This is a genomic window from Streptomyces daliensis, assembly GCF_054782395.1.
The window spans coordinates 1-56,408 of the sequence record NZ_BAAGSO010000122.1 but is presented as its reverse complement, the minus strand read 5'-3'; the positions used below and the strand labels follow the sequence as shown (position 1 = coordinate 56,408).

The 56,408-nt window shown below is 71.3% G+C and carries 51 protein-coding genes, 1 other RNA gene and 1 pseudogene (1 of these 53 running past the window's edge); 33 read left to right on the top strand and 20 right to left on the bottom strand.

What is annotated here, in order from left to right; all coding sequences use genetic code 11:
* From ACYVOO_RS35360 to ACYVOO_RS35335, 6 genes are all read right to left on the bottom strand, one after another.
* Window positions 1-8: the start of an ABC transporter permease gene (locus ACYVOO_RS35360; RefSeq protein WP_461019828.1), read on the bottom strand. 748 nt of this gene lie to the left of the window's left edge; the window shows 8 of its 756 coding nt (coding positions 1-8); it begins with the start codon at window positions 6-8; its stop codon lies beyond the left edge, outside the window.
* A gap of 104 nt (window positions 9-112) precedes the next feature.
* The gene (locus tag ACYVOO_RS35355; protein WP_461019820.1) at window positions 113-1,132 is read right to left on the bottom strand and encodes an ABC transporter substrate-binding protein; all 1,020 of its coding nucleotides are present in this window, start codon (window positions 1,130-1,132) and stop codon (window positions 113-115) included.
* Window positions 1,133-1,242: 110 nt separating this feature from the next.
* Window positions 1,243-2,271, bottom strand: a complete 1,029-nt coding sequence (locus tag ACYVOO_RS35350; RefSeq protein WP_461019819.1) for an LLM class F420-dependent oxidoreductase — start codon at window positions 2,269-2,271, stop codon at window positions 1,243-1,245.
* A 563-nt stretch (window positions 2,272-2,834) separates the two neighbouring features.
* The gene (locus ACYVOO_RS35345) at window positions 2,835-3,689 is read right to left on the bottom strand and encodes a helix-turn-helix domain-containing protein (protein ID WP_461019818.1); all 855 of its coding nucleotides are present in this window, start codon (window positions 3,687-3,689) and stop codon (window positions 2,835-2,837) included.
* A gap of 4 nt (window positions 3,690-3,693) precedes the next feature.
* Window positions 3,694-4,209: a DUF6879 family protein gene (locus ACYVOO_RS35340; protein ID WP_461019817.1), complete on the bottom strand. Its 516-nt coding sequence runs from the start codon at window positions 4,207-4,209 to the stop codon at window positions 3,694-3,696.
* Window positions 4,184-4,441, bottom strand: a complete 258-nt coding sequence (locus ACYVOO_RS35335) for a hypothetical protein (protein ID WP_461019816.1) — start codon at window positions 4,439-4,441, stop codon at window positions 4,184-4,186. The genes ACYVOO_RS35340 and ACYVOO_RS35335 overlap by 26 nt, the downstream gene beginning before the upstream one ends.
* A gap of 286 nt (window positions 4,442-4,727) precedes the next feature.
* Between ACYVOO_RS35335 and ACYVOO_RS35330 the strand changes: the two genes are divergently transcribed.
* From ACYVOO_RS35330 to ACYVOO_RS35315, 4 genes are all read left to right on the top strand, one after another.
* Window positions 4,728-5,150, top strand: coding sequence for a hypothetical protein (locus ACYVOO_RS35330; protein ID WP_461019815.1), 423 nt, complete (start codon window positions 4,728-4,730; stop codon window positions 5,148-5,150).
* A gap of 38 nt (window positions 5,151-5,188) precedes the next feature.
* Window positions 5,189-5,341: a hypothetical protein gene (locus ACYVOO_RS35325; protein WP_461019814.1), complete on the top strand. Its 153-nt coding sequence runs from the start codon at window positions 5,189-5,191 to the stop codon at window positions 5,339-5,341.
* Window positions 5,338-5,658, top strand: a complete 321-nt coding sequence (locus tag ACYVOO_RS35320; RefSeq protein ID WP_461019813.1) for a hypothetical protein — start codon at window positions 5,338-5,340, stop codon at window positions 5,656-5,658. The genes ACYVOO_RS35325 and ACYVOO_RS35320 overlap by 4 nt, the downstream gene beginning before the upstream one ends.
* 100 nt (window positions 5,659-5,758) lie before the next feature.
* On the top strand, window positions 5,759-5,896 hold the full coding sequence (locus ACYVOO_RS35315) for a hypothetical protein (RefSeq protein WP_461019812.1): 138 nt from the start codon (window positions 5,759-5,761) through the stop codon (window positions 5,894-5,896).
* 934 nt (window positions 5,897-6,830) lie between these two features.
* On the opposite strand, the gene ACYVOO_RS35310 is transcribed toward ACYVOO_RS35315, so the two are convergent.
* The 5 genes from ACYVOO_RS35310 to ACYVOO_RS35290 form a co-directional block, all read right to left on the bottom strand.
* A complete protein-coding gene (locus ACYVOO_RS35310) occupies window positions 6,831-7,754 on the bottom strand; it encodes a DUF5336 domain-containing protein (RefSeq protein WP_461019811.1) in 924 nt (307 codons plus the stop codon).
* Between the two features lie 162 nt (window positions 7,755-7,916).
* Window positions 7,917-8,837 carry an N-acetylmuramoyl-L-alanine amidase gene (locus tag ACYVOO_RS35305; RefSeq protein WP_461019810.1) on the bottom strand — a complete coding sequence of 307 codons (921 nt, stop codon included), beginning with the start codon at window positions 8,835-8,837 and terminating at the stop codon, window positions 7,917-7,919.
* Window positions 8,838-8,991: 154 nt separating this feature from the next.
* Entirely contained in the window at window positions 8,992-9,360 is a 369-nt protein-coding gene (locus tag ACYVOO_RS35300; RefSeq protein ID WP_461019809.1) for a YciI family protein, read from the bottom strand.
* A 161-nt stretch (window positions 9,361-9,521) separates the two neighbouring features.
* Complete coding sequence (locus tag ACYVOO_RS35295) at window positions 9,522-12,272, bottom strand: ATP-binding protein (protein WP_461019808.1); 2,751 nt, start codon at window positions 12,270-12,272, stop codon at window positions 9,522-9,524.
* 127 nt (window positions 12,273-12,399) lie between these two features.
* Entirely contained in the window at window positions 12,400-13,071 is a 672-nt protein-coding gene (locus ACYVOO_RS35290) for a class I SAM-dependent methyltransferase (protein ID WP_461019807.1), read from the bottom strand.
* Between the two features lie 218 nt (window positions 13,072-13,289).
* Between ACYVOO_RS35290 and ACYVOO_RS35285 the strand changes: the two genes are divergently transcribed.
* From ACYVOO_RS35285 to ACYVOO_RS35245, 9 genes are all read left to right on the top strand, one after another.
* Window positions 13,290-15,632, top strand: coding sequence for an acyl-CoA dehydrogenase (locus ACYVOO_RS35285; RefSeq protein WP_461019806.1), 2,343 nt, complete (start codon window positions 13,290-13,292; stop codon window positions 15,630-15,632).
* 25 nt (window positions 15,633-15,657) lie between these two features.
* Window positions 15,658-16,881, top strand: coding sequence for a lipid-transfer protein (locus ACYVOO_RS35280; RefSeq protein ID WP_461019805.1), 1,224 nt, complete (start codon window positions 15,658-15,660; stop codon window positions 16,879-16,881).
* Between the two features lie 229 nt (window positions 16,882-17,110).
* Window positions 17,111-17,779, top strand: a complete 669-nt coding sequence (locus ACYVOO_RS35275; RefSeq protein WP_461019827.1) for a molybdopterin-dependent oxidoreductase — start codon at window positions 17,111-17,113, stop codon at window positions 17,777-17,779.
* Window positions 17,718-18,464: a cytochrome b/b6 domain-containing protein gene (locus ACYVOO_RS35270; protein ID WP_461019804.1), complete on the top strand. Its 747-nt coding sequence runs from the start codon at window positions 17,718-17,720 to the stop codon at window positions 18,462-18,464. The genes ACYVOO_RS35275 and ACYVOO_RS35270 overlap by 62 nt, the downstream gene beginning before the upstream one ends.
* An 83-nt stretch (window positions 18,465-18,547) precedes the next feature.
* Entirely contained in the window at window positions 18,548-20,149 is a 1,602-nt protein-coding gene (locus ACYVOO_RS35265; protein WP_461019803.1) for an MFS transporter, read from the top strand.
* Window positions 20,133-20,981 carry an SDR family NAD(P)-dependent oxidoreductase gene (locus ACYVOO_RS35260; protein WP_461019802.1) on the top strand — a complete coding sequence of 283 codons (849 nt, stop codon included), beginning with the start codon at window positions 20,133-20,135 and terminating at the stop codon, window positions 20,979-20,981. Before ACYVOO_RS35265 ends, ACYVOO_RS35260 begins: the two co-directional genes overlap by 17 nt.
* A gap of 282 nt (window positions 20,982-21,263) precedes the next feature.
* Window positions 21,264-22,133 (top strand): MaoC/PaaZ C-terminal domain-containing protein, encoded by an 870-nt coding sequence (locus ACYVOO_RS35255; RefSeq protein WP_461019801.1) that lies wholly within the window; start codon window positions 21,264-21,266, stop codon window positions 22,131-22,133.
* Window positions 22,134-22,258: 125 nt separating this feature from the next.
* Window positions 22,259-23,335, top strand: coding sequence for an alcohol dehydrogenase catalytic domain-containing protein (locus tag ACYVOO_RS35250; RefSeq protein WP_461019800.1), 1,077 nt, complete (start codon window positions 22,259-22,261; stop codon window positions 23,333-23,335).
* An 80-nt stretch (window positions 23,336-23,415) separates the two neighbouring features.
* Entirely contained in the window at window positions 23,416-24,348 is a 933-nt protein-coding gene (locus ACYVOO_RS35245; RefSeq protein ID WP_461019799.1) for a 3-oxoacyl-ACP reductase, read from the top strand.
* A gap of 70 nt (window positions 24,349-24,418) precedes the next feature.
* Here ACYVOO_RS35245 and ACYVOO_RS35240 read toward each other — a convergent pair whose 3' ends face one another.
* Both ACYVOO_RS35240 and ACYVOO_RS35235 read right to left on the bottom strand, forming a co-directional pair.
* Window positions 24,419-24,628 (bottom strand): hypothetical protein, encoded by a 210-nt coding sequence (locus ACYVOO_RS35240; RefSeq protein ID WP_461019798.1) that lies wholly within the window; start codon window positions 24,626-24,628, stop codon window positions 24,419-24,421.
* Between the two features lie 73 nt (window positions 24,629-24,701).
* Window positions 24,702-25,985 (bottom strand): hypothetical protein, encoded by a 1,284-nt coding sequence (locus ACYVOO_RS35235; protein WP_461019797.1) that lies wholly within the window; start codon window positions 25,983-25,985, stop codon window positions 24,702-24,704.
* Between the two features lie 979 nt (window positions 25,986-26,964).
* Here ACYVOO_RS35235 and ACYVOO_RS35230 point away from each other — a divergent pair.
* The 4 genes from ACYVOO_RS35230 (at window position 26,965) to ACYVOO_RS35215 (ending at window position 31,495) form a co-directional block, all read left to right on the top strand.
* Complete coding sequence (locus ACYVOO_RS35230) at window positions 26,965-27,849, top strand: Nif3-like dinuclear metal center hexameric protein (protein ID WP_461019796.1); 885 nt, start codon at window positions 26,965-26,967, stop codon at window positions 27,847-27,849.
* Window positions 27,846-28,589, top strand: coding sequence for a zinc ribbon domain-containing protein (locus ACYVOO_RS35225; protein ID WP_453348793.1), 744 nt, complete (start codon window positions 27,846-27,848; stop codon window positions 28,587-28,589). Before ACYVOO_RS35230 ends, ACYVOO_RS35225 begins: the two co-directional genes overlap by 4 nt.
* A complete protein-coding gene (locus ACYVOO_RS35220) occupies window positions 28,589-29,782 on the top strand; it encodes a bifunctional RNase H/acid phosphatase (RefSeq protein WP_461019795.1) in 1,194 nt (397 codons plus the stop codon). The genes ACYVOO_RS35225 and ACYVOO_RS35220 overlap by 1 nt, the downstream gene beginning before the upstream one ends.
* Window positions 29,783-30,049: 267 nt before the next feature.
* Window positions 30,050-31,495, top strand: a complete 1,446-nt coding sequence (locus ACYVOO_RS35215) for an MFS transporter (RefSeq protein ID WP_461019794.1) — start codon at window positions 30,050-30,052, stop codon at window positions 31,493-31,495.
* 31 nt (window positions 31,496-31,526) lie between these two features.
* Here ACYVOO_RS35215 and eda read toward each other — a convergent pair whose 3' ends face one another.
* The 3 genes from eda to ACYVOO_RS35200 form a co-directional block, all read right to left on the bottom strand.
* Window positions 31,527-32,150, bottom strand: coding sequence for a bifunctional 4-hydroxy-2-oxoglutarate aldolase/2-dehydro-3-deoxy-phosphogluconate aldolase (gene eda / locus ACYVOO_RS35210; RefSeq protein WP_461019793.1), 624 nt, complete (start codon window positions 32,148-32,150; stop codon window positions 31,527-31,529).
* A gap of 95 nt (window positions 32,151-32,245) precedes the next feature.
* On the bottom strand, window positions 32,246-33,043 hold the full coding sequence (gene yaaA / locus ACYVOO_RS35205; protein ID WP_461019792.1) for a peroxide stress protein YaaA: 798 nt from the start codon (window positions 33,041-33,043) through the stop codon (window positions 32,246-32,248).
* A gap of 68 nt (window positions 33,044-33,111) precedes the next feature.
* Entirely contained in the window at window positions 33,112-34,680 is a 1,569-nt protein-coding gene (locus ACYVOO_RS35200; protein WP_461019791.1) for an FAD-binding oxidoreductase, read from the bottom strand.
* A 250-nt stretch (window positions 34,681-34,930) separates the two neighbouring features.
* Here ACYVOO_RS35200 and ACYVOO_RS35195 point away from each other — a divergent pair, with 250 nt between their 5' ends.
* The 11 genes and pseudogenes from ACYVOO_RS35195 (at window position 34,931) to ACYVOO_RS35145 (ending at window position 45,911) form a co-directional block, all read left to right on the top strand.
* On the top strand, window positions 34,931-35,809 hold the full coding sequence (locus ACYVOO_RS35195) for a D-alanyl-D-alanine carboxypeptidase family protein (RefSeq protein WP_461019826.1): 879 nt from the start codon (window positions 34,931-34,933) through the stop codon (window positions 35,807-35,809).
* A 226-nt stretch (window positions 35,810-36,035) separates the two neighbouring features.
* Window positions 36,036-37,022, top strand: a complete 987-nt coding sequence (locus ACYVOO_RS35190; protein ID WP_461019790.1) for an acyl-CoA desaturase — start codon at window positions 36,036-36,038, stop codon at window positions 37,020-37,022.
* Window positions 37,023-37,359: 337 nt separating this feature from the next.
* Complete coding sequence (locus tag ACYVOO_RS35185) at window positions 37,360-37,584, top strand: hypothetical protein (protein ID WP_461019789.1); 225 nt, start codon at window positions 37,360-37,362, stop codon at window positions 37,582-37,584.
* A gap of 253 nt (window positions 37,585-37,837) precedes the next feature.
* Complete coding sequence (locus ACYVOO_RS35180) at window positions 37,838-38,041, top strand: hypothetical protein (protein WP_461019788.1); 204 nt, start codon at window positions 37,838-37,840, stop codon at window positions 38,039-38,041.
* Window positions 38,042-38,046: 5 nt separating this feature from the next.
* The gene (locus ACYVOO_RS35175) at window positions 38,047-38,583 is read left to right on the top strand and encodes a DUF6879 family protein (protein ID WP_461019787.1); all 537 of its coding nucleotides are present in this window, start codon (window positions 38,047-38,049) and stop codon (window positions 38,581-38,583) included.
* Window positions 38,580-39,422, top strand: a complete 843-nt coding sequence (locus tag ACYVOO_RS35170; RefSeq protein ID WP_461019786.1) for a helix-turn-helix domain-containing protein — start codon at window positions 38,580-38,582, stop codon at window positions 39,420-39,422. Before ACYVOO_RS35175 ends, ACYVOO_RS35170 begins: the two co-directional genes overlap by 4 nt.
* Before the next feature lie 86 nt (window positions 39,423-39,508).
* Window positions 39,509-39,943, top strand: coding sequence for a hypothetical protein (locus ACYVOO_RS35165; RefSeq protein ID WP_461019785.1), 435 nt, complete (start codon window positions 39,509-39,511; stop codon window positions 39,941-39,943).
* Window positions 39,940-40,443 carry a hypothetical protein gene (locus ACYVOO_RS35160; protein ID WP_461019784.1) on the top strand — a complete coding sequence of 168 codons (504 nt, stop codon included), beginning with the start codon at window positions 39,940-39,942 and terminating at the stop codon, window positions 40,441-40,443. Before ACYVOO_RS35165 ends, ACYVOO_RS35160 begins: the two co-directional genes overlap by 4 nt.
* A gap of 679 nt (window positions 40,444-41,122) precedes the next feature.
* Window positions 41,123-42,910 (top strand): annotated as a pseudogene (locus ACYVOO_RS35155) (reverse transcriptase/maturase family protein).
* Window positions 42,911-43,453: 543 nt separating this feature from the next.
* Window positions 43,454-45,193 (top strand): group II intron reverse transcriptase/maturase, encoded by a 1,740-nt coding sequence (gene ltrA, locus ACYVOO_RS35150; protein ID WP_461019783.1) that lies wholly within the window; start codon window positions 43,454-43,456, stop codon window positions 45,191-45,193.
* Window positions 45,194-45,503: 310 nt separating this feature from the next.
* Complete coding sequence (locus tag ACYVOO_RS35145) at window positions 45,504-45,911, top strand: hypothetical protein (protein ID WP_461019782.1); 408 nt, start codon at window positions 45,504-45,506, stop codon at window positions 45,909-45,911.
* 242 nt (window positions 45,912-46,153) lie between these two features.
* On the opposite strand, the gene rnpB is transcribed toward ACYVOO_RS35145, so the two are convergent.
* An RNA gene (gene rnpB, locus ACYVOO_RS35140) (RNase P RNA component class A) lies at window positions 46,154-46,557 on the bottom strand.
* Window positions 46,558-46,816: 259 nt separating this feature from the next.
* Here rnpB and ACYVOO_RS35135 point away from each other — a divergent pair.
* Window positions 46,817-47,779, top strand: coding sequence for a bile acid:sodium symporter family protein (locus tag ACYVOO_RS35135; RefSeq protein ID WP_461019781.1), 963 nt, complete (start codon window positions 46,817-46,819; stop codon window positions 47,777-47,779).
* On the opposite strand, the gene ACYVOO_RS35130 is transcribed toward ACYVOO_RS35135, so the two are convergent.
* Together ACYVOO_RS35130 and ACYVOO_RS35125 are read right to left on the bottom strand one after the other, a co-directional pair.
* Window positions 47,706-48,890 (bottom strand): lactate 2-monooxygenase, encoded by a 1,185-nt coding sequence (locus tag ACYVOO_RS35130; RefSeq protein WP_461019780.1) that lies wholly within the window; start codon window positions 48,888-48,890, stop codon window positions 47,706-47,708. The genes ACYVOO_RS35135 and ACYVOO_RS35130 overlap by 74 nt on opposite strands.
* A gap of 66 nt (window positions 48,891-48,956) precedes the next feature.
* Window positions 48,957-49,346: a MerR family transcriptional regulator gene (locus tag ACYVOO_RS35125; protein ID WP_461019779.1), complete on the bottom strand. Its 390-nt coding sequence runs from the start codon at window positions 49,344-49,346 to the stop codon at window positions 48,957-48,959.
* Between the two features lie 63 nt (window positions 49,347-49,409).
* On the opposite strand from ACYVOO_RS35125, the gene ACYVOO_RS35120 reads away from it, so the two are divergent.
* Complete coding sequence (locus tag ACYVOO_RS35120) at window positions 49,410-50,135, top strand: SDR family oxidoreductase (protein WP_461019778.1); 726 nt, start codon at window positions 49,410-49,412, stop codon at window positions 50,133-50,135.
* A 158-nt stretch (window positions 50,136-50,293) separates the two neighbouring features.
* On the opposite strand, the gene ACYVOO_RS35115 is transcribed toward ACYVOO_RS35120, so the two are convergent.
* Complete coding sequence (locus tag ACYVOO_RS35115; protein ID WP_461019777.1) at window positions 50,294-51,100, bottom strand: SDR family oxidoreductase; 807 nt, start codon at window positions 51,098-51,100, stop codon at window positions 50,294-50,296.
* 109 nt (window positions 51,101-51,209) lie between these two features.
* Between ACYVOO_RS35115 and ACYVOO_RS35110 the strand changes: the two genes are divergently transcribed.
* The 3 genes from ACYVOO_RS35110 (at window position 51,210) to ACYVOO_RS35100 (ending at window position 55,455) form a co-directional block, all read left to right on the top strand.
* Window positions 51,210-52,841, top strand: a complete 1,632-nt coding sequence (locus ACYVOO_RS35110; RefSeq protein WP_461019776.1) for an alkaline phosphatase D family protein — start codon at window positions 51,210-51,212, stop codon at window positions 52,839-52,841.
* A gap of 140 nt (window positions 52,842-52,981) precedes the next feature.
* Window positions 52,982-54,298 carry a multidrug effflux MFS transporter gene (locus tag ACYVOO_RS35105; protein WP_461019775.1) on the top strand — a complete coding sequence of 439 codons (1,317 nt, stop codon included), beginning with the start codon at window positions 52,982-52,984 and terminating at the stop codon, window positions 54,296-54,298.
* Window positions 54,271-55,455 carry a serine hydrolase domain-containing protein gene (locus tag ACYVOO_RS35100; protein ID WP_461019774.1) on the top strand — a complete coding sequence of 395 codons (1,185 nt, stop codon included), beginning with the start codon at window positions 54,271-54,273 and terminating at the stop codon, window positions 55,453-55,455. Before ACYVOO_RS35105 ends, ACYVOO_RS35100 begins: the two co-directional genes overlap by 28 nt.
* Window positions 55,456-56,408: the final 953 nt, after the last annotated feature.

The window sequence follows — 56,408 nt, the reverse complement described above, 5'->3', positions numbered from 1 at the left end:
CCCAGCAGGGCGGTCCGGGCGCGGGCCCTCGCCCGGGTACGGGTACGCGCACGCGCACGCGTGGGGGCACGGGGACGGGGACGAGGGCGGCCCGCGACGGGGCTGTCCCCGTTCACGGCAGCAGCGCGTCCACGTCGGCTTCCTTCTTCAGCACGCCGTCCTCGCGGGCCAGCTCGCCGATCTCGCGCACGGAGCCGGTGTTGATGTCGGCCGGCCACTTGGGCAGCACCATCTTCTCGGCGACCGGCGCCGGGATCTCCGCGTAGCCGCGCAGCACCTCGCGCACCGCGTCCGGGTGCTCGGCGGCGTAGGCGTTGGCCTCCTCGATGGCGGCGGTGAAGCGTTCGGCGAGGTCGGGCTTTTCCTTGAGCAGCTTCTCCGTCGTGAAGTACATGGCCACGGTGAGGTCGTCGTCCGTGGCCTCGGCGAAGTTCCAGGCGACGGGCTTCGCGCCCTGGTCCCTGGCCTGGGTGACGAAGGGTTCGACGACCCAGATCGCGTCCACGCGGCCCTTGTCGAGCGCTGCGGGCATGTCGGGGAACGGCATCTCGGTGAACTCGATGCCCGAGGGGTCGCCGCCGTGCTCGCGCACGGTCTCCTTGACGGTGGTGTCGCCGATGTTCTTGAGCTGGTTGACGGCGATGGTCTTGCCCGCCAGATCCTCGGCCGACGAGATGCCGCTGTCCTCGCCGACCAGCACGGCGCTGTAGTCATTGCCCGGTTCGCCCGTCGACGCGACGCCGCTGGCCACCGCCTTGAGGGGAAGGCCCTGGTCGCGCCCGGTGAGCAGGGAGGTCGTGTTGCCGAACGCGAAGTCGAACTGCCCGCCCATCACACCGGAGACGCTTGCGGCGCCGCCCTGGACGGGGGTGATCTCCGCCTTGATGCCGTGCTTGCCGAAGAACCCCCGCTTCTCCGCGAGGTACGCGGGGGCCGTGTCCACGATGGGGATGGCGCCGACGTTCACGGTGTCCTTGCCCCCGGACTTCCCGTCCCCCGAGCCCGAGCCCGAGCCGCCGCCGCACGCGGCGGCGGTGAGGGCGACGAGGAGGGCGCCCGCGACAGCGGCCGTCCGGGGGAGCGCGCGGACGCGTGGAGCTGTGGGGCGGCGCGGGGCGCGGGAACGGTACACGGGCACTCCTCTTCTCGGGAGGAACCGGGCGAGCACGTTAGAGCGGGCCCGTACAAGCGTCAACGGTCCCCGTCAGCCGGACCCGAGCCCGTACCGGTGCGGCACACGCCTCAACGGGCGGCGGGAACCTGCTCGTTCAGCTCGGCCAGCGTGCGCAAGGTGGCCGGGTCCGGGGCCGTGACCAGCAGATCCGTGACGGGTCCCGCGCGCCACAGCTCCAGCCGCTCCGCGATGCGCCCGCGCGGGCCGACGAGGGAGATCTCGTCGGCGAACGCGTCCGGAACCGCGCGTACGGCCTCCTCGCGCCGCCCTTCGAGGAAGAGCTTCTTCACGCGCTCGGCCTCCTCGGCGAAGCCCATCCGGGCCATCAGATCGGCGTGGAAGTTGCGCTTCGCGTGGCCCATGCCGCCGATGTAGAAGCCCAGCATGGCCTTGACGGGCAACAGCCCCTCCGCGACGTCGTCGCACACCCGCGCCTGCGCCATGGGGGCGACGAGGAAGCCCTCGGGCGCGTCGGCCAGCGACGCCTCGTAGACGTCCGTGCGGGTCGGCGACCAGTACAGCGGCAGCCAGCCGTCCGCGATCCGCGCCGTCTGCGCGATGTTCCTGGGCCCCTCGGCGCCGAGCAGCACGGGCAGCCCCGGGCGCAGCGGGTGGGTGATCGGCTTGAGCGCCTTGCCCAGACCCGTGCCGTCCTCGCCCCGGTACGGGTGCGTCAGGAAGCGCCCGTCCAGCTCCACCGGGGCCTCGCGGCGCAGCACCTGGCGGATGACGTCGACGTACTCGCGGGTGAACGTCAGCGGCGACTCCGGGAACGGCCGCCCGTACCAGCCCTCCACCACCTGCGGCCCCGACAGCCCGAGCCCGAGCAGCATCCGGCCGCCGGAGAGGTGGTCCAGGGTCAGCGCGTGCATCGCGGTGGCCGTAGGGGTGCGGGCCGCCATCTGCGCGATGCCGGTGCCCAGCTTGACGCGTGAGGTGTGCGCGGCGATCCAGGTGAGCGCCGTGAAGGCGTCCGAGCCCCAGGACTCGGCCGTCCACACCGAGTCGTATCCCAACTCCTCGGCGAGCCGCGCGAGTTCGAGATGGCGCGGATCGGGACCGCGCCCCCAGTAGCCGAGCGTGAGGCCCAGTCGCATCCGCCGCCCCCTCCGGGCTCCGGGACCCGGCGCCCGGCGGCCGTGCCGTCCGGCGCCCGTGGTCCGCTGGTGAATCCGCGATCCGCTGATGAATCGTCAGCTGAACGTCGCGGCAGCGTACGCCAACGGGGCCCCGCCCGGAAGGGGCGGATTCTCGGGGTCCTCGCAACACCTGATGGTTCACGTGGTCGTCAGTAGATCACCCAGCGGCCCCGCCGAACCTCTCCCGCCGAAGGAGTCGACTCCCGCTTCCAGCAGGCATTCTCCGGACCACCCCCGCGCGTGCGGGGAGCACGTCAGCGGGGCGGCCGGACCGCTGACGGCCACCGGACCACCCCCGCGCGTGCGGGGAGCACCCTTCGTGACCTGGGATGCTAGTCGCGGAATCCGTCATTCTGCATCACTTCGGCCCGCCGGTTCTCGATGAGGTGGGCGTGCTGCTCGGGAGCGATGATGTCGGCCGTACGGCGAGCGTACTGCCGTGGCCCACGTTCTCCCTGCTCACAGCGTTACGGGGCGGCCTTCGTCACGCCGGGCTCGGTGGTGAGCCTGGCAGCGGCTCGCTACCTCAGTGCCTCGATGGCCTTCGTGATGATGACTCGTGCCTCTGTCCCGTACACGGCGAGTTCAGAGAGGCGGGCGAACGCGCGCAGGTAGATGTCCAGTTCGCCGGGCGCCGTGACGGTCACCTTCGCTGCGAGCAGCTCTACGTGGATGCGCACGTCATCGAAGACCGTGAACTGCTCCAGATGCCACATGACGTCTTCGCGGTGGGCCGTGGCTGGGATGATGCCGAGCGACATGGACGGCAGCGCCATGGACGCGAGGAGGCTGCCCAGTTGGCCAGCCATCACCTCCGCGTCGCCGACGCGGTGGTGCAGGACGTTCTCCTCAAGGAGCGTCGCGAAGCGGTGGTTCCCTTCGTGGAGAACGTGGGAGCGGCGCATGCGCGCTTCGACGGCATCGCTGACGTCGTCGGGCGTGCCGCGGAAGCCTGCGATGGTGCCCATGAGGGCGGTGGCGTAGCCGGGCGTCTGGAGATATCCGGGGACCACGTGGGAGGCGTACACGCGGAACTGCCGGGTGCGCTCGTACAGGCGCGCGGAGGTCTCCTGCAACTGCCGCATCCCGGTGCGCTGAAGCCGCTTCCACTGCACGTACATGGAGTCGGCCTGCCGGTTGGCCGCGATCAGGTCCTCCGCCTGGTCCTCGGCTTCGCACGCCGCGCACCAGGCGCGGATGTCGGCGTCAGACGGTGCGGTGAGGGCGTTCTCGATGCGGGAGGACTTGGCGACGGACCAGCGGCAGCGCTCGGCGAGTGCCTTGCCGGTGATGCCCGCGTCCAGGCGCAGCTCTCGCAGGCGCCCTGCGAGAGCTGCGCGCGCCTGGTGCACGCTGGAGGAGGGGAACGGTGCCACCGGGCTACTTGACCTCGTACTCGTCGTGTCGGATGGCGCGGTCCCAGACCGCTTCGAAGGCTTCGGCGTACGCGCTCACGAGCGTCGGCTCGTCGCGCAGCTCGTTGTCGATCCACTCTCCGTCCCCGGAGAAGTGGTGCACGCGCATCAGACGGTCGTCGAAGAGCCAGAAGTCGGTGGCGGGCAGCAGCAGGCCCGTCGCCTGGTGTCGGGGCAACCACCGAACCGCCTCGCCCGCCTCGACGTTCGCTCGGGTCTGGTAGTGCTCCCACCGGATGTAGTCGGTCACCGGCTCGGAGACGACGCGGGCCCGGCGTACGGAGACGCCTCGGGCGACGGCGTCGGCGACGTGCTGGTGGTAGGGGCGCCACCACGAGGCCCGGTCACCCCAGTCGACGCGCTCGCCCTGCTGCCAGTCCTCGAAGCGCGGGTTGCTGAAGTAGGCGTCCCGGGCCTCGAAATGGACCGCCGATCGCTCGCAGCCTGCGAGGAGTTCAGCGAACTCCGGGATCGAGTTCATCGCACGCCTTCCTGATGATCGGGATCATCCGCTTTGGGATCCGGACGATGGCCTCTCCGGGCGGGACCGGCACCCTTGCTGGGGAGAGCGCGTCGCACGTCGACTCCGTCCGTTTGTCGGCGTCGTAGCCCTGAATCAGCAGGTCTGCTGTCTCCGTGTCCACCCACACTGTCGGGCATCCGTCTTCGTCCGTGTCGGGGTCGATCCCGGCGAACCGAATGTCCATGGTCATTGGCCTCCCGGGTTAGCTGATTACACGGACTTACATCACGGTCATATCCACTGCAGATGGTGTCAAGACCGCGTGCTGGCTACGACCAGGCAGCTGAACTGGTCTGTAATTCGGTGCAACTTCGTAGCGGTCCGGAGGGTGTGGTTCCTAGCGTCGGAAGACACGCAAGGCCCCGGCGAGGTGATGGCCTCCTGGGGCGCGGTCGACGCTGCTGAGGGGCGCCAACATGGCCATTACCATCCCGCACGCCCCGCAGCTTGACGGTGGTTTGAGAGCAGGCGACAGGATGAAGGCCGACACGCGCCAGTGGGCCCCGCCCTCGGGAGTGGCTGCTGAGATGCTGCCCGCAGGGGTCCACTGGGACGCTGTATCCAGCCCGTCGTATCTGGGTGATCGGGTGCTGGCGCGGCTCGGACGTGAGTCGGGGGCGGTGATCCGGGACCCCTACGGGCACCGGCTGATCTGGCTCGTGCCGCCCCGTACGACGGAGGGGTGGGTGGTCCCCGAGACCTCGTGGGTGCAACCGCTCAGCGTCACGCAGTACCTCACGGTCCCGCCCGTCTGGTGCACCCGTTCCGCCTCCCCGCACTGGATCCGGGGCTGGGCGGATCACGGGCTGACCGATGCGCGGTTGCTGTACGTGGTGCTGGACGCGGTGATCCGTGCCGAGCACGGGCCCCGCGAGCACGAGGGCGGGGCCGGGCGGTGAGTCCGCGTTGTTTCCGCTGCTGCCAGGTGCCGGGCACGGTGACCGTCCTTGAGCTGTATTCCGGTGACGAGCGGGGCGCGAGTCCGCAGACGCGCACGCGCATCGTTCCCGTGAAGGTCTGCGACCGATGCGCGGCCGACATCGCCGTCGAGGACGAGGTCCGCGCCCAGAACCCGGAGGCGGCACGGTGACCGCGCCCGAGCACGAGTGCGGCGTCGAGGACCCGGTGCACGAGGGCGACGTGCGCGAACACGTCACTGCGCAGAAGAGCCCCTACTACCGGCCGCTGTGGCTGTGCGCGCGGCACCGCCGCTACGTCGGGTACGCCCTGGACCGCATCGCCGTGACGGGCGAGGAGCTGGTCCGTGCCATCGCCGTCCTCTCCGGCGCCGGGAAACGCCGTACCGACAAGGCTGAGCCTGATCCGGAAGTCGAGCCCGCCCCGCCCGTCCTGCTGGTGGTGAGCCCGTCCGCGTGCTCCGGCCGCAGACACCCCACCAGCTCGTGACCCGGTCGCCCCGGCTTTCGGGATGGCGGCGGTGAGCGGGATGTCGGGGGTCTGCGCCTGGTGCCGCTGCTGGACGGAGGAAGGCCGCCCAGACCAGTGGGTGACCGCCTTGTCCGGCCCTGACCGGCCGCTGATCGCCTGCCCGCTGTGTCCGCCGGGGCGGATCGAGCAGATCGCCTCCCTCACCGTCCTGCTCGGACTGATCGCCGTCCTTCTCTACGTCACCGTCACCCACTGACCAACAGGAGCAGTGCATGCCTCGTGACCACACCGTTCTCATCCCCGCCGACCCCGAGGACGTCTTCTACGACCCCCATGGCTGGGCCACCACATCGGGTTTCCCCGTCGCCGTACTCGACGGCCACGCACCCCACTTCGTGATGCGCCGCATCCAGGACCGCGCCGTACGCCTCATGTACCAACTCCCGCACGGCACCGCGTTCCTCACCAGCTACCCGCGTCCCATGCCGTCCGGGCAGGTCATCGAGATCATGGAAGGCAACCTCACCACCCTCCTCACCGCCCACGCCTGCCACCCCCTCCGCCTGCGCGAGAAGGGCGAGCGCATCACCGCCAACGGGGAGACACGGGACTGTCTGTCCACCCTCCTCGCCCCCGACGCTGGTGGCACGCCCGCCACGCCCGCATCGGCAAGGCCCTGCAACTCGACGGCCGCACCGTCATCCTCACGGCACCGCTCGTCGGCGGACGCACCCTCCAACTGGTCACCGTGTCCCCGCGCGACGCGACCTCATGAGATGCCCGTCCCCTGGGGGAAACCGTCGGCAGCGGTCCAGGGGACGGGTCCCACGTCCTGGCGGGGACGGCACCTGCCCCGGCGGGTGGACACGCCAGGACACCCGGCCGTCCGCGCCCCGGCCCCCGTCGCGGACGGCCGGGGCTGCTCCTCTCGTACGAGATCGGGGGCGGAGATCGGTGTGCGGAGCGCGTCGGCGATGGCCCGGCGTCTGCGGAGGATGCGGTCGGGCTGTGGTCCGGCGGGCGGCACCCGCGATACCGCCGTCCTCCCGATCCAGTGCCTCAAAGAACCTCGCCCTCAACTCCTCAAAAACCCACGATCCCCGCGACTCCCTGAACTCCAGGGTGTCGCGGGGATCGCTGGAACCCGCCAAGGGCGAGGGGCCGTCAGAGAGCAGCGGGCGGGCGCGGGGTCAGCCGCGCTGGATGCCCGAGGTGTCCTGGAGGACGCCGCGGCGGCCGTCCTGGGTCTGCGCGACGAGCGCCTGCCCGCGCTGCTCGACCGCGAGGTACCAGGTGCCGGGCGCCAGCTCGGCCACCGGCTGCGGCGAGCCGTCCTCACCGAAGAGCGGACGCGCGACCGGAACGGCGAACCAGAAGGGCTGGAAGTTCGGGTCCGGGGCACCCCCGCCCGCCGCCGGACCACCCTGCTGCGGTTGCGGCTGCCCCGGCTGGGGCTGGCCGGGCTGCCCCGGCTGACCCGGCTGCGGCTGACCGGCCTGCGACGCGCCCGGGTACCCGTAGCCACCCGGCTGCCCCGGCTGCGCGCCGAACGGACCCGGCTGACCGGGCTGCGCGCCCGGGTAGCCGTAGCCCGCCTGGGGCTGGCCCGGCTGGCCGCCGTACGGGGTCGGCTTCGGGCGCGGCGCGCTCAGGAGCGGGGCCTTCAGCGCCGGGATCGCCGAGCCGAGCACACCGGCGGCGGCGAAGACGAGCGCGAAGAGGATGGTCAGCCAGGCGCCCACGCCGAACCCGACCCGCTCGTTCAGGTCGACGCCCTGCTCGCCCTCCGGGAACATCGTCGAGAACATCGACCAGATCGCCGCCCAGGCGACCGTGACCGAGAGCGCGGAGCCCCACTGGTCCAGGCCGAGGCCGAGCAGCTTGCGGCCCTCCGGCAGGGCACGGGCCGCGACGAACAGACCGGCCACGATGAGCGCGAGCAGATGGACCGTCGGCAGCAGCGGGAAGGTCACGGGCGACCAGGCTGACCAGTCGCAGCTGTCGCCGGTGCACTCGTCTGTGACGGCGAAGAACGGCAGGAAAGAAGCGATCAGCAGCAGCACCGCTGCACCGATCACCGCACCATCGCCTCTGGTGAGCGAGCGGATGTTCACGTGGGGTCCTTAGTCGGTCTTGTGGTCAGTGTGTCTGCCGGGGGTGAGCACCCCATCGTACGGACGACACTATGGGCCGCTCCGGCGGGTCGTCCCGGGAATTCCGGCCGACCCGGGCGGCCGTCACCCACCGCCGGTGCCCGTGCTCCCCGTACGCGGCGGCTACCGCTTCCCGGTCAGGTACGCCGCGATGCCGTCCGCGACGCCCTGAGCCGCGCGACCGCGCCACTTCGGGTCGGTGAGCAGCCCGGCATCCTCCGCGTCGCGCATGTTGCCACACTCGAGGAACACCTTGGGGACCGTGCTGAGATTGAGACCTCCCAGGTCGCCCCGGGTGTCCAGCCCCTTGCCGTCATCGATGTAGTCCGCGGGCCGCTCGCCCGTGGCGCCCCGGAACGCGTCCACAAGGGCGCGGCCCAGCCGCTCCGACGGTTCGACGATGGCCGACGTGTCCGCCTCCCCGTCGCGGACCTGTGCGGGGAGGATCACATGGAAGCCGCGGTTGCCCGTGGGCGCCCCGTCCGCGTGCAGCGAGACGACGGCGTCGGCCTTCTTCTCGTTGCCCGTCCTGGCCCGCTCGTCCACGCACGGCCCGTACTCCCGGTCCCCGTCGTGCGTGAACACGACGGTCGCGCCCCGCTTCCCCAGGTCGCTACGGACCCGGTGTGCGAGATCGAGGGTGAACTCGGCCTCCGCGTAGCCGTCGTTGGTGGCCGTGCCCGTGGTGTCGCACTCCTTCTTGCCCGTCCCGATATCGACGAGGCGTGCGATCTCGTCCGGGTGGTCGCGGTTGTTCGGGTTGTGCCCGGGGTCGATCACCACGGTCTTCCCCTTGAGGGGCCGCGCCTCCGGGACCTGTTTCCCCTGATCCCCCTGCTCCGGGGCCTTGTCCGAGCCCTTGTCCTCCCCGTCCGTCTTCTTCGCGCGGGCGTGCGCTGTGGCGTCGTCGCGGGTCATCGACTGCCATACGAGCCAGCCCGCGGTGCAGGCGGCCAGCAGCACCGCGAGGACGAGCCCTACGACGAGGGCGCGGGGCAGCCACCAGGGCCGTCGGGGCGGGGGGAACAAGCTTCCGTTCGACACGCGGGCGACTCTAGATGATGGATCCCTATCGATCTTGTGCGGCGACCCGGTGCCCCGGCTTCAGCGAACGGGCCCGGCGAACGGACCCCCGGCGAGCGTGGCCGTGTCGCGGCCGTGTCGCGGTCGGCGGCGGGTCAGGCCGCCGACCGGACCGTCATGCGCCGGGCTGCTCCTGGAGGGCACGTACCTCGACCCTGCTCCGCAGCGCACGCGAGGCCTGCTTGGTCCATTCGATCGCGACGTCGTCGTTCTCGGCCTCGATGATCCAGAAGCCGCCCAGGTACTCCTTGGCCTCGACGAACGGGCCCGGTGTGAGGACGGGGCTGTCACCGGAGTAGTCCACCGTGGTCGCGCTCGACGGCGGCTGGAGACCGCCTGCGGTCACGAACGCGCCCGCCTCCTGGAGGGCGGTGTTGAACGCACCGACCTCGGCGATCATCTCCTGCAACTCCGCGGGGTCCATGCTCTCCATCGTCGGCTCCTCGGCGGCGTCGTGGGGGAGGCTCAGAAAGTACTGCGTCATGGTCGTCTCCTCGTCATCGGCGTTGCTCCGCGGCCGGCGGCCGCGCTGCCTCGATGCCGGAAACGCTATGCGGGGCGCCCCAGCGCCGTATCGGTCATCGTGACCGGTGTCCGGGACCCGATGACTGGCGTCGGCCCGTCGGCCCGTCGGCCCGTCGGCCGTCAGACGAGGCCGGCCAGCTCGGCGCGACCGGTGACGCCGAGTTTCGGATACGCCTTGTAGAGGTGGTGGCCGACGGTCCGTGGGCTGAGGAAGAGCTGTGCGGCGATCTCCTTGTTCGTCCGACCGGTGGCGGCCAGCCGTACGACCTGCAACTCCTGCGGGGTCAACAGGGTGAGCGGGCCGCTGCGCCGAGGCTCGTCGCCCCGCTCGCCGAAGGCGGCCAGTTCGCCGCGCGCACGCTCTGCCCAGAGCCGCGCGCCGAGGCCCTCGAACGCGGACACCGCCGCCGCGAGATGGGCGCGGGCCTCGGTACGGCGGCGCTGGCGGCGCAGCCACTCGCCGTAGACGAGCTGGGTACGGGCACGCTCATAGGGGCCGCCGTGCCGCTCCTGGAGCCGCAGCGCCTCGGCGTACAGCGCGTCGGCGTCGGGAGCGCCGTTGCTGTCGCTTTCGCCGTCATCGGCCAGCAGGGCCCGGCAGCGCAGTACGAGCCCGGTCGCGACGGGGCGGTCGACGTGCTCGGCCCAGTGCCGGAACGCCGCCAGTGGTCCGCGGGCGCGATCCGGCGTGCCGCCGCGCACGGCGGCCTCCACCAGATCGGGCACAGCGCGGACCAGGAGGTCGCGGCTCGCGGGCCCCCGGCACACCCTCTCCAGCCGGTCGCACGCTTCCCCGAACCGCCGGGCGGAAAGGTCGAGCATGCCGAGACCCCAGTCCGCGATCTCGGCGTTGATGTGCTGCCGGGCCCGGGCTCGCGGGAGCACCTCCTCGGCGAGAGCCCGGCAGCGCGGCTCGTCACCCGACACGGCGTGCAACCACACCTCCACCGACCGGTGTGCCAGGTGCTCGGTCGTGTTCCCGAGTTCGGCGCTCACGGTCGCGCCTTCCGCCACACACGCGCGGGCGTCCGCGAACTCACCCCGGAAGAGCCGCGCCACGGCGAGCACGTTCAGGGTGTACGGGACCCACCCCAGCGCCCCGGTGGCCCGCACCTCGGCCAGCATGTCCTCTGCCCCGGCGACGACGCCGTCGTCGTCCGCGATCATGAGCCCGCCGAACCCGGCCGTGATGCGCTGCATCAGGTCGTTCCCGCCGCCGCGTGTGGTGGCGTAGAGCGCGCGCATCGGGCCGACGGCCTTTTCCGGGCGTCCGGCGAACAGCTCCGCCCACCCGAGAAGGGCGGCGAGCACCGGTGCCCAGTGCTCCGGCGGGGTGAACCCGCGCATCAGATCCGCCGCACGCTCCAGCAGGTCGTGCGCCGCTCCGTGCCGGGCGGCGTGCGCTGCCTCGAAGAACGTGAGCGCGGCGCGCTCCGGATCGGCGTCGCGCACCAGCGCGGCGGCCTCGATCGTCAGCTCCGCGTCGGCCCGCGGGGAGGTGCGTTCGTACTCCACGGCGCCACGCGTATAGATGGCGTCGGTCCGGATGCCGGGGTCGGTGGTGAGCGAGAGCGCTTCGGCCGCCAGCCGGGCGGCGCGGTCGGCCTTGCCCGCGTCGAACGCGGCCTGGCTGGCCCGCGCGATACGCCGGGCCTTCAGCTCCCGGTCGGCGCTGAGCCGCCCCGCGCGGTCGTAGGCGGCGGACACCGCCATCGCGCCGCCCCGGTGCCAGGCCCGCTCCGCCGCACCTTCGAGTTCGGCGGCCACCGCCTCGTCGGGGGCGGTGGTGGCAGCGGCGAGGTGCCACGCCCGGCGGTCCGCTTCGGCCTCCGCGCCCAGCGCGTCGGCGTACGCGCGATGTACCTCGATCCGCTGGTGCAGCGGCGCGTCCTGGTAAGCGGCTGCCCGTACCAGGGGGTGGCGGAACGTGATCCGGCTGTCGATCCGGAGCAGCCGCTCGCGTTCGGCGGGCGCCAGATCGCCGGGGGTGCCACCGAGGGCTTCGATCACGTGCAGGATCGTCGCGAGCGGCGCCGCCGTGTCGGCCGCCGCCGCCAGCAGCGCGCGCCGGGTCGGTTCGGGAAGCTCGACGATCTGACGGCGGAACGCCTCCTGCACACGGCGGGCCACCGGCAACGGGCCGACCTGCTCGGCCGGGTCGGGCTCCTCGGCATCGCGTGCCGCGACCCGCGACGACCCCAGCTCGATGATCGCCAGAGGATTGCCGCCGGACTCCGCGAGGACCCGGTTCCGCACCGGTGCGACGAGTTCCGGCGCGTGGTCGTCCAGCAGCCGGGCGGCATCGGGCGCGGCGAGGCCAGGTAGATCCACGACCTCGACGCCCGCGATGTCCAACGGCGCCGACGTCTCGCGCACCGCTAACAGCATCGCGATCGGGTCGGCCACGAAGCGGCGGGCCGCGAACAACAGCGCCTCAACGGAACCCTGGTCGAGCCATTGCAGGTCGTCGACCACGCACAGCAGAGGGGCGTCCTCGGCCAGATCGGCGAGCAACGACAGGGTGCCGGCGGAGATCAGGAACCGATTGGCCTCGTCCCCCTCGGCCAGGCCGAAGGCGCACCGCAGTGCCGTGGCCTGGGGAGCGGGCAGTGCCTCCAGCCGGTCCAGGTGGGGAAACAGGAGTTGGTGCAGTCCGCCGTACGCCAGCTCGGAGTCGGACTCGACCCCTGCTCCGCGGACCACGCGCATGCCGCCCCCGGCTTCGGCGAGCGACACGGCGTGGTCGAGAAGGACCGATTTCCCGATGCCCGCCGCACCTCGCAGCGCCAGCACGCCGCTGCGCGCGTCGCACGCGTCCGTCAGCAGGCGTTGAATCCGCGCTAACTCGACGTCCCTTCCCACCAGCGACATGCGGTCCCCCTAGATGATTGGTTCCTGGGCTTTCGGTGGTCGTCACAGAACACATGAAGCGCGGTGAGGAGAGTCCTCCTGCGTCTCGGCACCGGGTCGCCGCGCGAGATCAACAGGAGTCGGCCGGCTAGCCGTTCGCGCGGCGGAGGACGCGGAGGGAGTGCGTCGCGGAGATCTCCGTGAAGGCGCCGGAGTCCAGGGCGCGGCGGTAGACGCGGAAGGGTGCCTGGCCGCCGTCGGCCGGGTCGGGGAAGACGTCGTGGATCACCAGCAGCCCGCCGGGGGCGAGATGGGGTGTCCAGCCCTCGTAGTCCGCCGTCGCGTGCTCGTCCGTGTGGCCGCCGTCGATGAAGACGAGCCCCACCTGGCCGCCCCACGCGGCGGCCACCGCGGGCGAGCGCCCCACGACCGCGATCACGTGGTCCTCCAGTCCCGCCGCGTGCAGCGTGCGCCGGAACGTCGGCAGCGTGTCCATGCGGCCGACGACCGGGTCCACGACCTCCGGGTCGTGGTACTCCCACCCCGGCTGCTGCTCCTCGCTGCCCCGGTGGTGGTCGACGGTGACCGCGCTGACCCCCGCCTCGCGTGCCGCGTCGGCGAGCAGCAGCGTCGAGCGCCCGCAGTACGTGCCGACCTCCAGCAGCGGCAGCCCCAGCCGGGACGCCTCGACGGCCGCCGCGTACAGCGCGAGGCCCTCGTCGAGGGGCATGAACCCCTTCGCCGCCTCGAACGCGGCGACGGTCTCGTCCTTGGGACGGGGGGAGGGGAGGGGGAGCGGGCGGGCGGGCGACGGGGACATCTCTCTCCGTTTCTCTCCGCGTTCTCTCCGCGCGCCGTACCCGGACATGCCCGGCACGGACGTGCGGCGCGCGGCGCGGCATCTGTCGCGGACCATGCTGCCGTACGGGCGCGCCTTCCCGTCTCCGGGGCGGCGCGGGTGCGGCAGGGGAGACGGGGAGACAGGGAGGCCCGTTCCTGACCTTCCGTCAGAATGAAACGTGTTCTACTGTGCCCCGCATGGGCATCGGGATCACTCAGGAACAGCGGGAACTGGCCGAGGCCGTACGGGGATGGGCCGGGCGCGCCGTGCCGCCCGAAGCGCGGCGCAAGCTGCTGGACGAGCCGCCCGAGCCCGGCGCGCGCCCCGCGTACTGGGAGTCACTGGCCGTGCAGGGCCTGCTCGCCCCGCACCTGCCGGAGGCGGACGGCGGGGGCGGCGGCGGGCTGCTGGACCTCGCCGTCGTGCTGGAGGAGACAGGGCGTGCCGGGCTGCCCGGACCGTATCTGCCCAGCGTGCTGGCCGCCGAGGCGCTGCACAGGGCGGGCCTCGGCACGCTCGTACGGGCGCTCGCGGGCGGCGAGTTGATCGGTGCCGTCGCGCTGGGCACCGGCTCGCTGACCGCGACGCCGACCGCCGACGGCGACTGGGTGCTCGACGGCACCGCGCCGCCCGTCCTCGGCGGCGCGCAGGCGGACATCCTGCTGCTCGCGGCACGCACGGGGCCGGGGGACGGCTCCGGTTCCGGCTCCGGTTCCGGTTCCGGCTCCGGTTCGGGTTCCGGTTCGGGTTACGGTCCGGGTTCCGGGGGCACGGTCCGGCTGGCCGTCGACGCGGACGCCCTGGCCGTACGCGCGCAGGCGGGCGCCGACCCGCTGCGCCCGACCGCCGAGGTCACCGCGCGCAACGTGACCGTCCCCGCCGCGCGCCTGCTCTTCCACGGCGGCGGCCGGGGAACGGAAGCGGCGCACCCCGACCCCGACCCGGTGCCCGATCTGGCGCGGCTGCTGCTGTCGGCCGAGGCGTGCGGCGTCGCCGCGTGGGCGGTCGAGACGGCCGCCGAACACGCCAGGAACCGCGAGCAGTTCGGCCGTCCCATCGGCCAGTTCCAGGGCATCAAGCACCTGTGCGCCGACATGCTCGTACGCCTGGAACAGGCGCGGGCCCTCACCTGGGACGCGGCCAGAGCGGCGGCCGAGGAGACGGCGGCCCCGTCCGGCGCACACGACAACGGGGACGCCGCACGGGTGCGCGCGCTGGCCGTCGCGCTCGCCGCCAGCACCGCGCCGGAGGCGGCGTACGAGTGCGCGAAGGACTGCGTGCAGATCCTCGGCGGCATCGGCTTCACCTGGGAGCACGACGCGCATCTGTATCTGCGCCGCGCCCTCGTCGCACGCCAGCTCATCGGCACCGCGTCGACGCACCACCTGCGCGCCGTCCGCCTCGCCGCCGCGGGCGCGCGCCGCGAGCTGCGGATGGAGCTGCCCGCCTCGGCAGAGCCGTACAGGGAGCGGGCCCGCGCCGCACTGGAGCCGGTCAAGGGGCTCGACCCCGCGTCCGTGCGGCGCAAGCTGGCCCCCACCGGCTACGCGGCGCCGCACCTCCCCGAGCCGTACGGGCTCGGCGCCGGACCCGTGCAGCAGCTCGCCGTGCAGCAGGAGCTGGCCGACGCCGGGGTACGCGTCAGCGACCTCGGCATCGGCACCTGGGTGGTGCCCTCGCTCATCAGCTACGGGACGGAGGCGCAGCGCGAGCGCCATCTGCCGCCCACGCTGCGCGGCGACGTCCTGTGGTGCCAGCTCTTCTCCGAGCCGGGCGCGGGCTCCGATCTCGCCTCCCTCCGTACGCGGGCCGAGCGCACCGAGGACGGAAGCTGGCGCGTGACCGGGCAGAAGGTGTGGACGTCGGCCGCGCAGTGGGCGGACTGGGGCATCCTGCTCGCCCGTACGGACCCGGGGGCGCCCAAGCACAAGGGGCTGACCTACTTCCTCGTCGACATGAAGAACACGCCGGGCATCGACATACGCGCCCTCAAGGAGATGACCGGGGACTCGCTGTTCAACGAGGTCTGGTTCGACGGCGCTCCGCTGCCCGCCGACGCCGTCGTCGGCGAGGTGCACGACGGGTGGCGGGTCGCCCGGCACACCCTCGGCAACGAGCGCGTCCACATGGCCGACCAGCTCACCTTCGGCACCGGCCTCGAAGCCCTGATCCGGCGCACCGTGGCACCGGCCGTGGACGACACCGTGCGCGCCCGCGTCGGCGCGCTGGCCGCGGAGGCGCACGCGCTCGCCTGCGTCGGGATGCGGACGACGCTGGCCCAGGTCTCCGGCCTTGAACCCGGCGCGGGGGCCAGCGTCCGCAAGCTCGTCCAGACCCCGCACCAGCAGAAGGTCGCCGAGCTGGCCCTTGAACTCCTCGGCCCCGAGGGCGCGTTGGCGGAGGGGGCGGGGGAGCGGGCCGTGCACGGGGTACTCATGTCGCGCTGTCTGACCATCGCGGGAGGCACCACGCAGATCCAGCGCAACGTCGTCGCGGAACGGCTGCTCGGCCTGCCCCGCGACCCCGAGCCCACCCGCTGACCCACCTCGTGAGGAGCGTGCACACATGGCTGGCACATCGGCTGGCAAGACGGCTGGCAAGGCGTACATCGTCGGCGTCGGGACGACGAAGTTCGAGAAGCCCGAGACGCGCGACTGGCAGTTCTGGGACATGGCGCGGGAGGCGGGCGCCGGGGCGCTGGAGGACGCCGGTGTGCCGTACGGCCTCGTCGAGCAGGCGCCTGTCGGGTACTGCTACCAGGCGTCGACGGCGGCGCAGCGCGCCGTGTACGAGCTGGGCCTGACCGGCATCCCCGTCTACAACGTCAACAACAACTGCGCGACGGGGTCCACGGCGCTGATGATGGCCCGTCAGTTCGTGGCCTCCGGGCTGAACGACTGCGTCCTCGCGCTGGGCTTCGAGAAGATGAAGAGGGGTTCGCTCGGCGGCGGCGCCGGTTCTTCCGACGACTTCGCGACGTCCCCCGTCGCGCGGCACTACGGGATCATGGCCGCCCGGCACGGCTTCGAGATGTCCCCGCCCACCGCGCAGATCTTCGGCAACGCGGCCCGCGAACACATGGAGCGGTACGGCACCACGCCCGAACAGTTCGCCGCCGTCGGGGAGAAGAACCACCGCCACTCGGCGGCCAACCCGCAGGCCCAGTTCCAGGACGTCTACAGCCTGGACGAGATCCTCGGCTCGCGTACCGTCCACGAGCCGCTGACCAAGCTCCAGTGCTCGCCGACCTCCGACGGCTCGGCCGCCGCCGTCGTCGCCTCGGAGCGCTTCGTGGCCGAACACGGCCTGGCGGACCGCGCGGTGGAGATCGCGGGTCAGGCCATGACGACGGACACCGAGGAGTCCTTCGCCTCCGGCTCCTGCATCGACGTGGTCGGCAAGCCCATGTCGCGCGCCGCTGCCGAGCGGGTCTACGAGGAGTCGGGGCTGGGCATCGAGGACGTGGACGTCATCGAGCTGCACGACTGCTTCTCCGTCAACGAACTGCTCACGTACGAGGCCCTGGGCATGTGTCCTGAGGGCGGCTCGGGCAAGCTCGTCGCCGACGGCGCGACGACGTACGGCGGGCGCTGGGTCGTCAACCCCTCCGGCGGCCTGATCTCCAAGGGGCATCCGCTCGGCGCCACGGGCATCGCCCAGTGCGCGGAGCTGGTCAGGCAGCTGCGCGGCGAGGCGGACGTCCGCCAGGTCGACGGTGCGCGGGTGGGCCTGGCCCACAACATCGGGCTGGGTGGCGCGGCGGTCGTGACGATGCTGCGGCGGGGGTGAGCGCGAGCGGCCTCACCGGCCCCCTGGCCCCTGACGGGGATGACGGAACGGTGACGGCCGCCCGTCGTCCCTGGCATCCGGGCCCCGCCGGTGCTCGAATCGAGGGGTGACCCCACAAGGCGACCCCACCGAAGGAACCGCGTCGGCGAAGGCTCCGGTTCCGAGCCCGGCTCCGGCGACCGTGGCCGACGGGCAGGGCGCGCCCGTCGGACGGCGACTGGTCCTCGGCATGCTCGGGCTGGGCGCGGGCGGCCTCGTCGCCGCGCCCTACGCGCAGCGCGCACTGGAGAACGTCCTGGGCTCCGTCTCCGACAAGGACCCCACGGGCGTCACGGGCCTGCTCCCCAACGGCGGCGGGTTCCGCTACTACTCCGTCGCCTCCTCGGTACCGCACCGGAACGAGAGCGACTACAGGCTCACCGTCGACGGCCTCGTCGAGCGCCCCCGCCACTACGGGCTCGCCCAACTGCGCGCCCTCCCGCAGGAGCGCATGGTGCGCGACGTGCAGTGCGTGACGGGGTGGCGGGTGCCCGACACGCCGTTCGAGGGCGTCAGGCTCGCGCGGCTGCTCGACGCGGCAGGCGTACGGGACGAGGCCACCGCCGTCCGCTTCACCTGCTTCGACGGCGCCTACAGCGAGAGCCTCACGCTGGAGCAGGCCCGTCGCGCCGACGTACTCGTCGCGCTGCGCATGCGCGACGAGCCGCTGAGCCACGCGCACGGCGGGCCCGCGCGGCTGTACGTCGCGCCCATGTACTTCTACAAGTCGGCGAAGTGGCTCTCCGGCATCACCCTCACCCGCGAAGTGCGGCCCGGCTACTGGGAGAAGCGCGGCTATGACATCGACGCCTGGGTCGGCCGGTCCAACGGACGCGACGACGTCCCCACCGCCACCTGACCGGCCAGGCCCCGCCCCCGAGCCCCGCCTCACGCGCTTCACCCGCGCCGAACGCTGGACCCACCACGCCACGGGCGCCCTCTTCGGCCTGTGCGTGGGAACGGCCCTGTGCCTCTACGTGCCGGGCCTGGCCCAGCTCGTCGGGCGCAGGTGGCTGATGGTGACCCTGCACGAGTGGTCCGGGCTGCTGCTGCCCGTGCCCGTCCTGCTCGGGCTGGCCTCGCGCGCCCTGCGGGCCGACCTGCGCCGCCTCAACCGCTTCGCGTCCCACGACCGCCGCTGGCTGCGCGCCGCGCTGCGGCAGCGCCGCCGCCCTGTGCCCGCTTCCGCGCCGGGACTCGCCCCCGGACCCGGCAAGTTCAACGCCGGGCAGAAGATCTACGCGGCCTGGCTCGCCGGTGCCGTGTTGGTGATGACGGCCACGGGTCTGATGATGTGGTTCACGCACCTGACCCCGCTGCTCTGGCGCACGAGCGCGACCTTCGTCCACGACTGGCTCGCCCTCGCGATCGGCCTGGCCCTCCTCGCCCACATCGGCCTCGCCTACGCCGACCCCGAGGCCCGGCGCGGCATCCGCACCGGCACCGTCGCACGCCCCTGGGCCCGCCGCGAACACCCGCTCTGGGAGCGGGAGGAACGGGAGGAGCGGGGGAAGCCCGAGGCGTGGGAGGGCCCCGGGACCTAGGTCCACCGGTCCACCGGTCCACCGGTCTGCCGCCTGGCGATGTGCCGGTGTGTGCGCCGTGCGCCGGATGCGAGCATGGCGAGATGGCCCAGTCCTCGTCCCCATCCCCATCCGAAAGCGGTTCCTCCTCCGGCATATCCGAGTCCGGCATATCCGACGGCGGGAACGGTTCCCGCCGCACGGCCCCGCATCTGTGGGCGGTGGTACTCGCCGCCTGCGCCGGGCAGTTCCTCGTCGTGCTCGACATCTCCGTCGTCAACGTCGCCCTGCCCTCGATGCGCGGGGACCTGGGGCTCAGCGGGGTCGGGCTCCAGTGGGTGGTCAACGCGTACACCCTCACCTTCGCCGGACTGCTGCTGCTCGGCGGCCGGGCTGGCGACCTCTACGGGCGCAAGCGGACGTTCCTCGTCGGCCTCGGCCTCTTCACCGCGGCGAGCCTCGCGGGCGGCGTCGCACAGGAGCCGTGGCAGCTCGTCGCCGCGCGGGCCGTGCAGGGCATGGGCGCGGCCGTGCTGGCCCCGGCGACGCTGACGATCCTGACGACCACGTTCCCCGAGGGCGCCGCGCGCACCCGCGCCATCGCCACGTGGTCGGCGGTCGGCGCGGGCGGCGGCGCGGCGGGCGGCCTCGTCGGCGGGCTGCTCACCGACGCGCTCTCGTGGCGCTGGGTGCTGCTGATCAACGTGCCGGTCGGCGCCCTCGTCCTGTTGGCCGCCGCGGTGTGGGTGGCCGAGAGCCGCGAGGACGCGGCGCGCCGCAGGCTCGACGTGCTCGGCGCCGTGCTGGTCACGGGCGGGCTCGGCGCTGTGGCTTACGGGATCGTACGGACCGAGTCCCTCGGCTGGGCGGCGCTCGGCTCGCTCGGGCCGCTGGCGGCCGGGCTGGCGCTGCTCGCGCTGTTCGTCCTGGTGGAGGCGCGCACGGCGGAGCCCCTGATCCCGCTGAAGCTGTTCCGGCTGCGGTCGGTCTCGGCGGCGAACCTCGCCATGTTCGTGTGCGGTGCCGCGATGTTCTCGATGTGGTACTTCGTCTCGCTCTATATGCAGAACGTGCTGCACTTCACGCCCGTACAGGCCGGGCTCGGCTTCCTGCCGCAGTCCTTCAGCATCGTCGTCGCCTCCAAGTCGGCGCCGCTGCTGATGCGGCGCGTCGGCAGCAGGAGCGTCGCCGTGGGAGGCGCCGCGCTCGGGTGCGTGGGCTATGTGTGGCAGAGCGGCATGCACGCGGGCGGCGGCTATCTGGAGACGGTGTGCGGCCCCGGTGTGCTGATCGCGCTCGGCGCCGGGTTCCTGGCGACGCCGCTCGCCTCCGTGGCCACCGAGGGCGCCGCCGCGCGCGACGCGGGGCTCGTCTCGGGCCTGGTCAACACCTCGCGGACCATGGGCGGCGCGCTGGGCCTCGCCGTGCTCTCGACGGTCGCGGCCTCCCGCATCGACCATGGGGGCCACGGCTCGGGCGAGAGCCCGGGCACCCTCGCCTCCGGCTACGGGCTGGCGTTCCTCACGGGTGCGGGGATCCTCTTCGCCTGCGTGGTATTCATGATCCTCGCCCTGCCCCGCGGACGCGACGGACACGACAAGCGCGACGGAGCCGGGCCGCACGGGCAGCAGCAAGCAGAAGCGGCCAAAAAGGCCGGAGACGACGAAGAAGGGGAACGGGAAGCCGCGGATGCCACCAGCCGATGACCCCGTGCCGTCCGAAGCCGAAGCGCAGGTCACCCCGGGCGGCCCCGCCCACGATTCCGGACCCGCCCTCTTTCCCGCGACCGGCCGCCGCGTCCTGGTCAGCGGCGCCTCGCGCGGGCTCGGCCGGGCGCTGGCCAGCGCGTTCGCCCGCAACGGCGACCGCGTCGCCGTCCACTACGGCACGCGCCGCGCGGAGGCCGAGGAGACCCTCGCCGGGCTCGAAGGCGCGGGCCACACCCTCCTCGGCGCCGACATCGCCGACCCCGCGCAGGCCGCGCGCCTGGTGGACGACGCGGCGCGGGAGCTGGGCGGCCTCGACGTGCTGGTCAACAACGCCGCCGTCAACACCCCGCATCCGCCCGCCCGTTCCTCGTACGAGGAGTGGACGGCGGCCTGGCAGCAGCACACAGCCGTCAACCTCCTGGGCACCGCCTGGCTCAGCCACCGCGCGGCCCACCACATGACCGAGGCAGGCCGGGGCGGGCGCATCGTCAACATCGGCTCGCGCGGCGCGTTCCGCGGCGAGCCCGACCACCCCGCCTACGGCGCGACGAAGGCGGCCGTACACGCGCTGGGCCAGTCGCTGGCCGTCGCGCTGGCGCCGCACCGCATCGCGGTGGCCTCCGTCGCGCCGGGCTTCTTCGCGACGGAGCGGGTCGCGCACCGGCTCACAGGGGCCGAGGGCGAGGCGATCCGCGCGCAGAGCCCGTACGGGCGCGTCGCGAGCGCCGAGGAGATCGCCGAAGCGGTGCTCTGGCTGGCCTCACCGGCGGCCGAGTGGAGCAGCGGCACGGTGCTGGACGTCAACGGGGCCTCGTACCTGCGGACTTGAGGCGGCCCGCGGGGTGCTTCCCGCGCGCTACGGGCACGTCGCGGGCACATGTCTGACGCGGCGTCAGGGGGTTCCCAAGTCCAGGACCGTGCGTTATACAGGAGGCCATCGGTTAGAACGTGTTCTTGTTCCGGTGCCGTTCGGCCGATCCGGAGCGACCCCGGCACGGCCGACGGTGCGGACGGCCGTGCCGGGGTCTTCGTCACGCCACGCACCAGCACAGCACCGCAGCCACGCAGCACCCGCCCGTCAGGAGCCGAGGACCCGAGGAGCCGAAGCCCCATGCCCATCGACGCAGAGAAGGCCGTCGCGGCCGAGCCGCGCAGGACCGAGATCTCCTGGGACCACAAGGACGTCCAGCTCTACCACCTGGGCCTCGGCGCGGGCGTGCCCGCGACCGACCCCGCCGAACTGCGCTACACGCTGGAGAGCAAGCTGCACGTCCTGCCCAGCTTCGCCACCGTCGCGGGCGCCGGCATGGGCGTCATGGGCGGGATGGCGGCCCCCGGCATCGAGGTGGACCTCGCCGCCGTGCTGCACGGCTCGCAGCGCGTCGAGACGCACCGGGCCATCCCGATCAGCGGCGAGGCCGTGCTCACGGCGCGCGTCGCCGCCGTCTACGACAAGGGCAAGGCAGCCGTCATCGTCCTGCGTACCGAGGCGGCCGACGAGGAGGGCCCGCTGTGGACGTCCGAGTCCCAGATCTTCGTACGCGGCGAGGGCGGCTTCGGCGGCGAACGCGGCCCCTCCCAGCGCCTGGAGGCACCCGAGGGTGCCCCTGACCACGTCGTGGACCGCCCGGTGCGCGAGGACCAGGCGCTCCTCTACCGGCTCTCGGGCGACTGGAACCCGCTGCACGCCGACCCCGAGTTCGCCGCCCTCGCGGGCTTCGAGCGGCCCATCCTGCACGGGCTGTGCTCGTACGGGATGACGCTCAAGGCCGTCGTCGACACCGTGCTCGGCGGCGACGTGAGCCGGGTCAGGAGCTTCGCCGCGCGCTTCGCCGGGATCGTCCACCCCGGCGAGACGCTCCGGGTGCGGATGTGGGAGGGCGGCGCTGAGGGGGAGGAGGGCCGCGTCCAGTTGACCGTCGGCGCGGTCGAGCGGGACGAGGCGCCGGTGCTGGCCGACGCGGTCGTCACGTACGCGTAGCACCCGTATCCACACCCGCAGCACCCCGCCCGAACCCGCACCCGCACACGCAGCACCCCGCACTCGCACGCAGCACACCCGCCATTCCTTCGTCCGCACCACACACGCGCGAAAGGAGCCGCCCCGTGCGCGCAGCCGTACTGCACGAGACAGGCCAGGACAAGCTGGAAGTCCTCGACGACGTCGAGGCGGTGGGCTTCGGCCCCGGCAAGGTCAAGCTCCGCATCAAGGCCACCGGGCTGTGCCACTCCGACCTCTCCGCGATGAGCGGGGTGCTGCCGCAGCCAGCCCCCTTCGTCCCCGGGCACGAGGGCGCGGGCGAGGTCGTCGAGGTGGGGGAGGGGGTGACCACGCTCAGCGCAGGGGACCGGGTGCTGGTCAGCTGGCTGCCCGCCTGCAACGCCTGCCCCTCCTGCCGCAGGGGCCAGCCGCACCTGTGCCTCGCCGGGTTCATGAACGCGGGGGTGCCCAACTTCCGTCGCCCCGGCGGCGACGTGTTCGGCTTCGCGGGCACGGGCACCTTCGCCGAGGAGGTCGTCGTGGACGCGGCCTGCGCGGTCCCTGTGCCCGACGACCTGCCCTACGAGGTCGCGGCCCTCATCGGCTGCGGCGTCACCACGGGGCTGGGCGCGGCCATCAACACGGCCCGGGTGGAGGCCGGTTCGTCCGTGGCCGTGGTCGGCTGCGGCGGCGTCGGCATCAGCGCCATCCAGGGCGCCCGCGCCTGCGGAGCCGCGCAGATCGTCGCCGTCGACCCCGTCGCGTCGCGGCGCGAGGCGGCACTGCGCTTCGGCGCGACGGAGGCCGTCGAGCCCGGGGAACTGGCCGGTGCCAAGAGCCGGATCACGGGCGACGAGGGCTTCGACTACGTCTTCGAGGTGGTCGGCAAGTCGGCGACCGCGCGCACCGCGTACGAGACGACACGGCGCGGCGGCACCCTCTGCGTGGTCGGCGCGGGCGCTGCCGACGACTTCCTCCAGATCAACATGTTCGAGCTGTTCTTCGACGAGAAGCGCATCCTGCCCTCCCTCTACGGCGGCGGGGACGTGCTCCGCTCCTACGAGCGCGCCATCTCGCTCTGGCGCGCGGGCCGCATCGACCTGGAGGGGCTGATCACCCACCGGGTGCGCTTCGAGGACATCAACGAGGCGATCACGCAGATGCGTACGGGCGAGGCGCTGCGCACCTGCATCTCGTTCTGAGCAGCCGCCGCGTCACGCCTCACGCCTCAGGCATCCGCGTCACGTCATGAGCCCACGAGCCTTCGGAGGAGACCCGGGATATGAGTGTGCAGGGGAAGACCGCCATCGTCACCGGCGCGGGCCGCGGGCTCGGGCGGGCAGAGGCGCTGGAGCTGGCGAAGCTGGGCGCGAACGTCGTCGTCAACGACTACGGACAGCCGGGCCGCGACGGCTCGGGAACCGCCTCGGCCGCGCCCGCCGAGGACGTCGTCGCCGAGATCAGGGCAGCGGGCGGCCAGGCCGTCGCGCACCTGGGCGACGTGGCGGACTTCGCACAGGCCGGGGAACTGGTCCAGTTGGCCGTCGACACCTACGGCGCGCTCGACATCCTGGTCAACAACGCGGGCATCCTGCGCGACAGGATGGTCTTCTCGATGAGCGAGGACGAGTGGGACTCGGTCATCCGCGTCCATCTGAAGGGCCACTTCAACACGACCCACTTCGCCGCCGCGCACTGGCGGGAGCGGTCGAAGGCGGCGGGCGGGCCCGTCTACGGGCGGATCGTCAACACCTCGTCGGAGGCGTTCGTCGCGGGCTCGGCGGGCCAGCCCAACTACGCGGCGGCGAAGGGCGGGATCGTCGGCCTGACGACGTCCACCGCTTCCGCGCTCGCCAAGTACGGCGTGACGGCCAACGCGATCTGCCCGCGCGCCCGCACCCGCATGACGGAGGACGTGTTCCAGGGCTTCGAGGTGCCCGAGGCAGGGCTCGACCCGCTCGCCCCGGAACATGTCGCGCCGCTCGTCGGATATCTCGCCTCTCCCGCCGCGGCGAAGGTCAACGGGCAGTTGCTCGTCGTGCACGGCGGCATGGTCGCGCTGCTCGAACGTCCGCGGGTGGCGGCGAAGTTCGACACCGCAAAGGACGTATTCACCTTCGCGGAACTGGACGAACTGCTGACTCCGTATTTCGCCGACCGGCAGCCGCACGAGACCTTCGCCGCGGGTGAGGTGCTCGCCCTCAAAAAGGACTGAATCCCCGAAAGCGCGTAAGTCCTCCGGAGCGTGCTGGAAGGCGCGCCGCGTTCAGGTGCCCGCGCGTACGTCAGGCCGCCGTATCGGTCCTGGCCTGTGCCTGCGCCTGCGCCTGTGCCTGCGCGGCGACGCCGTCCGCCTGCTGGTCACCGTCCTGTGCAGGACGGCGGTGGCGGCCCTGCGCGGGCAGTCGGCTCTCCTCCGAGCCTGCGGCTGGCCCTCTGTGCTTGCCGCGCCCCGAATTCCGCTCGGTGGGCGCGCCGGTCTGGGTCTCGGACATTGCGAAGTAACTCCGTGGATCTCTTTGCTGCCGTCGTACCCGGCCAGAGTTTAACGAGGATACGGATCTTCCCTCACGCCGTCCGGGTGGTGAGCGGAGCCTGCTGGAGCGGTACGGGTTTGTACGCCTCGGGCCTCGCTGCGGGGTTTCCGCATTCCCCCGCGTCCGCGCCCGAATCCTGTTGTTGCAGGGGCGTGACATCCCGTACGGAGAATGAGACCTCCGTCTCCTCGGCCGTCTCCTCGGCGCCCTCCGCTTTCCCCGCGCGGCGCGGCGTCGCACCCGCGCGCATCAGAGCCGGCGGCCTCTCGTCGGCCTCCGGCTCGGGGACCCGCAGCCGGGCCAGCCCGCACGGGTTGACGGGCGTCGAGTACGGGAGCCGCAGTTCGCCGTCCTCCGTGCACATGCCGTGGCCCGTCAGCCAGCCGTCGGGCGCCGCGAACTGGCGCAGCCTCCGCAGCGAGGGCCGCCACGTGGCCAGCCATGTGCCGTTGGGCCCGTCCACGCGCAGCGCCACCGCGCAGCTCTCCGGCAGCAGCACCTGACGTGGCTGCACGGCGAACGGGGTCAGCCGCACGCCCTGCGGGTGCAGCACCTCGGGGAAGCGGACGGGGCGATGACTGCCCAGCACGCCCCAGCCGAGGCGATCGTGCCCCGGCGCGTCGGACCGCAGCAGGAGCAGGCCGCTGTCCGGGTCGGCCAGCAGCAGCCGGTCCTGGCTGTCCTCCGTGATCTGGAGCAGCGGGGTGACGGCGCCGTGCGCGCCGAGATCGACGGCGACGGTCTTGGTGACCGCGCCCTGCGTACGGTCCAGCGCGAGCAGCCGGCCCGCGCGGTCCAGCCAGGCGCCGCCCGCGCAGTGCCCCGGCACGTCCGCGACCCGCTCGGGGCGTCCGGCGAGGCCGCCCGCGATCAGCCAGACGCCCGTGGAGCGGCCGTCGGGTGCGGGGACGAGTGCGTAGGCGCGACGGCCGCAGGGTGCGGGGGGCAGCAGGGTGAGCCGCCCCGACTCGACGGAGCCCAGGGGGAGTTCGCCCGTGCCGGGGCCTGTCGGGTAGAGCAGCGCGAGCAGATGGCGCTCCGCGGTGGGGCGCGCGATGAGCACGCGCCCGTCGGCGAGGGGGAGCACCTGGGCGTCCGGCTCCTCCGGCTGGCGGCCTGGCAGGGGGACGGCGTAGGGCTCGGGGCCGTCGAGGGTCCAGCGTTCCGGGTACGAGTTGTTCGTGTCGGCCGAGGTGGTGAGGCGCGCCGCGTAGGAGCCGTCGGCGGCGGCGGTGAAACTGGTGTGGGCCGGTGCGGGTGTGGCTCTGGCGTCTTCTCCGTCGCCCGGGGCGGCTTCGAGGGCACAGGCAGTCATGGGTCGATCACCTCCAGTGGCGAAGCTATGCGTCGTACGTCCGGGCGAACAACGCGTGTTGAGCCGCTTCACGCGTACGGGTGGAGGTTTGCCCGTTCGCGGGGCGTGGGGCGCGGCGCTATGCGGGGCCCCTTCGCGGGGCTGCGGAAGGAAACGGGGTTGCCCTGTTCGTCGGGGGTGTTGCGCGGGACGGTTGGCCTGTGTGGTGGGTGCCGTAGGGTCCCGCGCTGGGTTTGTGGGGGTCGCCGCCGTTTTCGGGTGCGGCTGCGTGGGTGGGCGCGGCGTGTGGTTGCGGTGCGGTGCGGCTGGCGCCGCGTGTTTCTTGGCTTGTGCCGGTGGCCGTGTCGGGTTGCTGTGTGGTGGGGGTCGGCGCCGCGCCGGGGTGTCTCCTCGGCGTGAAGGTCTCGTTGTCACCTCTCGGCCGGTGACTTTCTCGACCTGCGGGGACACCCCACCGCGTCCCCTCCCACCCGGTGGCCAACCTCAGGCCGGTGCCCCCTCCGCTTGTCCCCATGCTGTGGACCGGCACCGTGCCGGAGGGGCCCAGCCACCATTGTTGTGGGCAGGCGTTCCGCATGGCGGAACGGGTGGGCACAACCCGTGCCACCGGCCCGCAGTCGCGAACGAGACCCCAAGGGGCACCGGGCTACGCACCCTGTGAAGGGGGTGTTGCGCGGGACGGTTGGCCCGGGGAGTGGGGACCGTAGGTCCCGCGCCGGGGATGTGGCCGGGCTCAGCCCACCCGGCGCGGCACCGGGCACCGTAGAACACGTACCGCACACGGCCACCGTCGGGCACCAGGAATCACGCGGCGCCAGCCGCGAACAACCGGGACCACACGCCGCGCCGCAGCCACCCACCCGCACCCGCGCAACGAAACCCCAACACGCACCCGCCCCCGGAAAGGGGAAACGGGGGCTTCCCGGGAAGTGGGGCGGGGGAGAAACAGGGGGTCAGGGCGGAAGGTAGCCTTTCTTGCGTGCCCGCTCTCTCCGATGTCATCGATGCCCTCGACACGCTATGGCCGCGCGCCGGCGCGGAACCGTGGGACGCGGTCGGCACCGTCTGCGGCGATGTCGCCGCGGACGAGACCCAGGTGACGCGCGTCCTCTTCGCCGTGGACCCCGTCCAGGAGATCGCCGACGAAGCCGTCACACTCGGCGCCGAGCTTCTCGTCACGCACCACCCCCTGTATCTGCGCGGTACGACGACGGTCGCCACCGACACCTTCAAGGGCCGTGTCGTGCACACCCTCATCAAGGGCGGTGTCGCCCTGCACGTGGCCCACACGAACGCCGACATCGCCGACCCCGGCGTCTCCGACGCCCTCGCGGGCGCGCTCGACCTGCGCATCGTGCGCCCGCTGGTGCCGGACAGCACCGATCCGAAGGGGCGCCGCGGGCTCGGCCGGGTCTGTGAGCTGGACCACCCCGTGCCGCTCGCGGAGTTCGCCGAGCGGGTGGCCAGGCGGCTGCCCGCGACGGCGCAGGGCATTCGTGTCGCGGGCGACAAGGACGCGCTCATCCGTACGGTCGCGGTCAGCGGCGGCTCGGGCGACGGCCTCTTCGACGAGGTGCGCGCCGCGGGCGTGGACGCGTACGTGACCGCTGACCTGCGCCACCACCCCGCCTCAGAGGCCCGCGAGAACTCGCCGCTGGCCCTGCTCGACGCCGCCCACTTCGCCACGGAGTGGCCGTGGTGCGAGCAGGCGGCGGCCCAGCTCGACGCGCTCTCCGACCGGCACGGCTGGGGCCTGCGCACGCATGTCTCCCGTACGGTCACCGACCCCTGGACCGCCCACGCGGCGTCCTCCTGGGGCACCTCTTCCGACGTCCCCAACCTCACCACGGGAGCCCCCAACTGAACGCCGCGCCCGCCGATCAGATCCGCCTTCTCGATGTCCAGGCGCTCGACACGCGCCTGACGCAGCTCGCGCACAAGCGCAAGAACCTGCCCGAGCACGAGGAGATCCAGACGCTGGAGGGTGACCTCACCCAGCTCCGCGATCTGCTCGTCGCCGCGCAGACCGAGGAGAGCGACACCGCCCGCGAGCAGACGAAGGCGGAGCAGGACGTCGACCAGGTGCGTCAGCGCGCCTCCCGGGACCAGAAGCGGCTCGACTCGGGCCTGGTCACCAACCCGAAGGACCTGGAGAGCCTCCAGAGCGAGATCGCCTCGCTGGCCAAGCGCCAGGGCGACCTGGAGGACGTGGTCCTGGAGGTCATGGAGCGCCGCGAGTCCGCGCAGGAGCGGGCCGGGGAGCTGGCGCGGCGTGTCGAGTCCGTGCAGGCGAAGACCGAGGACGCGACGGGCCGCCGTGACGCCGCGCTGGAGACCATCGACACCGAGGTGGCGACGGTGAAGAAGGAGCGCGAGATCGTCGCGGGCTCCGTCCCCGCCGAGCTGCTGAAGCTGTACGAGAAGATCCGCGAGCAGCAGGGCGGCGTCGGCGCGGCCCGGCTGTACCAGCGCCGCTGCGAGGGCTGCCAGCTGGAGCTGAACATCACCGAGATGAACGAGGTACGCGCCGCGGCGGCCGAGGAGGTCGTGCGCTGCGAGAACTGCCGCCGCATCCTGGTCCGTACGCCGGAGTCCGGCCTCTGATGGGCGCTCGCTCCTTCCTCGTCGAGGCCGACGGGGGCTCGCGCGGCAACCCGGGGCCCGCCGGTTACGGGTCCGTCGTCAAGGACGCGGCGACGGGCGAGACGCTGCGGGAGGCCGCCGAGTACATCGGTGTGGCGACGAACAACGTCGCCGAGTACCGCGGCCTGGTCGCCGGGCTGCGTGCCGCGTACGAGCTGGACCCGGACGCCGACGTGCTGGTGCGCATGGACTCCAAGCTCGTCGTGGAGCAGATGTCGGGCCGCTGGAAGATCAAGCACCCGGACATGAAGCCGCTCGCCGAGGAGGCGAAGGGGATCTTCCCTGCCGGGGCCGTGTCGTACGAGTGGATCCCGCGCGCCAAGAACAAGCACGCCGACCGGCTCGCGAACGAGGCGATGGACGCGGGTAAGCGGGGCGAGCAGTGGTCGCCCGGCGCGTCCACCGCCGAGCTGGAGGCGGGGACGGAGCCGGAGACGGTCGCTGGTACGTCCGGTGCGGGTGCCGTCGAGGGGGACTCCTCCGCTTACGCCGTCACTCCGCCCGCGCGCGGCGGCTGGGGCCCGGACCTGGGCACGCCCACCACCTTCGTGCTGCTCAGGCACGGCGAGACCGTGCTCACCCCGGAGAAGCGCTTCTCCGGGAGCGGAGGGAGCGACCCCGAGCTGTCGGCCGTGGGAAAGCGCCAGGCCAGGGCGGTCGCCGAGTCGCTGGGCGCGCGCGGCACGGTGCAGGCCATCGTCAGCTCGCCGCTGCGCCGCTGCCAGGAGACGGCGGGGACGATCGCGGAGCGGCTCGGCCTGGAGGTCCGTACGGACGAGGGCCTGCGCGAGACCGACTTCGGTGCCTGGGAGGGCCTGACGTTCGGCGAGGTGCGCGAGCGCTACCCGGACGAGCTGGAGGCGTGGCTCGCCTCGCCCGACGCCGAGCCGGCCGGTGGCGGCGAGAGCTTCACGGCCGTCGCGCGCCGCGTCACCCTCGCGCGCGACAAGCTGCTGGCCCGCTACCCGGGCAAGAAGGTCCTGCTGGTCACGCACGTCACCCCCGTCAAGACGCTGGTGCGGCTGGCGCTGGGAGCACCGCCCGAGTCGCTGTTCCGGATGGAGCTGTCCGCCGCCTCGCTCTCGGCCGTCGCCTACTACGCGGACGGCAACGCCTCGCTGCGTCTTCTGAACGACACCGGTCATCTGAGGTGACCGCGGTGGCTGCTGTGGCCGAGGTGACAGGTTGACCCGCTGAGCTGACGGCTTCCGCCTGTGCGCCGCTCCATGGCCCCGGTTCCGCGCCCCTCACGGGCGGGCCGGGGCCTTCGTCGTGCGCGCCCCCAGGCGCCCCCAAAGGCGGGCGGTCAAAACCGTTGACCCCCTACCGTCTGGTCGGTACGTTCACCGGAATTCACGGCGCCACCCACCATCTCGTTGTCCTGTCGTCCTCCTGAGCCGCACTCATCGGAGCGTGCAGTCATGGACATGCCAGCAGCATCCGCGTCCCCCGCCCCCTCCACGACGCCGGGCGGCAACCGTCGCAAGGTCGCGCTCGCAGCGGCGGCGGCATCCGCCGTCGAGTGGTACGACTACTTCATCTTCGGCATCGCCGCCGCCCTCGTGCTCGGCGACGAGTTCTTCCCCTCCAGCAGCCCCGTCGCGGGCGTGCTGGCGGCGTTCGCCACGTTCGCCGTCGGCTTCCTCGCCCGCCCCATCGGCGGCGTCATCGCGGGCCACCTCGGCGACAAGCGCGGGCGCAAGCCGATGCTGGTGCTCGCGCTGACCACCATGGGCCTGGCCACCCTCGCCATCGGCCTGCTCCCCTCCTACGGCACGATCGGCCTGGCCGCGCCCGTGCTGCTGGTCGTCCTGCGCATCGTGCAAGGGCTCGCCGTCGGCGCCCAGTGGGGCGGCGCGATGCTCATGGCGACGGAGTACGCGCCCGAGGGGAAGCGCGGGCTGTACGGGAGCCTCGTCCAACTCGGCGTCCCCATCGGCGTGGTGACCGCCAACGTCGCCTTCCTCCTCGCCGAAGGGCTCACGGGCGGCGACGCGTTCACCTCGTGGGGCTGGCGCATCCCGTTCGCCGTCGGCGTCCTGGTGCTCGGCCTCGCCTGGTACATCCACCACCGGGTCGAGGAGACGCCCGAGTTCCGCGCCGCCGAGCGCGAACTCGCGGAGCGGGAGCGGCGGGAGAAGGGCGCCGCTGGAGGGGACGAGGCGGGTGAGGGTGCGGGGGAGCGGCGTTCGCCGCTGCGCGCGATACTCGGCGGCCACCTCGGCACCGTCTTCCTCGCGGGCGGCTCCTTCGCCGTCAACACCGCGACGTTCTACATCCTCATCACCGGCGTGCTGGACTACACGACCCGCGAACTCGACATGGAGCGCGGCTCGGTGCTGATGGTCTCGCTGCTCGTCAGCCTGACGCAGTTCGCCCTGATCCCGGCCGCCGCCGCGTTCTCCGACCGCGTGGGACGCCTGCCCGTCTACGCGGCGGGCGCGGTCGGCCTCCTGGTGTGGGCCGTGCCCATGTTCCTGCTCATCGACACCACGTCACTGTGGCTGCTGGCGGTGGGCACCTTCGTCACGAGCTGCTTCCTCAGCATCATGTACGGGCCCCAAGCGGCCCTGTTCGCCGAGCTGTTCACGGCCGAGATGCGTTATACGGGCGCTTCGCTCGGCTACCAGATCAGCGCGGTCGTCGGCGGCGGTCTCGCGCCGTTCCTCATGGTGCTGCTGCTGGAGGTGAGCGGGACGTCGATGGCCGTCTCCGGCTACATCATGGTCCTCGCGGTGATCGCGCTCGGCTCCATCGCCGTGCTGGCCCGCAGGGCACGCGAGCGCGCACGTGCGGTCGGAGGCGAGGGTGAGGGCGGGGGCGGGGGCGGCGAGCCGCGTGCCGAGGCGGCGGGCGGCGCGCGCTGACCGTCGGAGCTCGGAGCTCGTGCCGCCGGGGTCAGTCGCGCAGTGCGGCGGCCTCGGCGGCGAGGCGCTGGACGCGGTCCCAGTCCTTCGTGTCCAGCGCCTCCGCCGGAAGCATCCAAGTGCCGCCCACGCAGCCGACGTTGGGCAGCCGCAGATACTCGGCCGCCTTCGCCGCGTCCACCCCGCCCGTGGGGCAGAAGCGGGCGCGGGGGAGGGGCGAGGAGAGCGACTTGAGGTAGGCGGTGCCGCCGGCGGCCTCGGCCGGGAAGAACTTCATCTCCGTCACGCCGCGCTCCAGCAGCGCCACGACCTCCGACGTCGTGGAGACCCCCGGCAGGAACGGGACGCCCGAGCCACGCATCGCCTCCAGCAGCGTGTCCGTCCAGCCGGGGCTGACGAGGAAGCGCGAGCCCGCCTCCACGGCCGTGCGCACCTGCTCCGGCGTGATCACGGTCCCGGCGCCGACGACGGCCTCCGGCACCTCGGCCGCGATGGCCTCGATCGCGCGCGGCGCTGCCTCGGTCCGCAGCGTCACCTCGATCGCGGGCAGCCCGCCTGCGACCAGCGCTCGCGCGAGCGGCACGGCGTCGGCGGCGTCGTCGATCACGACGACGGGGATGACGGGAGCGAGATCGAGCACGGATACGGAGGTCATGCGCTCAGTCTGCCCCGAGGGGGCATGCATTGCAACGATCGTTGCGCACGATGCAACGTCGAGCTGGGGTGGACGCCCGGACGTCCCGCTCGCGCCTACAGCTCCGTGACGATCACGTCGAGCCCGGTCGGCCGTCCCGCCTTCGCGGGGGACGCGGACTCGACGGTGTGGCCCAGGTCCCGTAGCGCGTCGGCCAGTTCGGCGGGGGAGGCGGGGTCGGCGCCCGCCTCCAGGAGGGCCCGGACGATGCGGCCCTTGGTCGCCTTGTTGAAGTGGCTGACGACGGACCGCTTCTCGACCCCGTCCACCGTCTTCGACTGGAGCACCCGCACCGTCGCCGTGCGCCCGGCGACCTCGCCCTTCGGCTTCCACATGGCCGCGTACGCAGTCGAGCGCAGGTCCAGCACGAGCCCGCTGCCCGCCACGTCGGGCAGCACGGACTCCAGCGGGCCGCGCCAGTACGCGCCGAGGGCGCCCAGGCCAGGGAGCTTCACGCCGCCCGAGCAGCGGTAGGAGGGGATGCGGTCCTTGACGCCGACCGCGCCCCACAGCCCGGAGAAGACCAGTAGCGAGCGCGCCGCGCGCTTCTTCGCCGCCGGGCTCAGGGTCGCGAGGCCGAGCGCGTCGTAGAGGACGCCCGTGTAGATCTCGCCCGCCGGGCGTGCCGGTGCCTCCCGGAGCCCGGCGTTCTTGGCGACCTCGTCCCGCAACCCCTCGCTCAGACCCAGCACCTCGCGGGCCTTCTCCTCGTCGCCGGAGCACAGGGTGACCAGCTCGTCCAGCACCGTCTCCCGCGCCCCGGTCAGCCCGGGCAGTGACAGCTCCCCCAGGTCCAGGGGGCGCCCCCTTCCTCCCGTGGCCTTTCCCTCGGACGGCGGCAACAGCACGAGCACGGTCGGTCTCCTTGATCGGCACTTCGGCGGACGGTACCCGCAGCCTACGGGCGCCCCCGCGCGCACCGTCAGACGGCTTGCGGATAGGTGAAGAGCCGGTCCGGGTCGTAGGCGGATTTCACCTTCGCGAGGCGGGCCGCGTTCGCGCCGTAGTAGGCGGAGCGCCAGTTCTTGAGGGAGGGGTCCGCGTAGTTCTGGTACGCCTGGCCGCTCGCCCAGGGGCGCATCGCCTCGTGGGTGCCGTCGAGCCAGCCGCGGTGCCGGGCTACGGTCGCGGAGGAGGCCGCGTCGGGCCAGGAGACGAGGTACTGCGCGAGGAACAGCGCGTCGCGGTGCACGAAGGCCGTGGCTGACGGGTCCACCCTGTTGACCGCGCCGCCGAGCGCGTCGAAGGCGACGCTCCCCGCGCCGCCGCCCGTCAGCCTGGCCAGGCCCTCGACCCGCTTGAGCAGGGCCTTGATCCCGGCGGCCGGGATGCGGTGGGTGTAGAAGTCGGAGCGCGCCGCGTACGACTCGCGCGCCACCTTGCCCCGCGCGGTGCGTCCGGGCAGGGTGCCGCGCTGGTGCGCCTGGGCGAGGGACCAGCCGGAGACGCCGCCCATCACCTTCATCGCGTCCATGAACGGGCGCGTGCGCACGGAGAGGGAGGCGGCCGGGGCGCCCATCCGGTCGGCGAGGCGGTCGAGGCGGTTCTCGATGTCCCTACGGCCGCCCAGCGTCAGCCCGCCCACGCTCACCCGCCCCGGGCGCCCGCCCGCGGGGGCCGAGAGGTGGAGGTTGGCCCAGATCTCGTCGGGCGCTTCCGGTGCCCAGCGCTGCCACTCGCGCAGCACGGCTGCGGCCCGCGACCAGGGCCAGCCGAGGAAGAACGTGGTGCAGGACGGTGCCTCGTGCGTACGGAAGCGTAGCGAGGTGACCACGCCGAAGTTGGCGTTGCCCGCGCCGCGCAGGGCCCAGAAGAGGTCGGGGTCGGCGCCGGGCTCCGCCGAGACGTCGCGGATCTTCCCGTCGGCGGTGACGACGCGCGCCCCGGTGAGGCTGTCGGACGTCAGCCCGTAGGCGCGGGCCACGACGCCGACGCCGCCGCCGAGCGTGAGCCCGGAGACGCCGACGGTGGGGCAGGAACCGGCCGGTATGGTGCGTCCGCGCGCCGTCAGCCTGTCGTACACGTCGATGAGCTTGGCCCCCGCGCCGACGGTCGCCGTCCCGCCCGACGCCTTGACCGACGCCATCCGCTGCACGTCGACGACCAGGCCCTTGCCTGTGGACCAGCCCGCGTAGGAGTGGCCGCCGCTGCGTATCGCCACGGGTATGCCGTGGCGGCGGGCGAAGGCGAGGCACTCGCGCACGTCCTGGGACGTCGCGCAGTAGGCGACGCCGGAGGGGCGGGCCGCGTCGAAGCGGGGGTTGAACAGCAGGCGGGCCGTGGCGTAGTCGTGGTCGCCGGGGCGTACGAGGGTGCCGTCCAGGCCGTGGGCCAGCGCGTTCCACGCCGTGGCCGTGGAACCGGAACGTGCGCTTGACCGAGTGGCCGCCCACCCTGTGCCCGTGCCCGTGCCCGTGGCGAGGCCCGCCACCGTGAGTCCGGCGCCCAGCCGCAGAAGCGAGCGGCGTCCCGGCAGCGGTGCCTGATTCATCCCTGGTGTCCCCTTTGTGGTGCAGTGTTACTGCGGTGCTGTGTTGCCCTGCGTGTGGCCGGTCCGGCAGTCACGAGGACGGGGTGGCGGACGGGGAGGTTGCCGCTTTACGAAATCCTTTACCGGGGCCGTACAACCATTCCCATCGCCGCACGGTCTCCTGAACGCATTTCTGTCGTTCCAGCGAAACAACACGGAGCACTGAGTGAGAGTCATATCCAAGGGGGCCCGCAGGGCGGGCGCGGTCGCGATGACGGCGGGGGCTGTGCTGGCGGCGGGGCCGCTGGCGGCTCCGGCCCACGCGGCGTCGGGCCCGTCCGGCATCAAGGCCAAGGGCGCCTTCCTGCTGGACAGCGGCGCCAACAAGACGCTGTGGAGCAAGGGCGCCGACACCAAGCGCCAGATGGCCAGCACCACCAAGATCATGACGGCCGCGGTCGTCGTCAGCACCAAGAACGCGAACCTCGACCGCAAGATCACCGTGAAGAAGGCGTACCGCGACTACGTCGCCAAGTGGGGCGCCAGCACGGCCGATCTGCGCACGGGCGACAAGCTGACCGCGCGTCAGCTCCTGTACGGGCTCCTCCTGCCGTCCGGCTGCGACGCCGCGTACGCGCTGGCCGACGCCTACGGCACCGGCAGCACCACGGCGGCCCGCACGAAGTCGTTCATCTCGAAGATGAACAAGAAGGCCGCCGACCTCGGCATGAAGAACACCAAGTTCGACTCCTTCGACGGCATCTCGAAGGGCGGGAAGAACTACTCGACCCCGCGCGACATGGCCAAGCTCGGCCGCTACGCGCTGGGCAGCAGCAACATCCGCAAGGTGGCGAAGTCCACGAAGGGCGTGGAGAAGGCCACCAACGGCCGGACGTACACCTGGTACAACACGAACAAGCTGCTCGGTTCGTACAAGGGCGTCATCGGCATCAAGACCGGTACCGGTACGTCGGCCGGGCCCTGCCTGGTCTTCGCGGCGACGCGGGACAGCCGTACCGTCGTCGGCGTGATCCTCAACAGCGCCGACCGCTACCCGGACGCGACGAAGATGCTGGACTGGGCCTTCAAGAAGAAGACCGCTTCCAAGGTCACTCTGCGTCAGCTCCCCGCGGGCGCGCAGCGGGACTGATCCGTCGGCCTGTTCTGGCCTGTTCTGGCCCGCTCTGCCCGGCCCGGCCCGTCGATGACGGGCCGGGCCGGATGCCTGTGCAAGGGCGGATGCCTGTGCGGGGGCGCGACTTGTCAGCCGGGTGAGGGAAGCGGACCTTCCGGCTGCGCTCCGGCTACGTAGAGCCCTTGCTTACCCGTCAGTAAAGTCCGGCTCACGCGCACCGTCGCGACCGAGGAGGACTCTCATGGCACAGACGGGAACGGCGGCCGGACCCGACGCCGCCTGGGGCGAACGGATGGGGACGGCCGACCGCGTCGTCGTGGGCGTCTTCGTCGGCATCCCCTTCGTCGCGGTGATCGTCTCCGTGGCCGTGCTGTGGGGCTGGGGCGTGACCTGGCACGATCTGGTGATCGGCGCGGTGATGTACGCGATCACCATGCACGGCATCACCATCGGCTACCACCGGCTGTTCACGCACAAGGCGTTCAAGGCCGCACGCCCGCTGAAGATCGCGCTCGCCGTGGCCGGGACGATGGCCGTCGAGGGCGACGCGATCACCTGGTGCGCCGACCACCGCCGCCACCACCAGTACGCGGACCAGCCCGGCGACCCGCACTCGCCCTGGCGGTTCGGCACCTCCGTACGCGCGCTGCTCAAGGGCATGGTCTGGGCGCACGTGGGGTGGACCTTCAACAACGAGAAGACCAACCAGCGCAAGTACGTCCCCGACCTCCTCGCGGACCGCGACCTGGTCAGGGTGGGCCAGTGGCAGCCGCTGATCGTCCTCCTCTCCTACGGTGCCCCCGCGGTGGCGGGCGGGCTGTGGGGCGGCGCGGGTGCGGGTGCGGGGGCCGGTGTGTGGGACGCGGGTGCGGCGTGGTCGGCGTTCTTCTGGGCCGGGCTGGTACGGGTGGGGCTGCTCCACCACGTCACGTGGTCCATCAACTCCATCTGCCACATCAGCGGTTCGCGCCCCTTCCGCTCCCGTGACCGCTCGGGGAACGTGTGGTGGCTGGCCCCGCTGTCCGGGGGCGAGTCCTGGCACAACCTCCACCACGCCGACCCGACCTCGGCGCGGCACGGGGTGCTGCGCGGCCAGATCGACTCCAGCGCGCGGCTGATCCGGCTCTTCGAGATGGCGGGGTGGGCGCGGGATGTGCGGTGGCCGAACGAACGGCGGCTCGCGGCGCGGGCGGCGTCGGGCTCGTCGGGGGCGGGGGAGCGACGCTGACGGGGTACGTGTGTGCCGGTGCCGGCACCGGTGCCCGTGCCCGTGCCCCTGTCCGGGACAGGAGACGGACAGGGCGCTGACCAGCCCGGACAGGGCAACCCGTGTCCGGGACAACCGTCGGGTCTGGAGTGCGAACGGCTTCCCCCCGCACCGTCGAGTGCAGCGGAAAGACCGCGCTTCGGAATCCGAGGGGGATTCATGTCACGGCACACACGGGGGCCCGGCACCACCACGACGCTCCATCCGGCCAACGTCTCGGGGCAGGGGCTGCACCCGGGCTGAGCAGGGGGTACATGATCAGGATGCGGACGGCCCGCGCCTGCTGCACGGTGGAGACATGCCTCCACCAGTGATCGTGTACCCACCCGACCCGGAGGGCGGACGGCGCGTACGTGCCGACGGTCAGATCCTCGGCCGCGCGTTCAGCATCTACGACCTGATGGGACTGCTGGAAGGCATCGGCTTCGGCCCGGCCGCGGAAGCCTTCGAGGACCCCACCGTCTTCGAATGGCGCGGCGGCGGCCCCTACACGTGGGAGCCCCAGGCCGACGCGGGGGCGTGACGTGTGAGGAATCGGCGGACGGACTTCACGACGATCGCGGACCGGCTCGACAGCGTGCTGCGGTACGAACGTGCCCCCGTTCTCCTCCGGGAGGACGGGGGTACTTCGTCGTGTCCGGGGCCCCTCCGCTTGCCCGCCTGTTGCGCGCTGCGCCGCAGGTTCACGACATATGAGCAATCTCGCGCAACCCGACGGCGGAAGGACGCTATCCCCCGCATGCTGAGGGGATCTGTCTGGCAACAAAGGAGGATGTATGCCTCTGCGGTTCATCGGCACAACATCTGAGAACGGCAACTGTCCGTCCTTGTACGAGGACACCGAGACTGGCGACATCATCGTCCAAGGAGACCGGCTCACCGACCCAGCCGATCTCGTGGACTTGCGGCACGTGAAAGCCTCGGAGACGTTCGTTCGCGTCCCCCGGGACCTGCTGACCCGCTTCGCTCCGAAGGAGTAAGCCACGTGCCCGATCTGATCCCCTTCGCAGACATCACTCACCACTTCGCCGACTTCGCCCACACCGCGTTCCGACTGGAGACCCGCCGGGCCTACGCCTCGGACCGCACCAGCCCGAACCGATCGAAGTTCGAGCGGGGCGAACGCTTCACCTTCAACCCCGACAGCCCGTGGCATCAGCAGGTCCGCGCCAGCACCAACGAGGGGAAGAGGTTCGAGCGCGTCCGCCTCGTCGACGACCCGCCCACGGAAGGTCAGCGATTCCTGCTCGCGACTGGCGTGGGCAACGTCGCCGCAGGCGAGGACATCCGGAACATGTGGCGGTCCGACGCCGAGCGGCTCAACCTGCCTGACGAGGACTTCTGGCTGTTCGACTCGCGGATCCTGGTCTCCTTCGTCATCGACGAGGACGATGTGACCCTTGGCGTCCACGTCACCGAGGACCCTGCCGCTGTTGTACGCGCCTGCCAGGCGCGCGATGCAGCGTGGCACTACGCCGTGACTACTGCCGAGTTCCAGACGGCGGTAACTTCTGCGATGTGACCACGGATTTCCAGACGGGCCGCCTCGCCCTTGGTGCGCGCTTGCGCGAACTGCGGGTCGAGGCAGGTCTGAACGGCAAGGAGTTGGCGGCTCGGCTCGGCTGGCAGGCGTCCAAGGTGTCCCGCCTGGAGAACGGCAAGCAGACGGCGTCGCCCTCGGACCTGGAGGCATGGGCAGAGGTAACCTGCCGATCCGACGCGAGCGCAGATCTGCACGCCCGGCTCTACGCCCTGGACCTCCAGCAACGCTCGTGGCGCAGACAGTTGGCTACCGGCCACCGCGCGGTGCAGGACAAGCTCGTCGTCGAGTACCAGAACGCCAGCACGGTACGGGCATACGAAGCCACTGTCGTGCCGGGGCTTTTCCAGACCCCCGACTACGCCCGGCACCTCCTGCTGCTCAACGCGGAATTGCACGGCACAACGCCCGACACCGATGACGCGGTACGGGCGCGGATGCGGCGGCAGGAAGTCCTGTACGAAGCAGGCAAGATGTTCAGGGTCCTTCTGTGGGAAGGGGCGCTGCACGCACTCATCTGCCCGCGTGAGGTACTTGCTGCCCAGCTCGACCGGTTGGTGGGACTGATCGGGCTGGACCGCGTCGCGCTCGGCATCGTGCCCTTCGGGGCGGCGATGAAGATCACCCCGAAACACGGATTCTGGATCTTCGACGACGCGCGGGTATCGGTAGAGACCATCAGCGCTGAGGCGCGACTCGATGCACCCGAGGATGTCGATCTGTACATGAAGGCGTGGGAGCGCCTGGACGCAAGCGCCGTGTACGGGGCGAAGGCACACCGACTGATCGCCCGCGCGAGGGCGTCTCTCGGTCTGTCGTAGCAACCGGCGGCAACCCCTCATCCTGGATAAGCAATCCCGTGCAATCGCTCTGACGAGTCGCAATGCCGCTCCCTACGGTCCTGGTCATGGACGTGGTTACGCCCCCGGCAGCGGGGCTGCGGGTCCGTCCCGCCTGGCTGCCCTTGGACGATGAACTCGCCGGTGTCGATGCCGGGGTGTGGTGGGACGCGATCGCCATCGACGGTGACCTCGGCGGCGCCGTCGCCGGGCGGCTGAAGGCCGGGGCGGGCCCGTGCGGTCCGATCGCCGTGGCGACCCGCTCCGCCACGCCCCGCTGGTACTTCCTCGCACCGCTCGGGACGGCCGAGACCTGGACCGAGCCCGGCACCCAGGCGCTGGGCGACGGCTGCCGCATCGGCCTGCCCGGCAGCACCACCGCGACCGCGCACCCCGTGCGCTGGGACGTACCCCCACGGTTCTGCGCGGTCCCACCGCTGAACGATTCGGCCCGGCTGGCCACCGCAGTGGCCGCCGCACGCGCACCCGGTCACGTGTCATGACCGGACCCGACGGTGCGCACTGGCTCGCCCGCTGCTCACCCGCACCGGACACGGTCTTCGCGGCCTGGGCGCGGGAGGAGCTGGCCCGCATCCCCGCCCCGCCCGCGTGGGCGGTGGCCGAGGCGGACCTGCTGCACAGCGTCCGCGCGATGGAACCCCTCTCCCGCACGGCCCGGCTCGGCCCCGTGCTCGCCCACCCCGAGACGGAACGGGCCTGGTGGCTGGTCCCACCCGACGCACACGAACACCTCACCGACCTCCACCGGCTGACACTCCACGAGAGGGGCTGGCCACTGCTGTGCCCGTCACCGCAACACGGGGCACAGGGCATGTGCTGGCTGGAGCGCCCCGACGGTACCGGCAAGCTCACCGACCCGGCCGCGCTTGCCGCCGCCTTCGGCCGAGGCGGACGTGACGGACATCTTCCCGCCGAGGCGTTCGGAGTGCGACACGAAGTCGCTTCGCACAAGCGGGCGATCTGCCAGAGGGAGGAAGGATGATGTAGATCGCCTCAAACCAGTGTCCAAGGTTTGTCCCCAGGCTCGCATGCGTCGCTGGCAACGGCGGGGTGTGAAGCCGAGTCGAAAAGCCCAAGAGCGGCCCGCGCCATCGGGCGGCAACAGGTGAAGGGGAAGGCTGGACGGGCTAAGTGCGCCGTGAGGCGCTCTGTTGTATCCCCGATTCAATCGGGAAGAACTTGGAAGAGTGTTCCTGGGTCCAATGACTAACCTGGAATCGAAAGATGAAGGGGACAGCAGCATGTCAGGAAAGCAGCGACCGCGCGAAGACGTCGAAGCGGGGCGCTGTGGGGCCCGTACGATAAGGCAAAAGCTGGATTGCTTGAAACCTAATCTCCGATCGGTGAATGTCCGCGCCCACCGGAAAGACGTCTGTAATCGGTGCCGCTCCATGCGTCAGTATCGTTCGCCTGCTGATGCAACTTCCGTGGAGCGGGTGATGCCCAGTGAGGGCAGTCAAGGAGATGAGTGGGTTGCCTAAGTCGTGCTCGGACGTACAACAGAGACGTACCGCGGGATCACCTAAAGGGTGCGAGCCCCATGGTGACGGAGCGCCAATAGTAGTCGCAGGATTAACGACCTGCCGGGGAGTCCGGGAAAGCCGGACACAGGGCAAAGTGGCGCAGGTGACAGGACCTTCCGGACGTGCGAGGGATGCGTAATGCAGAACGCCGAAACCGTCTTAGAGGTTATTCGTGAGCGCGGCAGAAGAGGCATGCCGCTGGAGCGACTGTATCGACAGCTGTTCAATCCAGAACTCTACCTGCTGGCTTACCGGAAGTTGTACTCAAATGCGGGTGCGATGACACCGGGTGTCACGGGAGAGACCGTGGATGGCATGTCCTTGGAAAAGATCGAGAGCATCATCGACGCCGTTCGATCTGAGCGGTATCGGTGGGCTCCTGTTCGGCGGACGTATATCCCCAAGCAGAACGGGAAGCGGAGGCCGTTAGGGCTGCCTGGATGGTAGGATAAGTTACTGGCTGAGGTAGTTCGCATGTTGCTTAACGCGTACTATGATGTACAGTTCTCCGAACGTTCCCACGGATTCCGGACCGGCCGAGGATGCCATACCGCACTGCGCGAGATAGCGGATAACTGGCAGGGTGTGAGCTGGTTTATCGAGGGTGATATCACTCAATGCTTCGATCGGCTTGACCATCAGGTCATGATCGAGACTCTGGGCGAGAAGATCCACGATGGCCGGTTCCTTCGGCTGGTGAGCAATATGCTCACGGCGGGGTATCTGGAGGACTGGAGGTGGAACGCCACGCTGAGCGGTGCGCCACAAGGCGGGGTGGCAAGCCCCATCCTCTCCAACATCTACCTCGACCGACTCGATCAGTTCGTCGAAACTCAGCTACTACCGCAATATAACCGAGGTCGTCTACGGAGGACCAACCCTGAGTACAAGAGGGCAGAGAACGCACTCCTACGGGCGCGGAAACGCGGGGACAAGAAATCGGTTCGTGCGCTATCGCAGGTACGCCGCGCATTGCCCAGTCAGGATCCGAATGACCCTGACTACCGCAGGTTGCGTTACGTCCGGTACGCAGACGATATCCTTCTCGGTTTCAGCGGCCCCAAGTCCGAGGCCGTGGAGATCAAGGAGTCCCTTGGCAAGTTCCTACGCTCGGGACTGAAGCTGGAGCTATCCGAGGAAAAGACTCTGATTACCCATGCTCGAACAGGGAGGGCCCGCTTCCTCGGTTACGACATCGTGGTGCAGCACAGCAATGACCGAATCACCCGTGGTCGGAGATCGGTCAACGGTGTCATCGGACTGCGTGTCCCCGAGGAAGCGATCACGCGGAGAAGCGCCTTGTACATGCGGCGGGGTGAACCCGCACATCGGCCTCAGATGCTGAACGATCAGGATTTCACGATCATCAGCAAATACCAGGCCGAGTATCGAGGTGTGATCCAGTACTACCTTCTGGCCTCCAACGTCTACCGCCTCAGCAGGCTGCGGTGGGTCATGGAAACCTCGCTTCTGAAAACCCTGGCTTCAAAGCACCGTGCCACGGTTTCCGCAACAGCCCGTAAGTACAAGGCCGTTATGCAGACCGATGAAGGGCCAAGAGTGTGTTTCCGTACAGTGGTTGAACGTGGCGAGGGGAAGGAACCGCTGGTCGCGTGGTTCGGAGGGATCCCGCTGAAGCGGAAAGTAGAGGCGAAGCCCATTGACCGGGCTCCCGTCTTGGCGACGACACAAGGAAATGAGCTAATCCACAGGCTCCTTGCCGGGAGCTGCGAACTATGCGGATCTGCCAGGAGATTGGAGGTCCACCACATCCGCAAGCTCGCAGACCTGAACAAGCCAGGACGTAGAGAAAAGCCTGCATGGGTAAAGACCATGGCAAAACGGCGACGGAAGACCCTCGTGGTCTGCCGCTCCTGCCATGAGAGTACGCATGCCGGGCGACTCACAGTTGTTCCCCTCAAGTAGTCACTGGAGAGCGGTATGCGATCAAAGTCGCACGTACCGTTCGGCGGGGGGCCGTCGGAAAAGGACCTGACAAGCAGGCACCTCGCCGGCGGCCTACCCGACTGCAAATGAACCCTTGATGAAGCCTCGTGACCTCCTAAGTCGCGTCGATGGCGTTGCAATCGGCGACTACAGGGCCTGGTGATGAGAAACACCAAGCGATCTCCGGTCTTCCGAAGCCGGGGAGAGGACACCGCGGCCCCGGGGTTAAGAGGGAGCCCACCCCAGCCGCATCTTGGCGGAGCGGAACGTGGAAACCCCGTTGGAGTCCGGCAGGAGCCGGTAAGCCGGAGGTAACAATGGCTTAACTCTCCAGCGGGACAGGATGATCCGAGAAGCGAATGCCGACAGGGCGAAAGCCCAGGGGAATCAGGGCGGCTTTCTCGACCGCCTCAAACAACCCGTCGGATACGGGACTTGTGCCCGGCCCGAAAGGGAGCCCACGCGGATCAGGTGGGCCTGCGGAGGACGCGGTAAGGAAGCCCGAACCAAAGGACAAGTTGGATGCCGATTTCGGCGAACGGACCGGAGGACTACGCACAGGCGTGGCACAGCATCGACTGGGCCAGGGTCGAAGCGTCGGTAAGGCGACTGAGGCAGCGAATATTCGCGGCAACTCAGGAAGGCGACCTCAAGAAGGTTCGCAATCTGCAAAAGCTCATGCTGTACTCCCACTCCAACACGCTGGTGAGCGTCAGGAGGGTAACGCAGCAGAGCCAAGGCCGTCGAACGGCAGGAATTGACCAGGAGGTCATCCTCACCCCGCATGAACGGGGAAGGGTGGCCGCTCAGATCTCTGCGGAGCGGATTCCTGGTAAAGCTCAGCCGGTTCGGCGCGTGTACATCCCCAAGGAAAACGGGAAGCAGCGCCCATTGGGAATTCCAGTCATCCGCGACCGGATTCGCCAAGCCCGTGTCAAGAATGCGCTGGAGCCCGAATGGGAGGCCCGGTTCGAGGCGCGAAGCTACGGCTTTCGCCCAGGCCGGGGCTGTCATGACGCCATCGAGCAGATCTTCACCGTCACCGGCCAGCACAAGGCACGGCGGCTGTGGGTCCTCGATGCGGATCTGACGGCGGCATTCGACCGCGTTGCCCACCACCACGTGCTGGAAAGCCTCGGCAACTTCCCTGCCAGGGAAGCAGTCCGGGGCTGGCTGGCAGCGGGAGTGATGGAGGCCGGTCGATTCGCTCCGACCCCGGAGGGAGCCCCCCAGGGCGGAGTGATCAGCCCCCTACTGCTGAACATTGCTCTGCACGGTATGGAAGAAGCGGTCGGGCATCGGGTCGACAAGAATGGAAAGACCCCGAAGAGGTGCCCTGTCCCGGTGCGCTACGCGGACGACTTCGCGGTGTTCTGCCACAGCGAAGAGGAAGCGCGGCGTGTCAGGGACAACCTGACACAGTGGATGCGTCCGAGAGGTCTCTCCTTCAACGAGGACAAGACGAGAATCGTCCACCTTGAAGAAGGATTCGACTTCCTCGGATTCAGTATCCGGCGCTATCGGGGAAAACTGCTGATCAAGCCGAGCAGGCACGCCGTGATGAAGGTCCGGGAACGCCTCCGCACGGAGATGCTCGCGCTGCGAGGCGCGAACGCGAAAGCGGTGGTGAAGAGGCTCAACCCGATCATTAAGGGATGGGCCACGTACTACCGGACCGTGGTGTCCAGCAACGTCTACGGCGCGCTGGACCACTATATGTGGGTGCTCACATACAAGTGGGCAAGGCATACACATCCGAGGAAGTCGAGTACCTGGGTAGTCTCCCGGTACCTCGGCAGGTTCAACTCGACCAGGCGCGACAGATGGGTATTCGGAGATCGGGAGTCCGGCCTCTATCTATTCAAATTCGCCTGGACCAGAATCGACAGGCACGTCATGGTCAAGGGGCGCAACTCGCCCGATGACCCTGCCCTGACGAACTACTGGGCGACCCGCCGAAAACGAGGCAAGCTGCCGTCGACCTTCGACAAGATGTCGATCACCCTTGCCGCCCGCCAAAGGGGGATCTGCCCCCTGTGCAAACAGGCGCTGATCTCCGGAGCCGAATACGAGCCGGACAGTCCGCATGAATGGGCTTCCTGGTTCGCGGCATCGATGAAGTTGCTGCATAAACACCACTTCATCCACCGGCGGGACGGCGGGCCGGACACGCGAGCCAACCTCCGCCTTGTACACGCCGACTGTCATCGCCAGTACCACGCTGGAGATCACGGGAGGGCCGCACATGCAGACCCATCCTGAGCAGCCCTTGGGTCTGCTTGAGCCGGATGCGGGGACGACTCGCACGTCCGGTTCTGAGGGGGCCGGGGCACAGCAATGCGCCCCGGCTACCCGACTGAGCACCACCACCGTGACCCCGTAAAGACGCCCGTCCCTTGGAGAACCGTCGGCAGCGGTCCAGGGGAGGGGCCGTGTCCCGACGTGGGTGATGGCGCCCGGCCCCCGCGCCCGGGGCCCGGACACACAGCGGCCTGGTCCCTGCGGAGACCGGATGCGCCCCCGCACGCCCCCTAGATTGAGGGCGCCGCCGACACATGAGAAAGAGTCATAAATGCGCATTGACCGGTTCCAGGCCATGGCTCTCGACGCCTACCGCGCAGCTCCCGAGATCGCGTCCGCCGAGCTGTGGGAGGACGGCACCAGGCGTCCGCACGGTATCGAGCTGACGGTGGCCGGGCGGACGGTCCGGCACGCGATCACCCGGGTCCGTACGCCTGGCGAGGACATGGGGCAGCCCGAGGCGACCCCGGTCGAGGGCACTCCTCCGGCTCCGGTCGAGCCGCGCCCCACGCCCGGCGGGGGCCGTGACCGGCAGACCGCGGAGTATCTCGCGGCCGTGCTCGCGGGCACCGCACATCCGGAGCTGGCGTGCGTCTACGCGTATGGCGAGAAGAGCCAGAACGCCGGACTCGGTGTCGAGTTCCACAGCGGCGCGAAGATCCACATGCTGCTGGTGTGACCTGGGGGACGAGTCCTCTTCACGCAGGAGGCGCTCATGCACGGACGATCCGACCCGTACGAATGCGGCTACTCGAACTGCTCCTACTGCGGGGCCGGAGTGTCAGTGGAGCCGGGCGAGCCCGCACCGAACCACCAGGAGACGGGCACGAACCGTCAGTGTCCCGGAGTCGGCTCCGCAACCATCGGGTGACCCCGGACGCCCGGAGAGCTGCCCCGCGCGAATCACCACGTGAGGTGGGGCGGACGAGTCGGCCATGTACGCCGGGTTCTGTCTCCCCGGAGCCTCGCGGCGCCGGGGGAGGCGGCCATCCATCTAGGGCCGGTGTTGCCACCGGCCTCGTGCGGTCTACCCGCGGACTCGGGCGAGCAGCCCTCGGACATCCGCGCAGGGCCGTCAGCCGACGGCCCCTCTTGACCTTGCTCCGGATGGGGTTTACCTAGCCGCCCAGGTCACCCTGGGCGCTGGTGGTCTCTTACACCACCGTTTCACCCTTACCGGGAGCCTCGCGGCCCCGGCGGTCTGTTTTCTGTGGCACTGTCCCGCGGGTCACCCCGGGTGGGCGTTACCCACCATCCTGCTCTGTGGAGCCCGGACGTTCCTCGGCGGGATCCTGGGACCCCGACGCGACCGCCCGGCCGGCTCGTCCGCCGTGCCGTCCATCCTACCCGCGGGCCCCGGGCGCGATCACCCACGCCGGGCCGCCCCGGACAAGGCTCCTGGACAAGGCCCCCGGACCAGGACCACCCGCCCTGGCCACGCGGCCCCGGACAAGGGCGCCCCCGGACACACCCCGTACCGGCGAACCGCCCAGCGCGCAGCGTCCCCGTACCGGCGCACCGCACAGCGCGAAGCGACCCCGCACGGATGTGGACTCCTGACCCCCGTGCCTCCACCCTGACCCCGTGGACTCGCCCTTCGTGACCGTCCTGCTCCCCGCCGTGCTCGCCGTCGTGATGCTCGGGCTCGGGCTCAGCCTCACCGTCGCCGACTTCCGGCGCGTACGGGAGTACCCGCGTACCGTCGTCGCCGCGCTGGCCTGCCAGCTCGTGCTGCTGCCCCTCGTGTGCTTCGGGCTCGTGAGCGTCCTCGGGCTCGCGCCCGCGCTCGCCGTCGGCATGCTGCTGCTCGCCGCCTCGCCCGGCGGCACCATGGCGAACCTCTTCAGCCACCTCTTCGGCGGCGATGTCGCCCTCAACATCACGCTCACCGCCGTCAACTCGGTGCTCGCCGTGTTCACGCTGCCCGTCGTCGTCAACCTCGGGCTGGACCACTTCGCGCCCGGCGGCGAAGGAACCGGCACCGGCACGGTCGGGCTGCGGTTCGAGAAGACGGCGCAGGTGTTCCTGCTCGTGCTGGTGCCGGTCGCGACCGGCATGTACGTGCGGGCCAGGCGCCCCCGCTTCGCCGATGCCGCCGAGCGCCCCGTGAAGGCCGTCTCGCTGGTGATCGTCGCGGGGATCATCCTGGGCGCCGTCGCGGCGGAGGCGGAGAACATCGGCGGTTACCTCGCCGCCGTCGGCCTCGCCGTCGCCGTCTTCGGCGCGGTCTCGCTCGCGACGGGCTACGCGGCGGCGCGCCTGGTGAGCGCCGGGCACCGGCAGGCCGTCGCCTGCTGCATGGAGATCGGCATGCACAACACCACCCTCTCCCTCACCATCGCGCTGAGCCCCGCCCTGCTCGACAGCACCGAGATGGCCGTCCCCAGCGCCGTCTACGGCATCCAGATCTACTTCCTCGCCGCGGCGGCAGGGCTGCTGCTCAGGCGGGCCGCCGCCCGGGCGGGCCAGCGGGTCAGGAGGGCCGATGGCGCAGCGAGTCAGGGGACAGTTCGCCCGGCGTCCGGTGACCCGAAAGACCCAGGGTGAGGTCCAGGTCGGCGAGCAGGCTGCGCAGCACGTGCCGCACCCCCTCCTCGCCGCCGTGCGCCAGCCCGTACGCGTACGGGCGGCCGACGAGCACGGCCCGCGCGCCCAGGGCGAGGGCCTTGAGGACGTCGGAGCCGGTGCGGACGCCGGAGTCGAAGAGCACCTCCGTACGGTCGCCGACGGCCTCGGCCACCTCGGGCAGCATGTCGAGGGACGCGGCGGCGCCGTCGACCTGGCGGCCACCGTGGTTGGAGACGATCACCCCGTCCATGCCCGCGTCCACGGCGCGGCGTGCGTCGTCCGGGTGCTGGACGCCCTTGACCGCGATCGGCCCGTCCCAGTGCTCCCGCAGGAAGGACAGCCGCTCCCACGACCTGTCCGTGCCCGTGAACATCGGCACCCAGCGCAGCACCGCCGCGATCAGGTCCTCCTCGGGCGGCTGCGCGAGCCCGGCGCGGAAGGCGGGGTCGGAGAAGGGGATGGCCGTGCCGACGCCCCGGATGAAGGGGAGGTAGGACTGGTCGAGGTCCTGGGGCCGCCAGGCGAGGGTCCAGGTGTCGAGAGTGACGACGAGGGTGGTGAAGCCCGCGCGGCGGGCGCGGTCGAGGATGCTGAGGCAGACGTCGTCGTCGTTCGGCCAGTAGAGCTGGAACCAGCGCGGCGCGTCCGGGCCGTTCGCCTCGGCCACCTGCTCGACGGTGTACGAGGAGGCCGTCGAGAGCACCATCGGGACGCCGAGGGAGGCCGCTGCCCGCGCGGTGGCCAGCTCGCCGTCGGGGTGCACGATCGACTGGACGCCCACCGGGGCCAGCAGCACCGGTGCTGGCATGTCCGTGCCCAGGACGCGGGTGCGCAGGTCGCGGGCCGTCGCGTCGCGCAGCATGCGCGGGACGAGGCGGTGGCGCTCGAACGCCTCGCGGTTGGCGCGGTGGGTGGCGCCCGAGCCCGCCGCCCCGGCGACGTAGCCGAACGCGCCGGGGTCGAGCCGCTCGCGCGCGGAGGCACCGAGCGCGGTCAGGTCGGTGGTGAACGGCGGCAGGTGCCCGTCGAGGCCGTTGAGGTAGATGTCGTTCTGGTAGTTGCCGAAGTTCACCGGCGACGGCTCGCTCATCGGTGTCCGTACCCCCTCGTCGTATGCGGCCAGCCGGGCCATTTTCCGGGTGCGGGTGCGCGGCGGCTACGGCAGGGGGTGACGGGCCGCTCCGCTGTGGTGGTCGGCGGTGGTGGCGGTGGTGGCGGCGGCGGTGATGAGCTGGTCGAGCCGGTGAAGGGTGTGGGCCATCTCCTCGACTCTCGCCGCGAGGCGGTCGCGTTCGACGCCGAGCATGCGGCGCTGTGCGGCGCTGGGGCTGCCGTTGTTCACACAGGGCAGCAGTGCCGCGATGGCGCGGCTGCTGAGCCCTGCCGCGTAGAACCGCTGGAACAGGCGCACCACCTCGACGGTCTCCTCGGTGTAGCGGCGCTGCCCCGACGGTGTGCGCTCGGGGCTCAGCAAACCCTGCTCCTCGTAGTAGCGCAGCGCGCGCACGCTCACACCGGCCCGCTGAGCCAGCTCTCCGATCTTCATCGCCACTTTTCTCCCTTACCGCACTTGACCCTCACGTCGACGTGAGGTTCTAGCGTAGCGAGCGTGAACATTCGAGATGAGATCGCGCTGGTCACAGGCGCGAACAGGGGTATCGGGCACAGCTTCGTCACCGAGTTGCGGCACAGGGGCGTCAAGAAGATCTACGCGGCAGCGCGCCGCCCTGAGACCGTTCCGGAGATTCCCGGCGTCGTCCCGCTGGAGCTGGACGTCACCGACGACGCGTCCGTCGCCCGGGCCGCGGCCACGGCCGGAGACACGACACTGCTCGTCAACAACGCCGGGGTCTCGACCTTCGCCCGGCTCACCGACGGCGCGGAGCGGGACATCCGGCTGGAGATGGAGACCAACTTCTTCGGCACCCTGCGCATGGTGCGTGCCTTCGCGCCGGTCCTGGGCGCCCATGGCGGCGGTGCCGTGCTGAACGTGCTGTCCGTCATGGCGTGGATGGCGTACGAGCACTCCAACAGCTACGGCGCTTCCAAGGCCGCGGCCTGGGCGCTGACCAACGGCATCCGGTACGAACTCGCCGGTCAGGGCACCCAGGTCACGGCGTTGGCCATGGCGAGCGTCGACACCGACATGATGGCCGCTATCGAGGACGAGAAGTCGGACCCGGACGCGATCGCCCGCGCGGCCCTGGACGGCCTTGAGGCCGGGTCCCTCGAAGTGCTGGCCGACGGGCGGACGGCCCAGTGGAAGTCACGGCTCGGCGAGGACCCGGCCCTGCTGTATCCGCAACTGTCCGCACGTCCCGCGGCCAAGCCGTAAGCCCACGCCGTCCACGCCGCCCGGGCCGGACGGAGCACCCTTCGGCCGGTCCCGGGCGCGCGGCACCTCCGCAGCTCTGTATCTCCGCGAGTGCGCTTTCGCGGCAGGTCCTCGTCGTGCGGCGACTTCGCCGGGCCCCGCACCTGGCCACACCTGCGCTAGCCGCGTCCGATGTACGGCATGGCCGTCGCCATCACCGTCGCGAACTGCACGTTCGCGCCCAGTGGCAGTTCCGCCATGTGCAGCACCGTCCGGGCGACGTCCGCCGTGTCCATCAGCGGTTCCGGCGCGGTCGTGCCGTCGGCCTGGAGGATGCCCTTGCCCATGCGGTCCGTCATGTCGGTGGCGGCGTTGCCGATGTCGAGCTGGCCGCAGGCGATGCCGTACGGGCGCCCGTCGAGGGAGAGGGACTTGGTCAGACCGGTCAGCGCGTGCTTCGTCGCCGTGTACGCGACGGAGTGGGGGCGCGGCACGTGCGCTGAGAGCGAGCCGTTGTTGATGATCCGGCCGCCCTGGGGCGACTGCTCCTTCATGGTCCGGAACGCGGCCTGGGCGCAGAGGAAGGCGCCGGTGAGGTTGACGTCGACCACGCCGCGCCAGTCCTCGTACGTCAGCTCGTCGACGGGCACGGCGGGCCCGAAGCTGCCCGCGTTGTTGAAGAGGAGGTCCAGACGGCCGTGGCGCTCGCGCACGGCGTCGAAGAGCGCGGTGACCTCGTCGGGCCGGGTCACGTCGGCCCGTACGACAGAGGTGGACGAGGACGCGGACGCCGTCCGCTCCGTACGCGCCGCCAGGCCCGCCGTCTCCTCCAGCGCACCCGTCCTGCGGCCCGCCAGCGCGACGTGCCAGCCCGCCCCGGCCAGCGCCAGGGCCACCGCGCGGCCGATGCCCGAGCCCGCGCCCGTGACCAGCGCGGTCCTGGGGGAGCGCGCGTCGTTCAACAAACCGTTGACCTCTGTCGTCATGCGCGCAGAGTACGTGATGCCCGACCGCGGGCACGCGGCCATCGGATGGTCATGTTCGTGACGCGTACCCGACAGCGATTCGCCCACCGCGCTCGCTGCACTCGGATGTATGACGCAGCCTTTGAGCGCAGACAGTGAACTGCGGGCCGCTGCCCGCCACTTGGGGCGACGGCGATTCGTGACCGCGACGGGTGCCGCCGTCGCACTCGCTCTCGGCACGAACCTTCCCAATACCGCCCACGCTGTGACGACACTCGATCCCATGAGAATCGAAAAGAACCCCTTCAGACTGGGTGTCGCCTCTGGAGATCCGCTTCCCGACTCGGTCGTCCTGTGGACCCGGCTCGCACCCGAACCGTACGTCTCGGGCAGCGGCCTGCCCGTCGAACCCGTCACCGTCACGTGGGAACTGGCCCTCGACGAGAACTTCACACGCGGCGTGACCAGCGGCGACGTCACCGCGCACCCGGAGTTCAACCACGCGGTGCACGTCGTGCCCGAGGGCCTCGAACCGGCCACCCGGTACTACTACCGCTTCACCGTCGGCGAGTGGACCAGCCCCGTCGGCCGCACCCGCACCGCGCCCGCCGCCGACGCCGACCCGGGCACGCTGCGCTTCGCGCTCGTGTCCTGCCAGGCGTACCACGACGGCTACTTCACGGCCTACAAGCACCTCGCCGAGGAGGAGAACCTCGACGCGGTGCTGCACCTCGGCGACTACCTGTACGAGTACGCCGTCGACGCCAAGGGCGGCGACCGCGACGACGCCGACCTCAAGCTGCCCTCCCGGTACAACAAGGAGACGACGACACTGGAGGACTACCGCCTGCGGTACGCCCTCTACCACACGGACCCCGACCTCCAGGCCGCGCACGCGGCCCACCCGTGGATCGGCACCTGGGACGACCACGAGGTCGAGAACAACTACGCCAACGACATCCCCGAGGACGGCTCCTCCTCGGAGAAGTTCCTCGTCCGCCGCGCGGCCGCCTACCGCGCGTACTACGAGAACCTGCCGCTGCGCCCGCCCCAGCAGCCCGACGGCGCCGACCTCCAGCTCTACCGGCGCCTCCGCTACGGACAACTGGCACAACTCGACATCCTCGACAGCCGCCAGTACCGCGACAACCAGTCCAACGGCGACGGCTGGAAGGTGCCAACCGACGACACCAACCGGCCCGAGCGCACCCTCCTCGGCACCACACAGGAGCGCTGGCTCGCCGCGGGCTGGCAGGAGTCGGGCGCGGTATGGAACATCGTGCCGCAGCAGGTCGTCTTCTCCCGCCGCCGCAACAGCACCACCAGCCCGTACCCGCTCTCCATGGACGCCTGGGACGGCTACCCGGCGGCGCGCGAACGCTTCAAGGAGGCGCTGAACGCGGCGGGCGTCGAGAACCTGGTCGTGCTCACGGGTGACGTGCACGTCCACTACGCGCTCGACATCAAGGAGGACTTCGACGACACCGCCTCGCGCACCCTCGGCGTCGAGCTCGTCACCACCTCCATCGCCAGCGGCGGCAACGGCGCGGACAAGCCCGCCAACTGGAGCACCTTCATGAAGGCCAACCCGCACCTGAAGTTCTACAACGGGCGGCGCGGCTACGTCCTCCTCACACTCGACGCACAGCAGTTGCGCGCCGACTACCGCACGGTCTCCTCGGTGACGACGCCCGGCGCGCCCGTCACCACGGCCGCCTCGTTCGTCTCGAAGGCGGGGGAGCCCGGACTGAAGTCCGTGTGAGCCGTGTGAGCACTGGCCGGGGCGGTCGGGTTTCGCGGGGGCCCTGACCGCCCCGGACCCCGGCTTCGGGCAAATGTGTGGGACGGGGGCAGAAACCCTGGGAGAATGTGTCTGCCGTTAACAATCTCCTGGAGAGGTGCATGACCGACCCCGGCCCTACCCGCGAGGCCGCCCTGTCCGCCACGACCCCCGCTCCCGTCCCCCATCCCCGCTCCCAGCCGCAGTCCCAGCCCAGGCCCGAGCCCCAGCTCACCCGCCGTCAGCGCGCGGGCCTGCTGGTGACCCTCATACTCGGCAGCCTCACCGCGCTCCCCGCGCTGTCGATGGACATGTACCTCCCGGCACTGCCCGAGGTCAGCTCCGCACTCCACACCCCGGCCGCGAGCGCCCAGCTCACGCTCACCGCCTGCCTGCTCGGGCTCGCCGTCGGCCAGCTCGTCGTCGGGCCCATGAGCGACCAGTTCGGGCGCCGCCGCCCGCTGCTCATCGGCATGGGCTGCTACGTCGTCGCGAGCGCGGCCTGCGCCTTCGCGCCCACCATCGGCACGCTCACCGGCTTCCGGCTGGTCCAGGGCCTGGCCGGATCGGCGGGCATCGTTATCGCGCGCGCCGTCGTCCGCGACATGTTCGACGGGCTCGCCATGGCCCGCTTCTTCTCCACGCTGATGCTGATATCCGGCGTCGCGCCCATCCTCGCCCCGGTGCTCGGCGGCCAGGTGCTGCGCTTCACCGACTGGCGCGGCGTCTTCCTCATCCTCACCGGCATCGGGGCGCTGCTCGTGCTCGTCGCGATGCGCTGGCTGCCCGAGACGCTCGCGCCCGCCGACCGGCACAAGGGCGGCGTCCCCGAAGCCCTGCGCACCATGCGCGGCCTCTTCGCCGACCGCGTCTTCACCGGCTATCTGCTGGTCGGCGGCTTCGCCTTCGCCGCGCTCTTCGCCTACGTGTCCGCTTCACCCTTCGTCATGCAGGAGATCTACGGCGCCTCGCCGCAGACCTTCAGCCTGCTGTTCATGGTCAACTCCATCGGCCTGGTCATCTGCGGCCAGATCAACGGCAAGATCCTCGTCGGCCGGGTCTCCCTGGACCGGGTGCTCGGCTTCGCGCTGTGTGTGACGGGGGCCGCGGCGGTCGCGCTGCTGCTGATGACGACGGGGGTCTTCGGGAAGGTCGGACTTTTCCCCGTCGCCGCCGGGCTCTGTGTTCTGATGTCCGGCATGGGTCTGCTGATGCCCAACGCCAACTCCCAGGGCCTGATGCGCGCCCCGCACGCGGCGGGCTCGGCCTCCGCGCTGCTGGGGACCTCGCAGTTCCTCGTCGGGGCCATCGCCTCGCCCCTCGTCGGGATCGCCGGGGAGCAGACCGCCGTGCCCATGGCACTCGTGCAGCTCTGCGCGCTGCTGCTCGCGGCGGTCGCCTTCGTGGGACTGTGCAGGCCGTGGCGCACGCGAGACTGAGACGGGCCGCCTCCCCCGAGCGCGCGGGGCTGGCGGCCTTCGAGCTGAGCGCGCTCGTCGACGAGGTGGACGCGCTCCCCGCGCGCGGCTGGTGCTCCGGCGCCGTCGTGCTCGCGGGGCGCGGGCCTTACGTGGTCGTCGAGCGCGCCACCGGCTGGGCCGTGCGGTACGCGTCCTGGGACCCCGTGGCCGGGGCGGGTGTCGAACTCCCCGAGAAGCACTGGGAGCCCACGCGCACCGACACCCTCTTCGACCTCGCCTCGCTGACGAAGCTCTTCACCGCCATCGCCACGGTGCAGCAGGTCGAGCGCGGCGCCCTGGATCTGGACCGCGCCGTCGGCGGGTACGTGCCGGAGTTCGCCGCCGCGGGCAAGGAACTGGTGACCGTACGGCAACTGCTCACCCACACCTCGGGGCTGCGCCCTGAGCTGCCCTTCTACGAGCACGCACAGGCGGCGCCCGCGGCCGGTTCCGGCGCCGTGCGCGGTGAACTGCTCACGCCGCTGTGGGAGGAACGCCTCCTCTCCCGCCCCGGCAGCGTCTACCGCTACTCCGACCTCAACCTGATCGCCCTCCAGCACATCCTGGAGCGCCTCACAGGGCGGGGCCTCGCCTCGCTCGTACGGGAGGGCATCACCGGGCCGCTCGGCATGGCCGACACCGGGTACGGGCCCGTGCCCGCCGCGCGCGCCGCCGCGACCGAGGACCAGCGCCGGCCCTGGGCCAAGGCCGACCGGGGCATGCTGCGCGGCACCGTCCACGACGAGAACGCCGCCGCGCTCGGAGGGGTCGCGGGGCACGCCGGGCTGTTCTCGACGGCCGCCGACCTCGCGGTGCTGTGCCGCACCCTGCTGACCGGGGGCGCCTACGGCACGGCGCGCATCCTCGCGCCCTCCTCCGTCGCGACGCTGCTGGCGCCGCCCGGGCTCGGCTTTCATGTGGACCAGCCCTGGTTCATGGGGGAGCTGGCGGGGCCCCTGAGCGAGGGGCGGGCCGCGGGGCACACCGGGTTCACCGGGACCAGCCTGGTCCTCGACCCCGTCACCGACACGTTCCTGATCCTGCTGGCCAACACCGTCCACCCCGTGCGACGCGCCCACCCGGACAACACCCCCCGCGCCGCGGCGGCCACCCATCTGGCCCGCGCGGTCCGCTAATGAAACGCAGGGTTCCCCCTTCACTGGGCTGTGCCGCTTCACGGGGTGCGGGGTGAAGGCCACACGGGGTGCGTGTTTCTCGTGGGGGTGCGCCTGGTGTGGGTGCCCCTTTGGGGGTTCGTTCGCGTGTGGCGGGCCGGTGGCACGGGTTGTGCCCACCCGTCCCGCCGAGCGGGACGCTTGCCCACAACAGTTTTGGCGTCGTCGCCCGGTGGGGGGCGCCCCTGGTTGCGCCTTGGGGTTTCGTTGCCGGGTGCGGGTGGGTGGCTTCGGCGCGGCGTGTGGACCGGTGCGTCGCGGCTGGCGCCGCGTGATTCCGGGTTTCTGTTGGGGTTGTGGGTGCGTGGGTGGGGGGTGTCCGGTGCCGGGGTGGGGTGTCTCCTCGGCGTGAAGGTTTCGTTTTCGGCGTTCGGCCGGTGACTTTCTCGACCTGCGGGGACACCCCACCCCGTCCCCGTCCCGCCGGTGGCCCGCTGCCCGGTTCCGGGTCGGCTGACGCCCACCCCCCTTCGCGGGGTGCGACTGCCTCCCTTGCCGTGTGGCGGCACCAACCCCAGCGTGGGAACCTGCGGTTCCCGCTTCACGGGGGAACCGGTCCCGCGCAACTCCCCCGGTGAAGGGGTGCGCCTATCCGGTTGCCCCTTTGGGGTTTCGTTGGCGTGTTGCGGGCCGGTGGGTGGGTTGTGCCCACCCTCCCCCAGCTACCGCTGGGAGGTGCCCCCTCGCCATGCGGAACGCCTGCCCACAACGGTGGTGGCTGGGCTGGGCCCCTCCGGTGCGGCACAGGGCGGGCGCACAACAGTGGGGCACCGTCGTCACCAGGCGCCGCCCGCAGCAGGGGCGGAAGCACTCCGGCACGGTGCCGGGGGCGGGCGCACCACGGTGGTGGAGCCGTCGTCGTCAGCTACCCCGACAGGGGCGGAGCCCCTCCGGTACGGCACCGGTCCACAGCG

What these genes read in the sequence shown, in the direction of transcription:
- ACYVOO_RS35350 (WP_461019819.1), bottom strand. Translation starts at nt 2,271, where the DNA reads ATGCGACTGGGCCTCACGCTCGGCTACTGGGGGCGCGGTCCCGATCCG.
- ACYVOO_RS35340 (WP_461019817.1), bottom strand. Translation starts at nt 4,209, where the DNA reads ATGAACTCGATCCCGGAGTTCGCTGAACTCCTCGCAGGCTGCGAGCGA.
- ACYVOO_RS35335 (WP_461019816.1), bottom strand. Translation starts at nt 4,441, where the DNA reads ATGACCATGGACATTCGGTTCGCCGGGATCGACCCCGACACGGACGAA.
- ACYVOO_RS35330 (WP_461019815.1), top strand. Translation starts at nt 4,728, where the DNA reads ATGAAGGCCGACACGCGCCAGTGGGCCCCGCCCTCGGGAGTGGCTGCT.
- ACYVOO_RS35300 (WP_461019809.1), bottom strand. Translation starts at nt 9,360, where the DNA reads ATGACGCAGTACTTTCTGAGCCTCCCCCACGACGCCGCCGAGGAGCCG.
- ACYVOO_RS35295 (WP_461019808.1), bottom strand. Translation starts at nt 12,272, where the DNA reads ATGTCGCTGGTGGGAAGGGACGTCGAGTTAGCGCGGATTCAACGCCTG.
- ACYVOO_RS35290 (WP_461019807.1), bottom strand. Translation starts at nt 13,071, where the DNA reads ATGTCCCCGTCGCCCGCCCGCCCGCTCCCCCTCCCCTCCCCCCGTCCC.
- ACYVOO_RS35285 (WP_461019806.1), top strand. Translation starts at nt 13,290, where the DNA reads ATGGGCATCGGGATCACTCAGGAACAGCGGGAACTGGCCGAGGCCGTA.
- ACYVOO_RS35280 (WP_461019805.1), top strand. Translation starts at nt 15,658, where the DNA reads ATGGCTGGCACATCGGCTGGCAAGACGGCTGGCAAGGCGTACATCGTC.
- ACYVOO_RS35275 (WP_461019827.1), top strand. Translation starts at nt 17,111, where the DNA reads ATGCTCGGGCTGGGCGCGGGCGGCCTCGTCGCCGCGCCCTACGCGCAG.
- ACYVOO_RS35270 (WP_461019804.1), top strand. Translation starts at nt 17,718, where the DNA reads ATGACATCGACGCCTGGGTCGGCCGGTCCAACGGACGCGACGACGTCC.
- ACYVOO_RS35265 (WP_461019803.1), top strand. Translation starts at nt 18,548, where the DNA reads ATGGCCCAGTCCTCGTCCCCATCCCCATCCGAAAGCGGTTCCTCCTCC.
- ACYVOO_RS35260 (WP_461019802.1), top strand. Translation starts at nt 20,133, where the DNA reads ATGCCACCAGCCGATGACCCCGTGCCGTCCGAAGCCGAAGCGCAGGTC.
- ACYVOO_RS35255 (WP_461019801.1), top strand. Translation starts at nt 21,264, where the DNA reads ATGCCCATCGACGCAGAGAAGGCCGTCGCGGCCGAGCCGCGCAGGACC.
- ACYVOO_RS35245 (WP_461019799.1), top strand. Translation starts at nt 23,416, where the DNA reads ATGAGTGTGCAGGGGAAGACCGCCATCGTCACCGGCGCGGGCCGCGGG.
- ACYVOO_RS35240 (WP_461019798.1), bottom strand. Translation starts at nt 24,628, where the DNA reads ATGTCCGAGACCCAGACCGGCGCGCCCACCGAGCGGAATTCGGGGCGC.
- ACYVOO_RS35235 (WP_461019797.1), bottom strand. Translation starts at nt 25,985, where the DNA reads ATGACTGCCTGTGCCCTCGAAGCCGCCCCGGGCGACGGAGAAGACGCC.
- ACYVOO_RS35220 (WP_461019795.1), top strand. Translation starts at nt 28,589, where the DNA reads ATGGGCGCTCGCTCCTTCCTCGTCGAGGCCGACGGGGGCTCGCGCGGC.
- ACYVOO_RS35215 (WP_461019794.1), top strand. Translation starts at nt 30,050, where the DNA reads ATGGACATGCCAGCAGCATCCGCGTCCCCCGCCCCCTCCACGACGCCG.
- eda (WP_461019793.1), bottom strand. Translation starts at nt 32,150, where the DNA reads ATGACCTCCGTATCCGTGCTCGATCTCGCTCCCGTCATCCCCGTCGTC.
- ACYVOO_RS35200 (WP_461019791.1), bottom strand. Translation starts at nt 34,680, where the DNA reads ATGAATCAGGCACCGCTGCCGGGACGCCGCTCGCTTCTGCGGCTGGGC.
- ACYVOO_RS35195 (WP_461019826.1), top strand. Translation starts at nt 34,931, where the DNA reads ATGACGGCGGGGGCTGTGCTGGCGGCGGGGCCGCTGGCGGCTCCGGCC.
- ACYVOO_RS35190 (WP_461019790.1), top strand. Translation starts at nt 36,036, where the DNA reads ATGGCACAGACGGGAACGGCGGCCGGACCCGACGCCGCCTGGGGCGAA.
- ACYVOO_RS35185 (WP_461019789.1), top strand. Translation starts at nt 37,360, where the DNA reads ATGCCTCCACCAGTGATCGTGTACCCACCCGACCCGGAGGGCGGACGG.
- ACYVOO_RS35180 (WP_461019788.1), top strand. Translation starts at nt 37,838, where the DNA reads ATGCCTCTGCGGTTCATCGGCACAACATCTGAGAACGGCAACTGTCCG.
- ACYVOO_RS35165 (WP_461019785.1), top strand. Translation starts at nt 39,509, where the DNA reads ATGGACGTGGTTACGCCCCCGGCAGCGGGGCTGCGGGTCCGTCCCGCC.
- ACYVOO_RS35160 (WP_461019784.1), top strand. Translation starts at nt 39,940, where the DNA reads ATGACCGGACCCGACGGTGCGCACTGGCTCGCCCGCTGCTCACCCGCA.
- ltrA (WP_461019783.1), top strand. Translation starts at nt 43,454, where the DNA reads ATGCCGATTTCGGCGAACGGACCGGAGGACTACGCACAGGCGTGGCAC.
- ACYVOO_RS35145 (WP_461019782.1), top strand. Translation starts at nt 45,504, where the DNA reads ATGCGCATTGACCGGTTCCAGGCCATGGCTCTCGACGCCTACCGCGCA.
- ACYVOO_RS35130 (WP_461019780.1), bottom strand. Translation starts at nt 48,890, where the DNA reads ATGAGCGAGCCGTCGCCGGTGAACTTCGGCAACTACCAGAACGACATC.
- ACYVOO_RS35125 (WP_461019779.1), bottom strand. Translation starts at nt 49,346, where the DNA reads ATGAAGATCGGAGAGCTGGCTCAGCGGGCCGGTGTGAGCGTGCGCGCG.
- ACYVOO_RS35115 (WP_461019777.1), bottom strand. Translation starts at nt 51,100, where the DNA reads ATGACGACAGAGGTCAACGGTTTGTTGAACGACGCGCGCTCCCCCAGG.
- ACYVOO_RS35110 (WP_461019776.1), top strand. Translation starts at nt 51,210, where the DNA reads ATGACGCAGCCTTTGAGCGCAGACAGTGAACTGCGGGCCGCTGCCCGC.
- ACYVOO_RS35105 (WP_461019775.1), top strand. Translation starts at nt 52,982, where the DNA reads ATGACCGACCCCGGCCCTACCCGCGAGGCCGCCCTGTCCGCCACGACC.